General features: G+C 68.6%; 44 protein-coding genes. 20 read left to right on the top strand and 24 right to left on the bottom strand.

The features are described from left to right. Together VD972_RS32065 and VD972_RS32060 are read left to right on the top strand one after the other, a co-directional pair. Nucleotides 1-445, top strand: a 445-nt coding sequence (locus VD972_RS32065) for a hypothetical protein (RefSeq protein WP_324992594.1), incomplete at its 5' end; no start/stop codon positions are given. A 71-nt stretch (nucleotides 446-516) separates the two neighbouring features. After that, on the top strand, nucleotides 517-2973 hold the full coding sequence (locus VD972_RS32060) for a ribonuclease H-like domain-containing protein (RefSeq protein WP_324992593.1): 2457 nt from the start codon (nucleotides 517-519) through the stop codon (nucleotides 2971-2973). A gap of 22 nt (nucleotides 2974-2995) precedes the next feature. On the opposite strand, the gene VD972_RS32055 is transcribed toward VD972_RS32060, so the two are convergent. From VD972_RS32055 to VD972_RS32045, 3 genes are all read right to left on the bottom strand, one after another. Further along, a complete protein-coding gene (locus VD972_RS32055; RefSeq protein WP_324992592.1) occupies nucleotides 2996-4180 on the bottom strand; it encodes a hypothetical protein in 1185 nt (394 codons plus the stop codon). Between the two features lie 82 nt (nucleotides 4181-4262). After that, nucleotides 4263-5177: an FtsW/RodA/SpoVE family cell cycle protein gene (locus VD972_RS32050; RefSeq protein WP_324992591.1), complete on the bottom strand. Its 915-nt coding sequence runs from the start codon at nucleotides 5175-5177 to the stop codon at nucleotides 4263-4265. Nucleotides 5178-5201: 24 nt separating this feature from the next. Beyond that, nucleotides 5202-5645 carry a hypothetical protein gene (locus tag VD972_RS32045; protein ID WP_324992590.1) on the bottom strand — a complete coding sequence of 148 codons (444 nt, stop codon included), beginning with the start codon at nucleotides 5643-5645 and terminating at the stop codon, nucleotides 5202-5204. Between the two features lie 217 nt (nucleotides 5646-5862). On the opposite strand from VD972_RS32045, the gene VD972_RS32040 reads away from it, so the two are divergent. From VD972_RS32040 to VD972_RS32015, 6 genes are all read left to right on the top strand, one after another. Continuing rightward, nucleotides 5863-7539: an RluA family pseudouridine synthase gene (locus tag VD972_RS32040; RefSeq protein ID WP_324992589.1), complete on the top strand. Its 1677-nt coding sequence runs from the start codon at nucleotides 5863-5865 to the stop codon at nucleotides 7537-7539. Between the two features lie 283 nt (nucleotides 7540-7822). Beyond that, on the top strand, nucleotides 7823-8533 hold the full coding sequence (infC, locus tag VD972_RS32035) for a translation initiation factor IF-3 (RefSeq protein WP_324992595.1): 711 nt from the start codon (nucleotides 7823-7825) through the stop codon (nucleotides 8531-8533). Between the two features lie 60 nt (nucleotides 8534-8593). Continuing rightward, the gene (locus tag VD972_RS32030; protein ID WP_324992588.1) at nucleotides 8594-9259 is read left to right on the top strand and encodes a hypothetical protein; all 666 of its coding nucleotides are present in this window, start codon (nucleotides 8594-8596) and stop codon (nucleotides 9257-9259) included. Nucleotides 9260-9404: 145 nt separating this feature from the next. Beyond that, nucleotides 9405-10196 (top strand): hypothetical protein, encoded by a 792-nt coding sequence (locus VD972_RS32025; RefSeq protein WP_324992587.1) that lies wholly within the window; start codon nucleotides 9405-9407, stop codon nucleotides 10194-10196. 214 nt (nucleotides 10197-10410) lie between these two features. Beyond that, complete coding sequence (locus VD972_RS32020; protein WP_324992586.1) at nucleotides 10411-11595, top strand: protein kinase domain-containing protein; 1185 nt, start codon at nucleotides 10411-10413, stop codon at nucleotides 11593-11595. A 25-nt stretch (nucleotides 11596-11620) separates the two neighbouring features. Further along, nucleotides 11621-12442 carry an alpha/beta fold hydrolase gene (locus tag VD972_RS32015; protein WP_324992585.1) on the top strand — a complete coding sequence of 274 codons (822 nt, stop codon included), beginning with the start codon at nucleotides 11621-11623 and terminating at the stop codon, nucleotides 12440-12442. Between the two features lies 1 nt (nucleotide 12443). Here VD972_RS32015 and VD972_RS32010 read toward each other — a convergent pair whose 3' ends face one another. The 6 genes from VD972_RS32010 to VD972_RS31985 form a co-directional block, all read right to left on the bottom strand. Further along, nucleotides 12444-14711 (bottom strand): caspase family protein, encoded by a 2268-nt coding sequence (locus VD972_RS32010; protein WP_324992584.1) that lies wholly within the window; start codon nucleotides 14709-14711, stop codon nucleotides 12444-12446. Further along, entirely contained in the window at nucleotides 14708-15520 is an 813-nt protein-coding gene (locus VD972_RS32005; RefSeq protein WP_324992583.1) for an ActD-like protein, read from the bottom strand. Before VD972_RS32005 ends, VD972_RS32010 begins: the two co-directional genes overlap by 4 nt. Further along, a complete protein-coding gene (locus tag VD972_RS32000; protein WP_324992582.1) occupies nucleotides 15517-15996 on the bottom strand; it encodes a sigma-70 family RNA polymerase sigma factor in 480 nt (159 codons plus the stop codon). Before VD972_RS32000 ends, VD972_RS32005 begins: the two co-directional genes overlap by 4 nt. 300 nt (nucleotides 15997-16296) lie before the next feature. After that, nucleotides 16297-16860 carry a DUF6484 domain-containing protein gene (locus tag VD972_RS31995; protein WP_324992581.1) on the bottom strand — a complete coding sequence of 188 codons (564 nt, stop codon included), beginning with the start codon at nucleotides 16858-16860 and terminating at the stop codon, nucleotides 16297-16299. Between the two features lie 120 nt (nucleotides 16861-16980). Continuing rightward, complete coding sequence (locus VD972_RS31990; RefSeq protein WP_324992580.1) at nucleotides 16981-18276, bottom strand: universal stress protein; 1296 nt, start codon at nucleotides 18274-18276, stop codon at nucleotides 16981-16983. Nucleotides 18277-18384: 108 nt separating this feature from the next. Then, on the bottom strand, nucleotides 18385-19407 hold the full coding sequence (locus VD972_RS31985; RefSeq protein WP_324992579.1) for a 2-hydroxyacid dehydrogenase: 1023 nt from the start codon (nucleotides 19405-19407) through the stop codon (nucleotides 18385-18387). 257 nt (nucleotides 19408-19664) lie between these two features. Here VD972_RS31985 and VD972_RS31980 point away from each other — a divergent pair, with 257 nt between their 5' ends. The 3 genes from VD972_RS31980 (at nucleotide 19665) to VD972_RS31970 (ending at nucleotide 22223) form a co-directional block, all read left to right on the top strand. Further along, nucleotides 19665-20111, top strand: a complete 447-nt coding sequence (locus VD972_RS31980; RefSeq protein ID WP_324992578.1) for a thioredoxin family protein — start codon at nucleotides 19665-19667, stop codon at nucleotides 20109-20111. A gap of 85 nt (nucleotides 20112-20196) precedes the next feature. After that, complete coding sequence (locus tag VD972_RS31975; RefSeq protein WP_324992577.1) at nucleotides 20197-21537, top strand: nicotinate phosphoribosyltransferase; 1341 nt, start codon at nucleotides 20197-20199, stop codon at nucleotides 21535-21537. Between the two features lie 23 nt (nucleotides 21538-21560). Next, complete coding sequence (locus VD972_RS31970) at nucleotides 21561-22223, top strand: phosphoribosyltransferase (RefSeq protein ID WP_324992576.1); 663 nt, start codon at nucleotides 21561-21563, stop codon at nucleotides 22221-22223. A 38-nt stretch (nucleotides 22224-22261) separates the two neighbouring features. Here VD972_RS31970 and VD972_RS31965 read toward each other — a convergent pair whose 3' ends face one another. From VD972_RS31965 to VD972_RS31955, 3 genes are all read right to left on the bottom strand, one after another. Further along, on the bottom strand, nucleotides 22262-23743 hold the full coding sequence (locus VD972_RS31965) for a HAMP domain-containing sensor histidine kinase (RefSeq protein WP_324992575.1): 1482 nt from the start codon (nucleotides 23741-23743) through the stop codon (nucleotides 22262-22264). 85 nt (nucleotides 23744-23828) lie between these two features. Then, entirely contained in the window at nucleotides 23829-24623 is a 795-nt protein-coding gene (locus tag VD972_RS31960; RefSeq protein ID WP_324992574.1) for a hypothetical protein, read from the bottom strand. A gap of 36 nt (nucleotides 24624-24659) precedes the next feature. Then, entirely contained in the window at nucleotides 24660-25724 is a 1065-nt protein-coding gene (locus VD972_RS31955; RefSeq protein WP_324992573.1) for a nicotinamidase, read from the bottom strand. 220 nt (nucleotides 25725-25944) lie between these two features. Here VD972_RS31955 and VD972_RS31950 point away from each other — a divergent pair, with 220 nt between their 5' ends. Then, on the top strand, nucleotides 25945-26490 hold the full coding sequence (locus VD972_RS31950) for a hypothetical protein (RefSeq protein ID WP_324992572.1): 546 nt from the start codon (nucleotides 25945-25947) through the stop codon (nucleotides 26488-26490). On the opposite strand, the gene VD972_RS31945 is transcribed toward VD972_RS31950, so the two are convergent. After that, nucleotides 26491-27153 (bottom strand): hypothetical protein, encoded by a 663-nt coding sequence (locus VD972_RS31945; protein ID WP_324992571.1) that lies wholly within the window; start codon nucleotides 27151-27153, stop codon nucleotides 26491-26493. Between the two features lie 30 nt (nucleotides 27154-27183). Further along, on the bottom strand, nucleotides 27184-28686 hold the full coding sequence (locus VD972_RS31940) for a hypothetical protein (RefSeq protein ID WP_324992570.1): 1503 nt from the start codon (nucleotides 28684-28686) through the stop codon (nucleotides 27184-27186). 464 nt (nucleotides 28687-29150) lie between these two features. Here VD972_RS31940 and VD972_RS31935 point away from each other — a divergent pair, with 464 nt between their 5' ends. Beyond that, nucleotides 29151-29936, top strand: a complete 786-nt coding sequence (locus tag VD972_RS31935) for a phospholipase D family protein (protein WP_324992569.1) — start codon at nucleotides 29151-29153, stop codon at nucleotides 29934-29936. Nucleotides 29937-30048: 112 nt separating this feature from the next. Here the strand turns inward: VD972_RS31935 and VD972_RS31930 are convergent, their stop codons facing one another. The 5 genes from VD972_RS31930 to VD972_RS31910 all read right to left on the bottom strand — a co-directional run bounded on the left by VD972_RS31930 (nucleotide 30049) and on the right by VD972_RS31910 (nucleotide 35711). Further along, nucleotides 30049-31920, bottom strand: a complete 1872-nt coding sequence (locus VD972_RS31930) for a hypothetical protein (RefSeq protein WP_324992568.1) — start codon at nucleotides 31918-31920, stop codon at nucleotides 30049-30051. Nucleotides 31921-31924: 4 nt separating this feature from the next. Next, nucleotides 31925-32734 carry a protein phosphatase 2C domain-containing protein gene (locus VD972_RS31925; protein ID WP_414654167.1) on the bottom strand — a complete coding sequence of 270 codons (810 nt, stop codon included), beginning with the start codon at nucleotides 32732-32734 and terminating at the stop codon, nucleotides 31925-31927. A 51-nt stretch (nucleotides 32735-32785) separates the two neighbouring features. Beyond that, nucleotides 32786-33475, bottom strand: a complete 690-nt coding sequence (locus tag VD972_RS31920; protein ID WP_324992566.1) for an NUDIX hydrolase — start codon at nucleotides 33473-33475, stop codon at nucleotides 32786-32788. 133 nt (nucleotides 33476-33608) lie between these two features. Beyond that, nucleotides 33609-34613, bottom strand: a complete 1005-nt coding sequence (locus VD972_RS31915; protein ID WP_324992565.1) for a diacylglycerol/lipid kinase family protein — start codon at nucleotides 34611-34613, stop codon at nucleotides 33609-33611. Between the two features lie 93 nt (nucleotides 34614-34706). Then, entirely contained in the window at nucleotides 34707-35711 is a 1005-nt protein-coding gene (locus tag VD972_RS31910; protein ID WP_324992564.1) for an SDR family oxidoreductase, read from the bottom strand. 513 nt (nucleotides 35712-36224) lie between these two features. Between VD972_RS31910 and VD972_RS31905 the strand changes: the two genes are divergently transcribed. From VD972_RS31905 to VD972_RS31890, 4 genes are all read left to right on the top strand, one after another. Further along, nucleotides 36225-37697: a PEGA domain-containing protein gene (locus tag VD972_RS31905; protein ID WP_324992563.1), complete on the top strand. Its 1473-nt coding sequence runs from the start codon at nucleotides 36225-36227 to the stop codon at nucleotides 37695-37697. A gap of 35 nt (nucleotides 37698-37732) precedes the next feature. Next, on the top strand, nucleotides 37733-39151 hold the full coding sequence (locus VD972_RS31900; protein WP_324992562.1) for an IgA Peptidase M64: 1419 nt from the start codon (nucleotides 37733-37735) through the stop codon (nucleotides 39149-39151). Between the two features lie 121 nt (nucleotides 39152-39272). Further along, nucleotides 39273-42491: an Ig-like domain-containing protein gene (locus VD972_RS31895; RefSeq protein ID WP_324992561.1), complete on the top strand. Its 3219-nt coding sequence runs from the start codon at nucleotides 39273-39275 to the stop codon at nucleotides 42489-42491. A gap of 178 nt (nucleotides 42492-42669) precedes the next feature. After that, a complete protein-coding gene (locus VD972_RS31890) occupies nucleotides 42670-45441 on the top strand; it encodes a putative Ig domain-containing protein (RefSeq protein WP_324992560.1) in 2772 nt (923 codons plus the stop codon). Between the two features lie 57 nt (nucleotides 45442-45498). On the opposite strand, the gene VD972_RS31885 is transcribed toward VD972_RS31890, so the two are convergent. Next, on the bottom strand, nucleotides 45499-46020 hold the full coding sequence (locus VD972_RS31885) for a hypothetical protein (protein WP_324992559.1): 522 nt from the start codon (nucleotides 46018-46020) through the stop codon (nucleotides 45499-45501). Between the two features lie 296 nt (nucleotides 46021-46316). Here VD972_RS31885 and VD972_RS31880 point away from each other — a divergent pair, with 296 nt between their 5' ends. Beyond that, nucleotides 46317-47768 (top strand): methyl-accepting chemotaxis protein, encoded by a 1452-nt coding sequence (locus VD972_RS31880; RefSeq protein WP_324992558.1) that lies wholly within the window; start codon nucleotides 46317-46319, stop codon nucleotides 47766-47768. A 32-nt stretch (nucleotides 47769-47800) separates the two neighbouring features. Here the strand turns inward: VD972_RS31880 and VD972_RS31875 are convergent, their stop codons facing one another. Together VD972_RS31875 and VD972_RS31870 are read right to left on the bottom strand one after the other, a co-directional pair. Continuing rightward, a complete protein-coding gene (locus VD972_RS31875; protein WP_324992557.1) occupies nucleotides 47801-48559 on the bottom strand; it encodes an SIMPL domain-containing protein in 759 nt (252 codons plus the stop codon). Between the two features lie 76 nt (nucleotides 48560-48635). After that, nucleotides 48636-49712 carry a protein kinase gene (locus tag VD972_RS31870; protein WP_324992556.1) on the bottom strand — a complete coding sequence of 359 codons (1077 nt, stop codon included), beginning with the start codon at nucleotides 49710-49712 and terminating at the stop codon, nucleotides 48636-48638. A 212-nt stretch (nucleotides 49713-49924) separates the two neighbouring features. Between VD972_RS31870 and VD972_RS31865 the strand changes: the two genes are divergently transcribed. Both VD972_RS31865 and VD972_RS31860 read left to right on the top strand, forming a co-directional pair. Next, complete coding sequence (locus VD972_RS31865; protein WP_324992555.1) at nucleotides 49925-50935, top strand: trypsin-like serine protease; 1011 nt, start codon at nucleotides 49925-49927, stop codon at nucleotides 50933-50935. Then, on the top strand, nucleotides 50889-51827 hold the full coding sequence (locus VD972_RS31860) for a S1 family peptidase (RefSeq protein WP_324992554.1): 939 nt from the start codon (nucleotides 50889-50891) through the stop codon (nucleotides 51825-51827). Before VD972_RS31865 ends, VD972_RS31860 begins: the two co-directional genes overlap by 47 nt. A gap of 14 nt (nucleotides 51828-51841) precedes the next feature. Here the strand turns inward: VD972_RS31860 and VD972_RS31855 are convergent, their stop codons facing one another. Continuing rightward, the gene (locus tag VD972_RS31855; protein WP_324992553.1) at nucleotides 51842-52747 is read right to left on the bottom strand and encodes a DUF2381 family protein; all 906 of its coding nucleotides are present in this window, start codon (nucleotides 52745-52747) and stop codon (nucleotides 51842-51844) included. A gap of 10 nt (nucleotides 52748-52757) precedes the next feature. Continuing rightward, the coding region (locus tag VD972_RS31850) for a serine/threonine protein kinase (protein WP_324992552.1) at nucleotides 52758-54282 on the bottom strand (1525 nt) is incomplete at its 5' end.

Raw genomic sequence — 54282 nt, 5'->3', positions numbered from 1 at the left:
CCCTTTTTCGAGGGCCCTCATGAACCTCCGTCCCCTGCTGTGCGTGCTGTGCCTCGGCCTGGCGGCCGGTTGCTCCAAACCCATTACTCCGGACCCCATGCCCGACAACTCGCAGCCTCCCACGCAGCCAGAGACCCCCTCGACCGGAGCTGGCCAGGGCCAGCCGGTGGCGTACACGGTGAAGAACAGCGGGATCCGCTGCTTCGCGCCGCCGTGCCCCACGCACCTGGCCGTGCCCGTGAGCAAGCCGGACGCGGAGGCGATCCAGATCCACGAGATCGACTTCCAGGACGTGAACCCCTCGGAAGAGAAGCGCGAGGAGCTCATGCGCAAGGCGGACGAGTCTCCGGAGGGCCTCAAGGTCGAGGCCGTGCTGGAGACGAAGCTGAAGGCCGGCCCCGCCGGCGACGCCACGGTGCTGCGCGTGAAGAAGGTACTCCAGTAGTTCGCTGAGCCCGCGCGGCCCACCTACAGCTCTGCGCGGGAGCTCCCAATAGAGTGCAGCTCGGTTCGCCCATGACCCGCCAGATCGAGGAGGAATGGCTCTGGGGCTGGGACCCCACGCCGGGCATCATCTCGGTGTGGGCGGAGCCCGACGGCCGTGCGTTCGTCTGGAGGCGGCTCCCCAAGAGCGGAGAGCTCGTCCGGGAGGACCTGCGCTTTCGCCCTTGGCTGCTCCTCTCCTCGCTGGACGACCTGGCGCACCTCGGCGCGAGGCTCCGCCCTGAGCAGGAGGGGCCTGCGCCGCAGCGTGTCACCTGGCAGGAACTCACAGGTCCTGGCGCACTTCGCTACCTGGTGCGTGCGGACGATGGGAACGCGCTGAGTGCCGCGGTGCTCCATGGCGCCACTCGGCGGCTCGGGCGCTCGTTCGGACACCTGCGCGAGCTGGGAGCGGACACGGTGCTCGCGCTGCCACCGGAGGAGCAGTACCTCATTGCCTCGGGGCGCACGTACTTCCGCGATCTCAGCTTCGATGATCTGCACCGCATGCAGCTCGATCTGGAGACCACCGGGCTCGATCCCGGCCAGGACCGGATCTTCCTCGTGGCGCTCCGCGATCCTGCTGGCAGGACGGAGGTGCTCGAGGTCCAGGGCGACGGCGATGCCGCCGAGGCCGACCTCCTCCAACGCCTGGTCGCGCGCGTGCGTGACTTCGATGCGGACGTGATCGAGAACCACAACCTCCACGGCTTCGACCTGCCGTTCCTCGCCCGTCGGGCCCGGCAGCTCAACGTGCCGCTCGCGCTGGGGCGAGCCGGCTCTCCGGGCCTGCGGCAACGCCCTGCCGCGCGGGGTGCCTCTCTGGGGCGAGGCACCTCGGAGCGCGCCCGCGACCCGCTGCGCCGCATGCGGTTCACGGTTCCCGGGCGCGAGCTGATCGACACGCTGGACGCCGTCCTGCGGCACGACTTCTCGGCCCGCGATCTGCCGGGCCATGGCCTCAAAGCCGTCGCGAAGCACCTCGGCCTTGCAGGCCCGGAGCGTGAGCACATTCCCGGAGCCCGGGTGTTCGAGTTCTTCCGTCGCGATCCCGAGCGGGTGCGGCGCTACGCCCGCGACGACGTGACGGAGGCCGCGGGCCTCGCGCGCATGCTGGGGGGCGCAGCCTTTGCTCTCGCCCGGATGGCCCCGCGTCGCTACGAGCGCTTGGCGGACGCCGGCCCTGCCACGGGCGTGCTCGATCCGCTCCTCGTGCGCGCCTACCTGCGGGCGGGGGCCGCACTGCCCGCCCATGAAGGAGGCGACGGCACCTCCCACAGCGGTGCGGCGCTCCACCTGTTCGCCACGGGCGTGGCGCGGCACGTGGTGAAAGCGGACGTCGCGAGCCTGTATCCCTCGCTGATGCGCGAGTACCGGATCGGGCCTCGGCGCGATCGGCTTGGCGTGCTGCTCGCGCTGGTGGATCGGCTCGTGGACCAGCGGCTGGCGGCCAAGGCTCGGGCGCGTTCCGCGGCGCCTGGATCGCCGGAGCGTCACAGCAACGAGGCGCTCTCCGCGGCGATGAAGATCGTCGTCAACTCGGCCTACGGCTACCTCGGCGCGGTCGGGCTCACGCGCTTCGCGGATGTCCACGCCGCCAACGAGGTGACGCGGCGCGGGCGTGAGGTGCTGGGGCTGCTGTGCAACGAGCTGGCACAGCGCGGCGTCACGCTGCTGGAGGCCGACACGGACGGGGTGTACTTCGCCGTGCCGGAAGACTGGCGCGAGGCCGACGAGCGCCGGGTCGTCTCCGAGGTCGCGGCGCTGCTGCCCCCCCGAGTCCACCTCGAGTTCGACGGCCGCTACGCCGCGATGCTCTCGCACGAGCCGAAGAACTACGTGCTGCAGCCCTACGAGGGGCCTCTCGTCCTGCGAGGCGTGGCATTTCGCTCCAGCCGGGCGGAGCCCTTCGGCGAGACCTTTCTGCGCCGAGCGCTGCGCTGCCTCCTCGCGGGAGACATTCCCGGCGTGCGGGAGGCCTACGTCGCGACGGTCACGGCGCTGCGTCGGCGGGAAGTCACGACCCTCGATGTATCGGCGCAGGTCCGGCTGACCAAGGCCCCGGAGCAGTACCTGGCCATGCGCGAGCGCAGGCGCGAGCTGCCCTACGAGGCCGTGCTGGCGAGCGGGCGGACCCACTGGACTCCCGGAGAGCACGTTCGGATCTACCGAGCGGTGGGAGGGCGTGCGGGCCTGCTGCCCGACCCGGAGGCAGAGGACGACGGCACCCCCCGGAACCCGGTGCGCGAGGACGGCGCCGCCAGCGCCGTGAGCGATCCGCGGGACTACGACGTCGAGTACTACGCCCGGCTGCTCCGAGAGACATTCGCAGCCCGGCTGGTGCGCGCGCTAACACCCGAGGACTTCGCGGCGGTGTTCGCCGATCCCGACCAGCTCTCCCTCTTTGCACCCTCGCTGTCGGACGCACGGCCCGTCCTCACCGTGCTGCTCGACCCGCGGAGCGATCCCCTGCGGGGCGAGGGCGAGTGATGCGAGGAGCCTGGGTCACTCTCTAGAGGGCCTCCCCGGCGAAGAGCTGGGAGGCACGCTGGTTCACGAACTTGGGAGCAGGCCCGGCGAGGCCCGGCTGGCCCGCGGCCCCTGACGGACCCGAGCTGCCCCTGCTTCCATCCGAGCCGTACGCCCCTTGGGAGCCCCGGCCACCCTGGGCCCCATCGCCACCACTGCCGCTCGTGCCTCCCTCCCCCGCGAGGCCTGGGCCATTGACGATCCGGATGCGCTCCTTGAGCGCCGCTTGCTTGCTGTCGAGCTTCACGGTCACCGCCGCTCCCCGGCCGCCGATGCCCCCCGTCCCCCCCGCGGCACCATTGCCGCCATTGCCGCCGCTCCCGTTACAGCACTGGCCTGAGGTGTACTCGCCGTGCCCAATGGCACCCATGCCGCCCTGCCCCCCGTATCCGCCCTTTCCACCCGCTCCACCTGACACGTCCACCGTCAAGGGAGCCCCCGTCGGATCCAGCAGGTAGTACGCCTTCTTCTTTCCCCCCACCTGCTGCACGCGCACGAGCACCAGCTGCCCCTGCTGGGGATGATTCATGGAGCCCACGGCGACCTCGACCGGGAGCGCATCTCCCCCGGGTCCACCGAGTCCGCCCGGGCCGCCATCACTCCCATGGCCTCCCGCTTGCTGGGCGGAGGTGCCTGCCGAGCCAGAGTTGCCGGTCATCCCACGCTCGCCCTCCTTGCCTGGCTCGCCTCGGAAGTCGGCAGTCCGCTCGCACTTGAAGTCCGGCGCGAGCTTGAGCTGCGCGGACAGCCCGGGCTTTGCCGCCGCCGCGGTGATCACCACCTCCTGCAGCGCGGCCTTGGGGGAGTCGGCCAGGAACTCCCACTCGCCCTGGTTGGAGATCTTGCCCACGCTGGCGCTCCACTGGAGGAGCTTGAAGAGCTCCTGACCCTTTCCTTCCTGGATGCCCTCGTGCGTGCTGCCCTCCACTGAGACGACGAGCCGCAGCTTCGGTGGCTGCCCGCCCTGGCAGTAGGTGGTGCTTCCATCGGCGGTCGCGAGCTCCACGGTCTGGAGGTTCTCGGCGCTTGGCTCCTTCTTCTTCGCCGCCGCCGCCGCTGCCTCCGCGGCCCGCTGGTTCCGGGCCGCTTCCTGTGCCGCAAGCTGGGTGCCGAGCAGGCTGCAGCCCGCCGATGACCCGAGCAGGCCCGCAATGAGCGCCCACCGCATCCATCCACTCCCTCGAGACGATTCGTGCATGTTGATCCTCTGTGGAGGGAGCATCATGGCACGGTGACTGCCTGCCAATAAGTCACATCGCTGGGTCCTGATTCGCGGCCCGCGGCGCCCCTTGGACCGCAAGCTGGAGAATGCCCAAGAGGGAGTACCAGCCGAGCACAGGCCCAGCCCCGGCTCCCAGCACCGGGACTGGGAAATTCCCCAGCTCCGTCACGACGAGGGTTGCCCCGAAGTAGAGAGCGAAGGCTGCAGCCAGCGGTGCGGCCTCGCTGCGCACCGAGCGCAGCCACATCGCGCCGTATGCTGCGGGGAGCACGAGGGCGCCCAGAGTCACCAGGGCGGCGACGAGCCAGGGCGCTCCCCGGTCTGCCGCCATGTGGAGGATGCGCTCGACGTGAGGAACCGCGCCCAGCGGGTCAGGCCGAAGCCAAGCGCCCGCAACGCCCATCACGGCCAGAGCGCACCCCACCCCTCTCCACCCTGTGGCAAGCGTCCGCGTGGCGCCGATCAGGACCGCAGCGCCGACGCCGAACGCCGTCGCCTGTCCTGCATCGGGTTGGAGCACGTGGAGAGCCTGGCTCACAGCAATGACGACGAGCGCGAGAGCGGGACGCCCTTGGCTCAAGAGCCCTGCCACGGCCAGCAGGAGCCAGGGCATCGTCACCGCTGACGCATTCAGCCGCACGGGACCGAGGGCGATCCAACGGCTCACCCCTTCGAGGTCGGGAAACAGGCACGTCGTGGCGAGGAGGAGCTCGACCGTGATCGCGATGGCAAGAACTCGGCGGATGACGTTCTCCCAGGAGCGCCGTGCCAGCACTGCCACGAGTGCGAGCCCGAGCACCGCGGCCACGACGTTGACACCAAAGGCCTTTGCGGAGACGCCATGGGCGTGGGCCACGAGGCCACCGATGACGATGGCTGGGAGCGGGAGCACGCGCAGGACCCAGACAGGGAAGAGCATGGGCGCCCACAGTACGTCGAGCACCCATGAGGACGAAATCGTTGGCCCTCAGTAGCGGATGTCCATGCACACCTTCAGGACCGTGCCCGCGGGAAGGGCCGGCGTGGTGCGCAGGTGCAGCGAGAGCGTCGTCCGTGCCCACAGGTTCGTCTTGAGCTCGAACCGGAAGCGCTGCCCCGACTGCAGCTCCACGAACTCCGTGCCGCCTCCATCACTGGACTGGAGGTGGCCTGCCACGACCGTCCCCGCAACAGGCGAGTCGATCCAGGCACTGCAGTCCAGCGTGAACCCGGAGCAGTAGCGCTTCACCGAGGCGTTCGCCATGCCTCCCTGCCCAAGCGTCACCTCGAAGGCCATGCTCGTACGCGAGTTCGCATGAAGCCCGGGGACGCCCAGCAGCTGGCCGCGCTTGTCCGCCATGCGCGCCATCGCCTGCGCATAGAGCTCATCCGAAACACTCGCCAATGCATCCGTAAAGGTCAGGGTCTCCATCACACACCTCTTCTCACCCCGGGGGGGGCTGTCGAGCTGTGAGGGATGCAACGCAAAGGCCACGGCGATTTCAGAGGGAGACACTCGGAACTGCTGCCGCCATGGCCCGGCATGACTGAAAAACTTGCGGGGTCTCCGGGCCAGGGACTGTAAGCAGGCAGGTTTGGGAAGCCTCGTGTGTGGCACGCTGTAGGGCAGCATCGTGAGAGACACGCCCTTGCAAGATGTCGTGACGTACTTCGATCCGCAGCCGGCCTCGACCGAGGTGCCGGTGCGGCTCGCAAGTCCGTTTGCTCATGACCCTCCGCACTCCCTGGCGCGCCGGGCCGCCGAGGAGCTGCAGCTGCACCTGCGCCGCGGCGACCTCTCCGGCAGGATCAACCTCGCCGCCCTCGACAGGCCTGGCCGCGGCAAGATGTTCGGTGTGCTGGTCGTCGCGGCGCCGGATGGCCGCATCGGCTACCTGCGCGGGTTCTCGGGCATGCTCGGCGACCGCTGGCACCTCGACGGGTTCGCGCCGCCGCTCTTCGATCCCAACGCTCGCGACGCCTTCTGGCCTGCCGGCGAGGCCGAGCTGCGCGCGCTCGACGTGCGCCATGCCGAGCTGGTGGAGGGGGCCGAGCCCGTGGCGCTGCGCGCGAGCCTCGCCGAGCTGACCGCGCGACACGCCGCCGCCGCTGCCGGGTTGCGTGCGCGCCACGACGCGAACCGCCAACTCCGGCACGACGCACGCCGACGCCTGGCCCACTCAGCGCTCGGAGACGACAAGCCTCATGCGGCCCTTCACGCGCTCGGGCAGGAGAGCCGCGCCGATGACGCTGAGCGCCGGCGGCTGGACGCGGCGCACCACCAGGAACGTGAGCTCCTGGCATCGGCCCTCCGAGCGCTCGACGCGCGCCGCGCGGAGCTCGAGCACCTGCGCGCCGAGCGCTCCAGACAGCTCTGGCAGCAGATGGCCTACGCCTATGTCATCCCGAATGCCCGCGGTGAAGAGCGGCCCTTGGGAGCGCTGTTCGCACCGGAGCCGCCACCGGGCGGAGCGGGAGACTGCGCCGCGCCGAAGCTCTTCGCTCATGCCTACCGTCACCGCCTGAGGCCGCTGGCGCTCGCCGAGTTCTGGTGGGGGGCGCCACTCCTCATAGGAGAGCGGCACGCGGGCGCGTACTACCCGGCGTGCCACAGCAAGTGCGGCCAGGTTCTGCCGTACATGCTCGAGGGGCTACCCGTCGACCCGGCGCCCGTCCTGGGCGCTGCCCCCATCCACGAGGATGAGCCGCGGCTCCTGTACGAGGATCCATGGGTGCTCGTCGTCGACAAGCCTTGCGGCCTCTTGTCGGTCCCCGGCCGCCACGATCCGCTGCGCGACTCGGTGCTCGTCCGTCTCCGGAGAAGGCACCCGGACGCCACCGGGCCGCTCGTCGTGCACCCTCTCGAGCCCGAGATGTCCGGGCTCCTGCTCGCAGCCAAGGACGAGGAGACCCACGCGGCCCTCCAGCGGCAGTTCGCGCGGCGCGAGGCAGACAAGCGCTACGTCGCCTGGCTGGACGGCCGCGTCACTGGCGACCAGGGCGTCGTCGAGCTGCCTCTTCGGGCCGATTTCGAACATCGTCCCCGCCACACCGTCGACCCCCGCCACGGCAAGCGCGCCATCACCGAGTGGCGAGTCACGCAGCGGACCGAGGCCCGAACCCGGGTGTCGCTCTTGCCTCGCACTGGCCGGACGCACCAGCTTCGCGTCCACGCCGCGCATCCGCTCGGGCTCGGCGCCCCGATTGTCGGAGACCGGCTGTACGGCGGCGACGACACGCGCCTGATGCTCCACGCCGAGGCCCTGACGTTCGTCCATCCTCGTACCGGCGAGCGCATCGACCTGGAATGCCGTGCACCCTTCTGAGGCTGGCCGCCACCCGCCCTACGGCCAGTGTGAGCCGTGCGTCGCTGTAACCCCAGGATCCCCCGGCAGGCGCACGGGCCCGGTGTTATCCCTGGCATCCCCATCCGGGGTGAGGGAGAGTGCGTCTTGGGCTCCCCCTCCTACCGTGCGAGCGGGCACCTGGAGGCACTCCAGCATCCCGGAGGCCCTCTACACCCACATCCGTTTTCCACCCCCTGTTGTACCGGCGGGGCCTGACCCATCTTTAGAGGGGTAGGCTCAAACCCAATCGGAGGAGAGTCCCATCATTCGCGAACAGAGAAGCAGCCGCGGCGGGAGCCGCGACCAGAGAACCAACCGCCGTATCCGCGCTCGCGAGGTCCGCGTCGTAGGGCCGGATGGCGCGCAGCTCGGAGTCATGCCGATCGAGGCCGCCCTGGAGCGGGCTCGAACCGAGGGACTGGATCTCGTCGAGATCAGCCCCATGGCCGCGCCGCCAGTCTGCAAGATCATGGACTACGGCAAGTTCAAGTACGAGGAGAAGAAGAAGGCCTCGGAATCGCGGCGCGCGCAGCTCACGGTCCACCTCAAGGAAGTGAAGCTCCGTCCGAAGACGGAGGAGCACGACTACGAGTTCAAGGTCCGCAACATGCGCCGGTTCATCGAAGAGGGGAACAAGGCGAAGGTCGTCATCCAGTTCCGAGGGCGAGAGATCACCTACCGGAACCAGGGCACCGCCATCCTCGATGACGTGGCGAAGGACCTGAAGGATGTGGCGGTGGTGGAGCAGCAGCCGCGCATGGAAGGGCGCCTGATGTTCATGATCCTCGCGCCCACGCCGAAGGTCGCCCAGAAGGCCCGCGAGCAGGCGAAGCAGGCCGCGGCAGGCGCCAAGCGGACCGCGAGCGCCGACAAGCCAGCGCCCGCCGCCGGTGAGACCGAGGAGGCCGCGCCGCAGCAGGAAGAAGCAAGCCCGGCTCCGGCTCCAGCTCCGGCTCAGACTCCGACGCCTTGAGCGGAGACACGCACGCGGTGGATGCCCTCCACTGCGTGTGGCGAGCTTGAGAGAAGGCCCATGAAGCCCTGGGAAGTCCTCGCGCGAGCGCCTGCCCCGGACGGAGGCGAGTTCGTGCTGCACCACCGTGATGGCGAGTTCGTCATCCGCGTGCGCGGCCAGGAGCTCATGTCCTCGCGTGCCCATGGCTCGGAGGAGGCGATGGCGCGGCTGGCCTCCGCGGCCCTGGGTGCCGTCCCACTCCCGCGGGTGCTCATCGGCGGACTGGGGCTGGGCTACACCCTGCGGGCCATGCTGGAAGGTCTGGGCGCGGACGCCCAGGTCGTCGTCGCCGAGCTGGCCGAGGCCATCGTCTCGTGGAACCGGGAGCCGCTGGCACACCTTGCAGGCCGGCCCCTGGAGGATCCTCGCGTGCGCGTGGAGATCGCTGACGTCCGGCGCGTGATGCGCAGCGCCGCGCCCTGGCACGCCATCCTCCTCGATGTGGACAACGGGCCCGCGGCGCTCACGCGGGCCTCCAACGCCAGCCTCTATGACAGTCCGGGGCTCGCGGCGGCGCATGCGGCCCTGGCCCCCCAAGGGGTGCTGGTGGTGTGGAGCGCAGGCCCGGACGAGCGCTTCACCGCACGGCTCGTCCACGCAGGCTTCACCGTCGAGACGCACCCGGTGCGCGCTGGCAAGGGCCGAGGCACGCTCCACACGCTCTTCGTCGCGCGCCGCCGCTGACGCGGGCCCCTCGCTTCCCCCCGAGAAGCGGCTGCGTTCCTTGGCAATGTCATCGGCAACCGGCAGGCTTCGTCCCACGGCAGCTTCTTCGGCGTCCGGCCCACGGAATACGTTGGGTCCAGGCTCTGGTTCCTCGAGGTGATTCGTGAAGCGATGGAACGTCGTGGCGCGGGTGCTCGTGCTCCTGTTGGGACCTGTGGCGGTGGCTCAGACTCCGGAGACGGGGAGCGGGACTCCGGCACAGCCCGATATGTCCCAGGTGCACGGTCCTCATACCCTGGCACCTGTTCCACAGCACCGCATGGGCGTGCATGGGATGGTGCTCTTTGGCACGGGGAAGCGCCTGTACGCCTCCCACATCCCGATGTTCCACCGGCCTCATGATCGGCAGCTCGTGATCTCTGTCTCCCTGAGCCACCCCGAGCTGGCCGCAGGACGAGATTTCTCCGAGGCCACGTACACCCTCGAGCCGGAGCGCTTCGATCTCGACGCGCTGGCGGACGGACGGCTCAAGCACTTCAAGGCGACCCTCCACCAAGGCAACTTCGAGGGGGGTGGTACGGCCCTGCACCGGGAAGTGACAGTGCGTGTGGAGGCGGTGGAGCGGGTGCAGCCCCTGGCCAACACGGCGGCGGAGCTGACGGCGCTGAGCTACTGGCTCGTGGGTGAGGGCAAGGAGGTGTACCTCGTCCACGCCATCTCCCGTGCGCCTGATTTTGATCACGTGGTGAAGGTGCTTCTGGAGAAGCCTGCGACGCGCCGAGGCAAGGAGTTCGCCACGCTGCGCTTCGCCGGACGGAAGAACGCGACGGAGGGCAGACTCCGAGTGGGCGAGAAGCTCGCCGCCACCGGCGAGGACGGGAAGCTGGTGCGCCTCACCGTCCAGCGGGAGCTGTCCTTCCTCGTGGGCCCTGACTTCACACCCACCCAGCCCTGATTCGAGGGCACCCGGCCGGCGCCTTCTTGCCGAACCTGTCTGCTTGTCTGACAGGTTTGCAAGGCCTCCGGGGCAGGGGCGCCAGTACTCGTTCCCTGGGTCCGCAAGGTCGTCCCTCCTCCGCGCCGGGTGATGCGATGAAGGACATCCCGACCTTTGACTCACTCAGGCTTGTTGGTGGATCAGGGGGCCCGGGGCAGCACACCCCTATCTGGTGATGGAGTGGATCAACGGGCTGCCGCTGTACGAGTGGGCCCGGGAGCATCGGGCCACCGCCCGCCAGGGGTTGCAGGTGCTGACGCAGGTGGCGGGAGCCCTGGCGGTGCTGCATCAAGCCGATGCCCTGCACCGGGACGTTAAAGGCGATAACATCCTGGTGGATGCCCAAGGCCGGGCCGTGCTCATGGACTACGGCTCGAGCACCTGGGCCGGCGCCCCTCCCATCACCGAGAGCCTGATGCCCCCCAGCACGCGCGAGTACCGCAGCCCCGAGGCCCTGCGCTTCGAGTGGGAGAACGGGCTCAGGAAGGGGGCCCAATACCAGGCGCGCCCGGCCGATGACCTCTATGCGCTGGGCGTCAGCATGTATCGGCTCGTGACCGGAGTGTACCCACTGCCTGGGGCGGATCCGGCAGAGCTGAAGGCACGGCTCGAGGCTCCGCCTCCGCGGCGGTTGCCAGCCCAAGCGCTCAATGAGCGATTGAGGCCGGAGCTCTCAGCGCTCATCGGCCCGCTGCTGGCAGAGGACCCCGAGGCGCGAGGACTGGCACGCGAGGTGGAGGAGGCCGCGGAAGCGGCAACAGCGTCCGTGGGGCCCGAGGCGAACGTTCCTCCCTTCGGGTCGGATCAGTCGAAGGTGCAGGCCACAAGGGTGCCGGTCAGCGGACTTCCACGGTCTGGACTGGAGCAGCCCGCCCTCCATGCCAGCGTGGCTGTCCCTGTCCGTGTACGCGCTCAGCACCGGGCAGGGTCCTCGGCGTTACGGCCTGGGCTCGCTGCCGCCAGCCTGGTGCTGATGGCCTTGGGACTCTGGTGGGTGGGCCTCGAGATGAGCCAGGAAGCATCCGAGGTGGCGCGGGCTGAAGCACTGGGTGCAACGATGGCTCCGGACGCTGGCACGCAAGGGCTCGGAGACAGCGCGTTGACCGAGCGGGGAGCGGTCCAGGGTGCACCCATCTCGTCGAAGGTGATCTCCTTGGACATGCCCAAGCAACCACTTCCGGGTCAGCGGCGTCCTCCTTGCCGGAGTAGTTGGGAGGAGGCCATCCAGGGCGCATGCTGGAGGCCCCTTGCCAAAATCGAGCCTCCTTGTGGCGACGACGCGTACGAGTGGCAGGGCGCGTGCTACGACCCTTCTCTCGATCGGACGCGCCCGCCCACCTCTCAGAATCCACAATAGGGCGCCTCGTCGCACGATGACCTCAATGAACTCCACCTCATCCATCGTTTCGGGCCTTGCGCACCTGCGCGTCAGCGACGTGGGACGCGGCGAGCCTGTGGTCTGCCTGCACGCTGGTGTCGCGGACCGCCGCATGTGGGCCCCTCAGCAGCACGCCTTGCAGCACCGGTACCGGTTGATCGCCTACGACCGGCGCGGCTTCGGCGAGACACGGTATGAGCCCGAGCGTTTCTCCCATGTCGCTGACCTGATGGCCGTGCTCGATGGCTTGCGGCTCGACTCCGCAGTGCTGATGGGCTGCTCGATGGGTGGCGGGCTCGCCATCGATGCCGCGCTTGCGCATCCGAAGCGCGTCCGCGCGCTCGTGCTCGTGGCCTCAGCCGTGAGCGGTGCGCCAAAGGCCAGCGACTATCCGCCCGCCGTGCAGGCCAAGCTTGCCGAGCTCGAAGCCGCCGAGCAGCGGGGCGATGTCGCGGCGGTCAACGAGCTCGAGGCACAGTGCTGGCTCGATGGCCCGATGCAGCCCCCCGGCCGGGTGGGTGGCGCGACCCGGGAGCTGTTTCTTTCGATGAACGGCATCTCGCTGCAGGCGGCCCCTGCGGGCGACGCAATCGAACCGCCCCCCGCGTTCGACCGGCTGCATGAGCTCACAGTGCCAACGCTCGCGATCTGGGGGCCGCACGACTTCCCCCACGTGCAGGCGCGGATGAAGCATGTTGTCGCTCAGGTGCGCGGCGCGCGTCATCGCATCATCGAGGACACCGCGCATCTGCCAGGTCTCGAGCGCCCCGAGGAGTTCAACCCGGTGCTGGTCGAGTTCCTCGACGGGCTGAAACCCAGCGCGTGACTCAGATCCGCAGGCCGAGCTGCACCCCGGGCCAGTACTGCACCGTGTTGTCCGTGCCGAAGCTGTGCATGCGCACCGGCAGCGTCGTGATCTTGCGCGCATCCTCCGGGGTGAAGGCGAAGTAGGCGTTGTACGTGGGCCCGGCGAACACCGCGAAGCGCTCCGCCACCTGGAAGCCGAACATCGCCCGCGTCTGCGCCAGCAGGTTCTGCCCTCGGAACGGCTGCTTCACCGAGTGCACCGTGCTCCCCGCCGCGTCCAGGTCCAGCCAGAGGCGAGGCCCCAGCGGAAGGTGGACGCCGAACCCCAGCCCCAGGCTGTACCGGTCCAGCCGGTCATCCGGGCCGATGCCCGCCAGCAGCGCCGTGTACACATACCGGCCGCCGAACTTCACCGCCGCGTTGGTGAGCTGGATGTCGCTCGAGTAGAGCTCCAGGTGCCGCTGCCCCTTCTCCTCGAAGGTCAGCAGCCCCAGCGGCACGCCGCGCACCTCCTCGGCCACGTTGATCACCCCCACCTGCGCCCCCGTCACCACCTTGCCGATGTTGATCACCCCCACCTGCGCCCCCGTCACATCCCCGCTCACGTTCAGCAATGCCACCTGCAGGCCCGTCACGCTCTCCGCGCGGTTGAAGCCCGCCGTCGCCTGCACGCCCGACATCGCGCCCCCCACCCAGTTCAAGCCCGCCGAGCCTTGGAAGCCCCGGAAGCCGGCGCCCGCCACGTTCACCCCTACCGTCGCCTGCAAGCCCCGCACCTCTCCGCCCGCCACGTTCAGCCCCGCGGACATCTGCGCCCCAGAGACCGCTCCGCCCGCCACGTTCACCCCCGCCGCGAACTGCCCCACCCGCACGCTCCCACCCGCCACGTTCACGCCGGCCGTCGCCTGCAGGCCATTCAGGTCCTCGGCCGCCACGTTGAGGGCCGTGGCCAGCTGCGCTCCACGCACGGGGCCTCCCGCGGTGTTGACCGCCCCGGCCGCCGAGACACCGCGCACGTCCTCCTCATACATGTTGGACACCAGCGCCAGCGCCAGTCCCCCCGCGAGCGCCGTGCCATCATTCATCACCCCCACCGCCGCCCGGTTCTCCACCGGCCCACCCCCGGCCGTCACCGAGTTCACGCTCACCCCCGGCACCAGGCCGAAGTTGAACGGCACGAGCTTGCGAGGAGCCCCGCTTGCCTTCACCTCCGCCACTCCCACCGCCTCCGCGCCTCCGCGAGACACCGTCGCCTCGCGCAGCACCGAGCTGAAGTCCCCCGGCGCCAGTGGCGTGCGCCTGCCCTCGGCGAGCGCGAACGTCGCCTCGGACACGCCGCCGTTCAGCTCGCGCCGCACCTTGTAGCTGCCCGGCGCCAGCCCCAGCTCCGTGGACCGCCCCGGCAGCTTCATCAACTCCACCACCAGCACGCCCGCCTCGTCCCGGACGAAGAAGCGGCCCTCCAGCCCCTCCGTCAGCACCAGCCCCGCGGACGTGGCGCGCAGGTCCGTCATCACCAGGTCCCCCGTGCCCGCCAGCTCGATGTCATAGGCAGGGTGCTGGGCGCCGCCCTGCGTGCGCTCGGTGCGCGCCAGCGTCTCGTGGAAGGCGAACTGGTAGGCCTCGTTGAGCGTCACCCGCCCATCCCGCGTCACATCCGCCGCCCCACGCAGGCCCGACACCAGGTGGTGCGTGAAGAAGGAGCCGCCCAGCCGATCCGACTCCTGGGACGCCTCATCCTCGCTCGAGGAGGTGAGGATGGCCTGCCCCTTCACCTGGCTGCCCGCGTCCACGAGGAACGCGGGGCGCGCGGTGCCTCCCTTGCGCCGCGCGAACGCTCCCGAGGCGCACGAGTCCAGCACGGCAATGCGCACGTCCGCCGGCAGCCCCGCCAGCGCGCGGCGCAGCTCGCCGTAGTCCAGGCGCTCGCCCTGGAGCAGCAGGCCCTCGTCGTCCGAGTGACCCGAGTAATAGAGGAGCACCTCCACCCGGTGCGCCCCCGAGCTCCGCGCGGACTCGGTCAGCGCCTTCATCTTCGCGAAGCCCTCCATCAACCCCGAGCGCCCCGTGTCCAGCAGCAGCACCCGATCCACCGGGGCCACGCCGCCCAGCTCGCTCAGCACCTTGGCGAAGGCCTGCGCATCCGTGGTGGCAAAGCGCAGGCGGTCTCGCCCGGGGCCCCCATCATTGACCCCCACCAGCAGCGCCAGGCGACGCACCGCGATGGGCGTCTCCGCGGCGGACACTCCCGCCACCAACAACGTGAGCAGCACGATGACTCGAGTCATGGCGAGACCTTCTCCAGCGTGAAGGACACCTGCGTGAAGCCCTCAGGGAGCGCGAGCGGCGCGGTGCTCGCATCCGGCGAGGCCACCGCCGCTCGGGCCGCGGCGAGCACCGCGTCGAGGGCAAAGGGTGTGTCCGAGGTGATGAAGATGAAGCGCTCGAAGGCGGGGGCGTCGTCCAGCTCGTAGGCCCGGGGCAGCGCATGGGTGCCCGAGGCCGCGAGCGGAACAGACTGCGCGGAGGACTCGGGCACGTGCAGCGTCACGGCGCCACGCCCGTCCACGGAGAGGATGGCCCCGTAGGGATGGCCCGCGGCGACATAGGAGATCTGCACCACGTCACCGGCGGCGGCGGCGGCTCCATCGGAGAGGCACTCCGGCTCGGTGGCGCCCTGGCGGTGGACGACGAGCTGAGGCAGCAGTCCCTTGGTGCGAGTCACATCGGTCCCGGGCGTGTCCAGCCCGGCCCCCGAGGACGAGCTCCCGGGACGAACCACCACGAAGAGCGCCGCCGCGGCGAGCACTGGCACCAGCGCCAGGCCGGGAGCGAACCGGCGCAAAGGGCGCGTCTCTCCGCGAGCTGCCTCCATGCGGCGGGCCGCGGTGGAGCGGACCTCTACCTCACGGGCCACGGTGGCGGGCGGCAGCTTCTCCAGGATGGCGCGGTTCTCGGCCTCGAGCGCGGACAGGCGGGCCTCTCCATCGGGCTCCCGAGCCAGCTGGGCGCGGGCGGCGGCCAGCTCCTCCGGAGGCAGCTCGCCCACGGCGATGCGCTCCAGCAACCAGTCAGGGGTACGGCGTGGCGAAGTCATGCGGCCTCCAGCTCTTGCAGGACGGAAGACAGGGCTCGGAGGCGCTTGCGCACCCCCGAGACAGAGAGGCCCACCTCGCGCGCCGTCTCCTCCAGCGTCATCCCATCCACCAGGTGGAGGATGGCGATGTCCCGGCTGGAGGCGGGCACGCGGCCGAAGAGCCGATCCAGCAGCCCCCGCGCCGCGGTGCGCGCCTCGGTGTCCTCCATGGAGGCGATGCGCAGCACCAGCTCGTCCTCCGGATCCTCGGGCCGGCGGCGGGCGCCGCGCAGCCGGTTGAGACACACCCTCGTTGCGATCTGGTGCAGCAGGCTGGAGGGCGCTGAGTTCTTCAAGCCCCCCTGGTAGCGCAGCAGCTGCACGAAGACGTCGTGCATGGCATCCACGGCTTTCCCCTCTTCTCTCAGGAGGAAGCGACAGCGCCGGAGCACCTGAGGCCCGTAACGTCGGTAGTAGGCCTCCACATCGATCGCCACCGGACTCGCTCCTCCCTCGTTCAGCAGCCTGGAACACCGGCACCGGGATGAACTGTCACCGGGCGCTCCGCTTTTTTCGCGAGCGCTCCTATCAACTTCCAGCCAGCGGTTCCCGGCCCCCTGAAAGCCCGTCTTTTCGCGGGCTTGGGTGACGCTCCGGCCCATGGCGGCAACCGGTGGCAGAGGCCACACGGCCCGCGATGGCAAGGGGGCTTACCTGACCATGCTCGACCCAAAGCAGACCGAAGCGCTCAGGGCTCTCCGCAAGGAGCCCTCGTGCTGAACGACGGGGTCCCTGGCTCAGTTGACCTGGACGCTGCCGCCCTTGATGCGGTTGACGCCGGTGGAGTGGGTCTCGACGTAGGTGCCCTTGATGATGAGCTTGCCGTTGCGGCGCAGGGTGATGCTTGCCTCGCCGCACTTCAGGACCACCTCGTCCGCGCCTTCGATGGTGACGCGCTTGCCGTCCACGTGGGCCTCCACGGGCGGTGCCTCGGCCTGCTCGGCCTCGCTCGCAGCCTCGCCAGCGGCGGGCTCGGTGCCAGGCTCCGAGAGCAACGCATCCAGCATCGGCGTGGCGCTGCTCGCCTGCTCGAGCCCGACGATCAGCGGCAGGCGCGGATCTCCATTCTCGAACATCAACACCACGCGCGGGTGGCTGGCGGCCGCCTCCTGGAGGAGCTCGGGCTGCAGCGGCACAGTCCTCCGGGCGGCCAGCGGCCCGGCTCGGTTCCCCTCGAAGTCGACCAGCGGGAGCCCCGCGCCATCGGCTCCCACGAGCCAGCCCATCCGGGCGCCCCAGATGGGCTCAGCGACCTCGGTGCTCGGGGCACCGGCCTTGGGTGAGCGTGCAGGAGACGTCATGTCCGGACTCCAGCGTGCCTGCGGCGGTTCGCCGCGCGGTGCTCCCAGCGTAGCCGAAGCCATGGCCCAGCGGGACATCCCTCCGCCTGGGCCAAGCCTGGCGGAGAACAGGAGCCTGGCTCAGGTCGCGGGGTTGCGCACCATCACCACGGGCCGATCGCAGCGCGCCATCACGGCCTGCGCCACCGAGCCCATCACCGCCCGCATCATGCCCGTGCGCCCATGGGTGCCCATGCAGATGAGGTCCACGGAGTGTCGCTCCGCGGCCTGGGCGATGACGCCCGCCACGTCGTTCCCGGTCGCCACCTCCAGCTCCACCTTGCGCCCGCCCTGGACCGCCGCGCGAGGCACCCGCTCCTCGAGCTGCTTTCTCAGCGCGCTCAGCTGCTCCGGCGTCTGCTGCGTCGAGGTGACGTGCAGCAGGTGCACCGTGCCGCCTTGAGGCGTGAGCGAGCACGCGTAGGCGATGGCCCGGTCTCCCAGCTCGGAGAAGTCCGTCGTCACCAGCACTGTGCGCATCTGCGGCAGCTCCACATCCGCCCCATGCACCGCCGCGCGCGAGGGCACGCACACCACCGACATCTTCGCCAGCCGCAGTGCGTGCTGCGACACGCTCCAGAGCTTGCCCAGCGCCCGGCGGTGGTGCGAGCCCACCACCAGCAGGTCCACCTGCTCCTCCGCCGCCAGTGCGACCAGATGGTCGGCGATGCGGCCCATGCCAACTTCCAGACGCACGCGCACCGGCTTTCCGCCTTCCGCCAGCGGCTCCACCAGCACCGCCGCCTCTTTCTCCAGGGCCTGACGCAGCTCCGGCGTCACGTCCGCGAAGCCCAGCGGGTGCTCCACGCCCAGCCGCACCGCCTCCTCCTGCGCCCAGAACACGCGGCCTCCGACGATCTCCACCTGCCCCAGCTTGCGCAGCCCCTTCACCCAGTCCCGCGCCGCCGCGAAAGGCAGCGAGCGGTCCACTCCCACCATGACCTTGAGAGGCCGCTCCCCGCGCCCCCACGCCTCCAGCGCATCGACATTCCGAGCGACCAGCAGCGGCACCTCCAACGCCTGCGCCAGCCGATCCACCGTGCCCCCAAGGCCCAGGAAGGGCGTGTCCTGGCTCGGCGCGGCCGTCACCACCAGCGTGGCCCCTTGCTTCTTGGCGAAGTCCTGCAGCGCCGTGGCCGGCTCCCCCGTCAGCAGCATCTTCTGGACGCTGGCGCCAAGCTTCTCCAACCGCTTCGCCTCGTCGGCCAGCGCCGCCTCGGCCGCCTCCAGCAACGACTTGCCAAAGGCCTTCACGGAGTCCGTGAGCAGGACATGGACGAGCCACAGGGGCTCGCCCGCCTTCCGGGAGAGCCAAGCCGCGGCGTCACAGGCCCGGTGAGCGGCGTCGGAGAAGTTGGTGGCGCAGACGATGGGCATGGTGCCTCCGCGAAGACGAGGCCTCTTGGGCCGGATGGGACTGGTGCGACGCCCCCTTCTAGAGGACGCCCACGCGTAGTTCTACCCTGTTTATGCCCCGCCAGAGCACTATCGCGCAGGCGGGCGCAGGACCTGTTCAGCCTTCACCTCATGGAGGAGCGGCTCACCGCGCTCGAAGGCCTGAGCGCTCGCCAGTGTGGTGTCCGCGATGTTGCCCAGCGCCTCGCGCGTGAGGAAGGCCTGGTGCGAGGTGACGAGCACGTTGGGGAAGGTGAGCAGCCGTGCCAGCACGTCATCCTGCAGCACCTTCCCGCTCAGATCCTGGAAGAAGATGCCCTCCTCCTCCTCATAGACGTCCAGCCCCGCCGCGCCGATGTGGCTTCGCTTGAGAGCCTCGATGAGCGCCCGGCTGTCGATGAGCGCGCCGCGGCCGGTGTTGATGAGCACCACCCCGCGCTTCATCTTCTCCAGCGCTCCGGCGTCCACCAGGTGGTAGGTGCCCGGCGTGAGCGGCACGTGCAGGGTGATGATGTCCGCCTCGCGGTACAGGGTATCCAGCGGCACGTAGCGTGCTCCCAGCTCGCGCTCCAGCGCCGCGTCGGGCGCCGCGTCGACGCAGAGCAGCCGGCACCCGAAGCCGTGGAAGATGCGCGCCGCCGCCCGGCCGATGCGCCCCGTGCCCACCACGCCCACGGTCTTCCCGTGCAGATCGAAGCCCACCAGCCCATCCAGGGAGAAGTTCCAGTCGCGCACGCGGGCGTAGGCCTGGTGGATGCGGCGGTTGAGCGCCAGCACCAGCGCCACCGCATGCTCGGCCACCGCGTAGGGCGAGTACTCGGGGACGCGCACCACCTGGATCCCCAGCCGCCCCGCGGCCACGAGATCCACGTGGTTGTACCCGGCCGAGCGCAGCGCCACCAGCCGCGTGCCTCCGGCGGACAGCGCCTCCAGCGTGGCCGCGTCCACCTTGTCGTTGACGAACGAGCACACCCCCAGGAAGCCCTGGGCGAGCTGGGCCGTCTGCGCCGTGAGCCGAGGCTCGAAGAAGACGAGCGAATGGCCGAAGCGGGTGTTGGCCGCCTCCAGGGCCTCTCGGTCGAATCGGTGGGTGTCGAAGACAGCCAGCTGCATCTGTGCTCCCGCTCCCTGTTCCAAAGTGGTGCCCGGACCCCAGTCCCGCCATCGGTGGATGCAAGGCTCGCTCCAGCCCTCGGAGGGCATCCGGGCACGCAAGAGCTGCGCGGGTCACGTGCTCCCTGCTGATTCTGCGCGGGCATGTACAGAATTCGAGGGGTTGGCTCGGGCAACCCCCGGGCCCCTCGATGGGGCAGACGGGCGTCTTCCGATGGCCGCTTTATCTTCTTCAGAAGAGGCCTGGAGGTCACACCATGTACCGCTGCCCATCTTGTGGTGCCTTCAACCGTGTCCCCCACCCACTCCCCGCGGGCACACCCTCGTGTGGCCGCTGTCGTCGAGCGCTCGAGGTGTCGGGCAAGCCGCAGGAGGTGGACGGAGAGGCGTTGGCACGGGCTGTCGCTTCAGCTCCGGTGCCCGTGCTGCTGGACCTCTGGGCGCCCTGGTGTAGCCCCTGCCGAGCTGCCACGCCTGTGCTGGAGGCGGTGGGGCAAGCCCAGGCGGGCCGGCTCGTCATCCTCAAGCTGAACACGGAGGCGCACCCCCAGACGGCCGCGGCGCTGAAGGTGAGGGGCATCCCCACCTTCGTCGTCTACGCCCAGGGCCGCGAGGTGGCGCGCCGCAGCGGGCTCATGCCGCGGGCAGAGCTGGAGCGCTGGGTGCAGGAGGCACAAGGAGGCTCGGCGGGCATGCAGCTGTGACAGGAGAGGTGGAGGCCCAGGAGAGGTGGAGGCCCAGGAGGTGCCTCGGCCCAGGTGAAGGCTCCAGTCGGGAAGGAGGCGTGTGATGGAGGACAGCGTCGCGCTGCTCACGGACTTGTACGAGTTCACGATGGTGGACGCCTACCTCGACGAGGACCTGCACGACGAGGCAGTGTTCAGCCTCTTCGTGCGCCGTCTCCCGTCGCGCCGCAACTTCCTGCTCGCCTGCGGTCTGGAGGACGCGCTCCTCTATCTGGAGAAGCTGCGCTTCACTCCAGAGCAGCTCGACTACCTCTCCTCGCTCCACCTCTTCTCGGATCGGCTGTTGCGCTACCTCGAGCGCTTCCGCTTCTCCGGCGAGGTGTGCGCCGTGCCCGAGGGCACCCCTGTCTTCGGCGAGGAGCCGATCCTGGAGGTGGTGGCTCCACTGCCCGAGGCGCAGCTGGTCGAGACATACCTCCTCAACCAGATCCACCTGCAGACGATGGCGGCCTCCAAGGCGGTGCGCATCGTGGCGGCAGCAGCGGGGCGCTCGGTGACGGAGTTCGGCCTGCGGCGCACCCACGGCATCGACGCCGGCCTGAAGGTGGCGCGCGCGGCCTATATCGCCGGAGTGGAGGCCACCTCCAACATGCTGGCCGGACAGCGCTACCGCATGCCGGTGGCAGGCACCATGGCGCACAGCTTCGTGCAGGCGCATGACGACGAGCTGGAGGCCTTCCGCACCTTCGCGCGCTGCTTCCCGGACACCACGCTGCTGGTGGACACCTACGACACGCTGCGCGGCGTCCAGCACGTCATCCGCCTGGCGCGCGAGCTGGGAGAGGGCTTCCACGTGCGCGCGGTGAGGCTGGACTCGGGGGATCTGCTGGCGCTGTCGCGCGCGGCCCGGCAGATGCTGGACGATGCGGGGCTGCAGCGCGTGAAGATCATCGCCAGCGGCAACCTGGAGGAGGAAGCCATGGCGCGGCTGCTCTCCCAGAAGGCTCCCATCGACGGCTTCGGCGTGGGGACCGCGCTGGGGGTCTCCTCGGATGCGCCGTGCCTGGACATCGTCTACAAGCTGGTGGCGTACGCGGGCAAGGACCGCATCAAGCTGTCCACCTCCAAGGTCCTCTATCCCGGGCGCAAGCAGGTGTTCCGGGAGGAGGAGGAGGGGGTAGCGCGCAGGGATGTGCTCGCCCGACATGGCGAGCAGCTGAAGGGCCGCCCGCTGCTGCGCCCGGTGATGCGGGATGGGAAGCGGGTGGAGGGGACGTCGCCCTCGCTCTCGGAGATCCGCGAGTACACGCGACACCAGCTGGAGCGGCTGCCTCCCGAGCTGCGGCGACTGGAGCCAGTCTCCCCTCCTTACCGGGTGGAGGCGAGCCCGGTGCTGGCCTGGACGCGGGAGCAGCTGACGGAGGCGTGGGAGGCGAGCCCATGAGCTCGAGGCAAGGAGGCACGGAGATGCGGTTCCGAGATCGTGAAGAAGCAGGGCGCCTGTTGGCGGAGCGGCTGCGAGAGTATGCGGGGGAAGCGCCCGTGGTGCTCGCGCTGCCTCGTGGCGGCGTGTCCGTGGGATACGAGGTTGCCCGGGCGCTGGATGCGCCACTGGACGTGATGATGGTGCGCAAGCTGGGCGTGCCGTGGCACCCGGAGCTGGGCATGGGCGCGCTCGCCGAGGGGGGCGCCGTGTACCTCAACCGGGAGGTGCTGACGGCGGCGGACCTCGGTGACGAGGAGCTGCAGAAGGTGATCGCCGAGGAGACCCGGGAGCTCGAGCGGCGCGTGCGGCGCTACCGGGGAGGCCAGCCGCTCCCGGACGTGAAGGTGCGCACCGTCATCCTCGTGGACGACGGGCTGGCCACGGGCGGCACGGCCCGCGCGGCGGTGCGGGCGCTGCGAGGCTTTGGGGCGCGGCGCATCATCCTCGCGGTGCCGGTGGCGGCGGCCCAGACGGCGGAGCAGCTCCGCGACGAGGTGGATGTGCTCGTCAGCGTCCAGGAACCAGACAACCTCTGGGCCATCGGCACCTGGTACGACGACTTCCATCAGATGAGCGACGAAGAGGTGCTCATCCTGCTGGATCAGGCGCGCCGTAACGCGGGCGCGAGCCTCCCGAGCCCCTGAGGGACGGACCTCCGCTCGGCTCCGCCAGGCGCGGAGCCTCAATGCATGGCGTCTCCGGGCGTCCACGCGGGCGAAGACTTCGGGACGGGTGCCATGGGATGCGCGGCGGGCACGAGCGGCAACCTCACCCGGAACACGGAGCCCTGGCCCGGTTGGCTGTCCACCTCGATGCGGCCCCCATGGGCCTCGACGATGCGCCGCGCCACGGAGAGCCCCAGGCCCGCGCCCTGGGCGCGCTCACGGGCACCATGGGTGCGGTTGAAGGGCGTGAAGAGGTGGCGCCGCTCCTCGGTGGAGATGCCGATACCCTGGTCCGAGACGGAGAAGAAGGCCTCGTCGCCTTCACGGAGCACGGTCACCTCCACGCGCGTGCCTGTCGGCGAGTACTTCAGGGCATTGCTCACCAGGTTGTTGAGCACCTGCTCGATGCGGATGCCATCGCAGCGCAGGCGCACGGATGTCTCGGGGAGGCAGAGGCTCAGCTCGTGGCTCGACCCGGTGGCCTGGTACAGCTCCACCACGGCGCGCGCGAGCTCCCCTGCATCTCGATCCTCGAACTGGAGCTCCAGCTTGCCCGCCTCGATGCGGGTGGCATCGAGCAGGTCCCCCACCATCCGGTCCAGCCGGGCCACCTGCCGGCGCACGAGCGCGAGCATCTTCTGGATGCGCTCGGGCGACGCATCGCCGCGGCCGGGATCGGCCAGCGCGGTGGACATCTTCAGCGCGGAGAGGGGGTTGCGCAGGTCGTGGGCCACACCTGCCAGGAAGGTGAGCTGATCCTCCTGCTGCCGGGCGAGCGAGGCCGCCATCTCATTGAAGGTGCGGGCCATGTCGTGCAGCTCGGCGGGTCCCGTCTCGGGGGCGCGAGTGCGCTTGTGCCCGGAGCCGAAGCGGCGCATGGCCTGGCTGACCTGCATCACCGGCAGGAGCACCGCGCGCCGCACCCAGAAGAGGAGGAGCGCCAGCGCCACGAGCAGCAGCCCCGCCAGCGACATGCCACCCAGGCTGGCCAGCCGGTCCCAGCGGTTGGCCTGGGTCTGAGCCTCGCGCGCCTCTTGAACGTTGACCTCGACCAGGTGCTCCAGGGCAGCCAGGGCCTCATCCAGCAGCGGCCCCACGAGCGGGGCCACCCGGGCTGGAGGACCTTCCGTGACACTCCGGTGCGCGACGAGGTAGGCGTCCACCTTCCCGCGGATGTCCTGGATGAGCGCCCGCCCTGCGGGTGTGCCTGCCAGAGGCTGCTCCAGCTCATCGATCAGGGCATACAGCCGGGCCTCGATGATGGTGAGCGGAACGAGCTGGGAGTCGGGGAGCAGCTGAAGCTGTGCGTCTGCCTGGCGATAGTGCGTGAGCAGCTCCACCTCCAGCTCTTCGGCGAGGCGAACCTCATCGATGGAGGTACCGAGGTGGGACGTCACCCGATGCAGGTAGCTCGTGAGCAACACGAGCGAGCCGACGGCCGCCAGCACGAGCACTCCCAGGACTGCAAGGATGGCTGTCAGGACGGCCTTGAGGCGCATGGGGCGGTCGATCCCCTCCTGAAGACGGAACAGGCGCGCGCCAGGAGATCCTTTCACGCGCCTGTCTGGAGACGGAGCGAGGGGCTCAGCGCCCGAAGCCCCCCAGGGCGGTGCGGCTGAAGCTGGCCGCGCCCTGACTGACGCGGACGGCGGACTGGCTGAACACCTGGAACGCCTGGCGGATCTCCTGGGCGCTCTGGCCGGGCGTGAGGATCCACTTGTCCTCGACACCCATCTCCCGGAAGACCTTGCGGAAGTCCGTGCTGCCATCGCTGATGCCCATGGCCGCGACGATGTGGTTCTCCGCCCGCTGCAGATCCTTCACCAGCGCCGCCACCTCCTTGGCCCGGGCGTTCTGCGAGTGGCAGTCCCCGCCGTCGGTGATGATCAGGGTGACGGTGCGGGCGGACACGCCGTTGCGGGTGAACTCCTGGGACTTGGCCAGCACGGTGCCGAGCAGCACCACGGCTTGGTCGTACAGCGGCGTTCCGAGGTTGGGGTTGTAGTTCTTGTCGTGCATCCGCACCACGTCCTCGATGGGCCGGTACGGGTTGAGGACGAAGCCGTTGAGGTAGCGCGTGTGGAAGAGCACGGTGTCGCGCTGCTTGCTGGCCAGGAGCGCGTCGAGGACCTGGTTGTGCCCGTCGCACACGAGCCGGGCGTTGTTGGCGTGCTGGATGCTGCCGGAGTCATCCGGCATGACGGTGACGAGGACGACCTCGCTGGCCTGGACGTCATCCACGCTGACGCCGAGGCCCGCCTGGATCTGCGCGCCGAGGTCCACGACGGTGAGGGCCTGGAGGCCGGCGGGACTGAGGACGCCCTCTGCGTGGGCGGTCTGGAAGAGCTGCGAGACCTGGGTGCCGTTGCTGGTGCTCATGGAAGTTCTCCTTGGGTTCGTTGCAGTGCTTGTCCATCACCCGATGCGCAGGTCCGGCCAGCTCACGAGCGGGTCGGTGGACTTCACCAGGTGCATGCCCGCGTCCGCGAAGCGCTTGAGCGCGGCCTCGGCCTGCGGGGTGAAGTCGGCGGCGAAGCCTCCCTTGCCATCGGGCACGGTGACGGCCGACATGCAGTCGGTGAGCAGGTAGACCTTCCGGGCGAGCGCGGCGTCCTGGGCGACGATCTCGCTCAGCAGGTCGTCGATGGAGCTCTTCACGCAGTGGCTGGCGGCCTGGCCGGCGATGACCACGGCGTCGGCGGTGAGCAACGTCTTGAGGAACTGGGTGTTGCGCTGGGCCAGGGGCTGGCCGTCGTGGCGGCTGAGCACCTCGGGGCGCAGCACCGAGTAGTTCTCCGTGAGCGGGTTGCCACCCTTCACCTCGCACCACGACTGGGCGCCGCGGGCGAACGAGTGGAAGAGGCGGGCCTCCTGCACCACACCGGCCAGCGCGTGCCCGTCGCCGCCGAGCAGGCAGTGGGGCGGCCACAGGTAGAGGGTGTACTTGCCGGCTCGCTCCAGTTCCTCGCAGTAGTACTTCACCTGCTTGAGGAGCCACGGGTAGTTGCCGCCGCACAGCCACTTCGCCACCGCGGGGTTCGGGCGCACCTGCCCGCGCTCGATCTGCTCGCGCGTCACCTCGCGGTACGGGGTGAGCTGCTGGTCGTTCTGGTCCACCCAGAAGGACGGGAAGAAGATCTGGTAGGCGAAGTGCGTGTCGAGCGTCGTGGTGACGTTCGTGAGGGCGCCGAGGTTCTTGTAGAGGAACTCGGCGATGCGGCGGCTGTCGTCGATGGCGCCCTTGCCGCTGCGGCCCGCCACGTAGAGCGAGCCCTCGGGGAAGCAGAAGTCTTTCTGCACGTCGATGAGCAGCAGGTGCAGGTTGAACTTGTCCGTGGCGGAGGGAGTCAGGTCATGCGCCGCGCGCCACGTGGCCGCCTCCGTCTGGAGCTTCCCCGCGTTCGGGCCGTAGCCGTAGGAGCTCGCGTTGACCGGCCGGTAGAACGACGGAAGCGGAAGCTCCTTCACCTGGGTCTTCATGGCCTTCTCCTCTCGGGGCCGCCCCTTGGCGACCCTCTTAGTGTATCTTCGACACCAACATAGTGTCTTAAGTACACCATGTCAAGACGATCGGCTCGTTCCGGGGTGTGTTCGGGGTAAGCCCTCGTTTTTCCTGGGAGGGGCGTAGACTGGCGCCATGAGGGACAAGCAGAAGAAATCCGCTAAGAAATCCTTCCGTGTGCCTCCATGGGTATGGGTCTTGGGGGCCCTCGCAGTGATGGGGGTGGTGCCCTGGCTGCTGCTGGCGCCGGAGGGCGGCCAGTCCTCCGCTCCGGGAGGGATCAAGCTGGGTTCCGTGCAGTGGACCCCGTTGGTCTCACAGCAGCATGGCTTCCGCGTCTCGCTGCCGGCTCCGGCGCAGAACCTGACGCCCCCGGTGGATCTCGCCCGGGAGATCGACTCCACATGGGTGGCGGCGTTTCAGGGCGGCACGGTCGTGCTGAAAGTGGCGCGCTGCCCGGAGAAGCTGTGCACCCAGGTGCCGGACACGATCCTCGAGTCGGCGAGCAAGAGCGCCCGGGAGGAGATGGGCGGCACGCTGTTGAGCGAGAAGCGCTTGGAGGTCCCCTGCCCCCATGGCACTTGCCCCGGGCTGGAGTTCGAGGCGACGTCGGCTCAGGGCTGGCGCGTCTCGGGGTGGCTCCTCGCGACCCACGACAGGGTGTTCCAGCTGCTCAGCACCCAGCAGTTGGGCTCGGACGAGAACTTCCGGAGGGTGGTGGAGTCCTTCACCTTCCTCCAATGATTACCCGCCAGCCGCGATGTCCAGGATGCGCTCCACCCACCGCTGGGTGCTGTCATCCTGAGGGAGAACAGAAGCGAAGCGGCCCTCGCGCAGCAGTTCGACCAGCGGCAGATCCCGCGCCAGGAGGTGAGGAACATCCCAAGGGAAGGTGAGGACTGCCTCTTTTTCCTTCTTGAACTCGGGCGTCACCGCCACCTCCTCCAGAAAATGCGAGTAGGTGTCGAAGAATCGGTCCACATTCGAGGCCACGGGGTGGATGAGAGGACCCTCGAATTCATAGGTGTCCACGTGCACGACAGGCTGACGGCCCTGCACGTCTGCCAGGTCGGGGACCGTGGCGTAGGAGTAGGCCAGGAGCGGTTCCCCTCCGAAGATGAAGAGCGGCAGCGGTACGCGAGCTTGGTGGAATTCGCGCCACCAGGTGCTCTGGCTCTTCAAGCTGAACTCGCTGTCATCGTTGCCAGCCAGGACGACTCCAGCGATGTCCGTGGCAAAGGAGGCCTTGCTCCATCGGGAGTAGACGGCGGCGAGCACAGGATCGAAAGGAAGATGACCCACCAGTTCAGCGGTGGTCGGCACCGCGTGTACGGGCGGCTGCGTCCAGAGAGCGAACCCCAGGTGCCGACATACGTCCATCAACCGCTCCAAGCCGGGTAGAGTCATGACTCTTGATCACCTCACTCAAGCGCTCCGTTAGTTGGGGAACAGCCGCTCCAGTGTTTGCAGTGCAGCCCTCTCAGCATCACCCAGGGACAATGCCGCGCCCCGTGGATCGCCAGCTTGGTGGTACCAGATATGGAACCGTGCATCGATAGCCTTTGCGGCCTCCGAGACCTCTGTCGCCGTTGGGTCAGGCCGCAGTTGCTTGAACCGCGCCCAGGCGCGGTTGACGTGGCCGTGCACGGCCTGCTTCACCATAACGAGGTTGTCAGCAGCATTGATGTCTTCTGCAGGGAAGAGCTGTGCGTAGTCCAGGGGCCTCCGATGATGAATCGGAAAGGCCGCTCCTTGCTCCTCCAAGAGTTGCCTGAGTTCGGGGTGCAGCGTCTTGTAGTACTCTCGTGCCGAGTCGCGGAGTCGTTTCTTGGCCTGGATGTCGAGGCGCGTGTGGACGAGCTGCTCGACGCGCTCCATGAGCCCGCGCAGGGAAGCTTTCTCCCCGGCGGTGAGGGCACGCTCGCCCTCCAACTGCACCTTTGCCCACAGCCACTCGAATTCCCTCTTCTTGTCACCGGGCAACCGCGACAACGTGGTGCGAAGCCAACCAGTGGCCGCCTCACCACCTCGTGCCAGCGCTCGGCGCGTGGCGGAGCCGGCCCAGCGTGCCAGGTAGCCACCTCCCCGGAGGAGCACCCCACCGGCGTACCAGGTAGCCATCTCTTCGGCTCCCCGCCGGGCTATCCACTCAGCCCCCTCTCTGACCTCGTAACGCCACTTCCAGAGGAGATACTCGTGCATCGCTCGGTACTCGGCGACGAAGGCCGCGTTGGTTTCGGGCGATGACTGAGGACGCTCTATCTGGGCGAATTCCACCCAGCCGAGTGCCTCGGTGTCTTGCGCGCGGTGGGCCAATCTCAGGCGCACAAGCACGGTACGAGGGCCAACTCCCAGAGTAAATGGGAGGAGCACCTGCACAGCATAGGAAGCGAGGAGGGGAGAAACGGGCCGTGGCCGTCCTCCCCTACGAGCAAGTTGAAAGAGGCGCGGGCGCCAACCTTCGATGCGGCCATCTTCAAGTTGCACCTCGACGTCGAGCCAGATCTCACCCTCCGTGGGTACCTCCACGGCCTCGAGCATCTTGCCCAGTCTCTTGGTGCTGTCACGCACCACCTCTGCCGGAAACGCCTTCATGGGCACCGGTAGTAGGCGAGCCTCTGGTGGACGCGGCGCAGCGGAGACGTTGTAGTCCATCGCCCACTTCGCCTGTTCCCGTTGGAGCGTAAGGATGGCTTGTCCAGTATGGCGCTGGGGGTACTCGGCAAGCACGGTGGCCAGAGTGTCGTGTGTCTCGTCATCATCCAGCGCAGCGGCGGCAGGGCCGCTCACCCCTCGCGCCGAGAAGCTTATGAGCGTGAGGGCACCGCGCTCGTTCCAGAAAGTGAAGGAAAGGCGAGCACCTTGGGCATGGGTCGCGTTGGCCACGGCCATCACCTGAGTTACGAGCAGAGCGGCTTCCGCCTCGGTGGCTTCCTCCACTTCATCCACTCGCAGGCCCGGTGGGAGCCCGGTGCTGGCCGTTCCGCTGCCACCCATCTCCCCCTGTGTCGTCGCGCATCCCATGGCTCCCAAGACGAGCCATCCAGACAGCACACCCAGGGCACATCGCCACAAAAGTCCCCTCACGCTCACCACCACTCGGCACCTCCTCGAAGTCATGCCTGGAACGCGACGACGCGCGGAAACCACTACCATCCGTCAGGCGTCGTCTTCCATGCTCCCAACCGCTTGCGCTACCATCGCGCCCTATGGCACGACTTGTCTTCGGGAAGGCATTGTGGACAGAACTCCGTCATGCGGCCCGCAAGAGTCGGAGTATCGCCGCCGCTGTCGCTTTTGTCGGAAAGAACCCCGAGAAGGTTCTGAAATGGCCGAAGGGATCTCGGCTCGTGACGGCGATGACTGAGGAGCGAGTTCGGAGTGGGGCGACCTCGGCCAAAGGCGTGAAGAAGCTCGTCAACCTCGACGTTCGCGTGCGCTCGAACGCCGACCTCCATGCGAAGGTGTACGTGTTTGACCGCGTAGCCTTCGTGGGCTCGGCCAATGCCTCCGAGAGTTCAAGCCGGCTCGAAGAGGCGGCAGTCATTCTCTCGAAGCCAGCGGAGGTCGCCTCAGCCCGAGCATTCGTCAACGCCCTGTGGCACGGGGGGTCACCAACAGACCTCCGAATCCTGACCCATCTCGCGAGGCTCGAACCGAAGAGGGCGTCAGTTCCGCGCCAGCCAGTCTCACATCCGCTTTGGATCAGCGGTGTATGCCCCGGGAAGACCTCTGCACTCGTGGATAAGTTGCAGGAAGATGCCACGCGCCAATTCGTCGCGGACGAGGAAGTGCCGTCCGAGTCTGTGGTCGAGTGGACAACGCTGTCTCGTAGGAACTACCGCGTGATCCCCGAGCAGGACTGGATCTACGTCTGGTGGGCGCCTTCTCCCGGGTCACCGCGCGGACGGCTGGCGGGGCCGCTCCGTTGTCTGGGGGGTATTGACCTCGGTAAGCGCGCCGGTGACGAGCGCTACTCCCGCGCCGAGCACGCCGTCGGTTCGAAGTCCTTCGCGCTTGATGCGGCAGGGCTGAAGCTCCTTGCTCGGCTCACGCCACGCGTTCGGAAGGCCGACGGTTCATTGGCCTTTGCTCAACACCTGCACGAGCGTCTAGCCAGGGAGGACATCCGGCTAACCGACCCAGAAGATCTTCGCGCTTTCGCGCGGATGGTCGAGCGTCTGACATAGCGAACCAACGTCGTCCGCAATTGGCTCATCCCTGACGGGTGATTTTCGGCACGCCAACCCTTCATGATCTTCCCTCCTCTATTCGCAGGCATGGCACCGGCAGCCTCATGCCTCACGCCATGCGCAGGCCGGAGATGTCCTGGCGGCGCACGACGGTGAGGCCGTTGCGGGTCATGAAGAGGCGACAGTCGGCATCGACGAAGGGCTCGGCATCGGGGAACTCGCGCACGGCCTCGAGCCGCCCCTGTCGCAGCTCCACGCGGGTGAGTCCTGTCTCTGTGGCGGCGAAGAGCGCATCCCCCGCCGCACACTTGCCGCGCAGGGAGCCGAGCCACGAGCCATCCCCGGCCTCCGCATGCGCGCTGGCGCGCACAGCCCCGTCCGAGCCCACCACGACGCAGTGGTGCACCGTACGCCCGTTGCTCTCCTCCGCGAGAAAGAGCCAGGCGTTCGGCCCATCGAAGAGGCAGTCCGCGTCCACGAGCTTCCCTGCGGGCCACGGCAGCGCCAGTCCATCCTTGAGGCCAGGCCGTGTGGCGTCGAACACGAAGGCCCCGCGGAGGTTGCCGGCGCGATGGAAGCCGAGCCCGAAGCGTGGCCCCACGAAGAGCCGCGTCTGCCCCTGCAGCACGTCGCCGATGCGCTCGGCCCCGTAGGCGCCATCCCGCCACAGCCCTCCCGCATGAGCCCAGTAGCGGTGGCGCGCGTTGGCAGCGAAGGCGGGGCGGCCCTCAGGGGCATCCACGCCCAGCCGCTCGGGAGGACGGCCCGCGGCCAGCACCACCAGCTCTCCGCCGCGGCCCACCAGCGTCACCTCTCCCTGGAGGGCCCAGTGCAGCGACGGATCCAGCGGGCCATGCAGCACGGGGCGCCCGTCCTCGCGCCGGTAGGCTCCGTCCTCGTGGTAGAGCCAGCGCAGCACTCCCTCCTCGGCGCAGGCGTGGATGAGCACGCCACGCGTGGAGAACAGCCGGGTGGCGGACACCTGCCCCCTGGCTGAAGTGACGGGAGTCGAGGCCGCCGCTGCGTGAGGGCTGCACGTTGGACACGCGAGGCGCGCGTGCTCCACCCCACACGTGGCGCACACGGTGAAGCGCAGGCCGTCGAGCAGCCGCGGCGGGAAGGGTCCGCGCACATCCTCCACGAAGATCCGGTGAAGCTGGTGCAGCACATCGTCCGGGAGCGTGGCCAGCGGCAGCGCGGGCTTCGGGTACTGCACGTCCGGGTGGAAGACGGTGAGGCGCTGGTGGACTCGCACGGCGGGCGTGGCGCGCGGCGTGGGCGGCTGGGGCCGATGGACCCCTCCATAGGGCCCCACGCACAGCAGGCTCTGCATCAGCGCCACGGCGAAGGCGTACCAGTCGCTGTCTGGAGAGGCTGAGCGGCCAGGGCTCAGCGCTGTCACCGCCGTGCCCGTGAGGCGCAGCGGGTCCAGGAACCGCTCGGTGAAGACGGCCGAGAGGAACGAGCCGAACTGGAAGCTGTCCGCGTCGATGAGGTACGCGTCCACGCCGGACACGAGGACATTGAGGTCATTGAAGTCCCCCACCACCACGCCACTGCCATGGACGGCCTCGAGCGTGCGGTGCAGGCCCCGCATCACCTCGGCGACGTGCGCGGAGGTGGCTCCAGCGCGGCGGAAGACCGGGTCGCTGAAGCGGCGCAGGGGCTCGGTGTTGTCCAGCTTGCGCATGGCGTAGCCCAGCACGGTGCTCCCGCGCCGATCCAGGGCCAGCGTCTGCGGCACCACCACTCGGGCGGGCAGCACCTTCGGGAAGGCGCGCAGCTTGCGCTGGTGCTCGTCCAGGCGAGCGCGCGCCGCCGTCTGCTCCTCGGGCAGCCCCTGGTAGTCCGGGTGCTCGGGAGGCTTGAAGACCTTGAGGGCGCGCCCATCGCCCAGGTCGAACACGTCCGCCTCGCCGCCCTTGCCGAGCGCGTGCGTCGGATCCAACCGCACCTTCTTCCCCTCGAGGTAGACGTCCACGGCGTCAGGCCCTCCCCATGCGGCGGCGCAGGACGATGAGCGTGGTGTCGTCCGCGAGCAGCGACGGCGTGCGCACCAGGCGGTGCGCGGTGAAGTCAGCGCGCACGGACTCGCGGCCCAGCAGCGTGAGCCGGCGCCGGAGCGCGTCTGGGTTCTGGAAGTAGCGCTCGTCCGTCCAGTACTGCGAGAGCGGGCCCACGGGCTCGTCCCGCTCGGGCACTCGGGCCTCGGTGAGCTTCGCGAGATCCGCCGCCCCATCCGTGCCGAGCATCAGCGCCATGACTTCATCCGTCGGCACGAGCGCCTGGCGCTCCAGGGGCACGGCGCCCGAGGAGAGCAGCCCATAGGCCAGGTACGGTGGAGCGTTGTTCGGGAAGGGCCCGAGCGGGTGCACCTCTCCATTGAGTGCCCAGAGCCCATCACCCGCGGAGAAGACGAGCGTCCGCGTCGGCGTGACGGCCGCCCCCACGACGGTGAAGAGCAGGTGCTCACCCACGAGCGAGCCGCCGAGCTGCTCGGTGAGGCTGCTCAGGAACTTCAGCACGCGGCTGCGCACGGCCTCGAGGAACTCGGGGGCCTCCACGGACAGGCCCTCACCCGCCACCGCGAGCACGGCCTGGGCCACGCACCGCGCGCCGAGCTGCGCCCCCACCTCGCTGTGAGCTCCGCTGCCGCACCCGTCCGCCACCACGGCGGCGAGCACCTCCCCTTGCGCGAGCAGGCTGAAGGCATCCTGGTTGTTGCGGCCAGCGCGGGCGTGCTCGCGGCCGATGACGGAGGCGGCGGCGATGTCGAACGAGGGAAGCATGGGCACACCTCTCCCGTGCCCTGAGCAGGGCGACGGCACTGCGGGTGGATGGGGCGGCTACAGCTCGAAGTTGAAGCCAGCCTTCTCGAGCTGCTTGTACTTCTTGTGATCGAACCGGTAGAGGCGCGCGGCGCGGTGAGAGACGTCCTGCTCCACCTCGTCGAGCTCCTCCAGCAGATCCATGGAGAGGATCTTCTTGCGGAAGTTCCGCTTGTCGAGCGTGCGCTCCAGGATTATCTCGTACAGGCGCTGGAGCTGGGTGAGGGTGAACTTGGGCGGCAGCAGCTCGAAGCCGATGGGCTGGTAGCGCACCTTGCCCTTGAGCCGCTGGAGCGCGGTGCCCAGAATCTCCGCGTGGTCGAACGCCAGCTTGGGCGTGTCCCAGACGGAGAACCACGCCGCCTCGCGCGCATCCGTCGAGGCGTGGACCCGGTGGTCGCTCAGCTTCACCAGGGCGAAGTACGCCACGGTGACGACGCGGCCGCGCGGGTCCCGCCCCGGCTCTCCGAAGGTGTAGAGCTGCTCCATGTGGCTGGGGCGGATTCCGGCCTCCTCCTCCAGCTCCCGGCGCGCGGCCTCGTCCAGAGACTCCTCCATCCGGACGAAGCCGCCGGGCAGCGCCCACTTGCCAACGAAGGGCTCCAGCCCCCGCTGGATGAGGAGCACCTTCAGGTCCCCCTCGTCCATCCCGAACACCACGCAGTCCACCGTCAAGGCGGGCCGGGGGTACTCGTAGGTGTGGCTCACGGTCGCTCTCCTTCGCGTATCTTCGACACCAACATAGTGTCCATCGAACACCAAGTCAAGGCGTCTCGCACGAGGAGGGCAGCCTACACGGAGGGCCTCGTGAAGAAGACGGTGGTGAGAGGAATTCCGTGGCTCAGGCGCTGACGAGGCTCGAGAGGCGATGCCAGTCGACGAGCTGGACGTGCTCCTCGGCCAGCTCGAACTCCACGGAGCGGCGCAGGCCGAGGAAGTCCCCTCCCAGCTGGAACGGCACCTCGCGGTCGAAGTCCATGCGCACGCGCTCCACGAGGAAGTCGTGCATCTTGGGCATGGGGTGCTGGCCGCGCCACAGCTTGAACATGTTGCGCGTGGCCTCGAGCACGCTGCCGCCGTAGACGCGCACCGAGAGCCGGTTCGGCATGGCCTGGGCGAAGGGGAAGGCCTTGAAGCCGAAGCCCCACTCGGGCGTGGTGGCAGCCCCCGCCACACCTGCAGGGCCGCGGTACAGCAGGGCGCCCGTCTCGCCGTGAGGCAGTGGGCGGATGGCGCGGTGGGCGTCCACGGTGAGGGCCGGAGCCCCGAGGTTGTAGACGGAGACTTGCGGGCCGCCCCCGCCGAACACGTGCCGGGGAATGGTGCGGGTGAACATGGCTCCCAGGTATCCCCGCAGGCCGGCCTGAGCGTTGCGCAGCGGGCCCGAGGAGGCGAGCTGACCCTTGAAGTCCTGGATCATCTCCGCGTCCCAGCCCGTGCCCGCGAAGGGAGCCAAGTGGCCCTCGACGCGGACGAGGCGGAAGGGGCGCAGAGGCGGCAGGCGCTCACCGTAGGCGGCGAGCTGCTTGAGCGCCACGGCGGGGCGGGGTGCGCCCGTGACATGGGCCCACGCATTGCCTGTGCCCATCGGGAGGACGCCGATGGCTGGGAGTGCCAGGCCCTGCGCGCGCATCTCGTTGAGCAGGCCGGTGATGGTGCCGTCGCCGCCCCCGGCGAGCAGGAGCGCGGGCGGGTTGGTCCGGAGCTGCTGATCAATCCAGGTGCGTGCCTCGTCGAGGGATCGGGTGAGCGCCACACGGGCGAGGGGGAGGAAGCGCTGCACGAGGCCTCCCATGACTTCGGAGCCCCTGCGTGCGCGGAGGTTGACGAGGACGGCGATATTCATAGGCGGCTGGACTCTCTCTAGGTCATGTCATGGCACTGTCAGGACAGGCACGAAGGGGTGTGGCATTCCCAACAATGGGTGAGGAGGGCGAGCTCACGCCCCGAGCGCGTTCACGACCTGGAGTCCCAGACGCCGAGCTGCCGCGGTGCGTCGCAGCGAAGCGAGCGTGGCCACAAGGCCGCCAGCGAGCAGGAGTCGCTTGAACCACTGTCGAGCGGGCGAGCGGTAGCCGGCACTTCGACCGATTCCCTGGGACATGGGCCGGAAGAGATTGCCCGAGGTGCGGGGCTGGCGCTGGTGCTCGAAGTGCTTCGCGTCCGTCATGGAGCGGAGGGACTTCTCGGTGAGGGCGGGGAGCAGGCTGTGGAGGACGGTGAAGGCGCGGCGCGAGGGGCCGATGAAGAGCTCGCGGCGGGGATGCGCGAGGACGTGGACGATGGCGCGGGCGACGCGCTCGGGGGAGTAGACGGGCTCGACGGGGCGGGCGCGCCAGCCGGTGTAATTGGCGGTGTGCTGCCAGAGGGGTGTGTCGACGGAGGCGGGCAGGATGGTGCAGACGTGGATGCCGGTGCCCTCGAACTCCTGGCGGATGGAGGCGGAGAAGCCTCGCACGGCGAACTTCGAGGCGGCGTAGGCGCTGACATAGGGCCCGGCAGTGGAGCCGTAGACGGAGGAGACGTTGACGAGGGTGCCGCGGCCCTGGTGACGGAACTGGGCGAGCGCCGCGCGTGAGCCATACACGGTGCCGAAGAAGTTGGTCTCCATCACCTGGCGGAAGGCGTCATCGGGCGTCTCTTCCAGGCGCCCGACGAGATAGACGCCTGCATTGTTCACCCAGCCATCGATGCGTCCGAAGGCATGAAGGGCCTGGGTGGCGAGCGCACGGACGGCGGCGGAGTCCGTGACATCCGTGAGGACGGCCAAGCAGCGGATGCCGAGGGCCTCGCACTGCTGGGCGAGATCATCGAGAGGCTCCTCACGACGGGCAGCGAGGACGAGGTGGGCGCCCTTCTTCGCAAGAGCGAGCGCGGTAGCGCGTCCAATCCCACTGGATGCCCCGGTGATGACGAAGACCTTGTCCTTCCATGCGCGCTTCATGCTGGCGCCTCCCAGGCCGTATCTCCGGTGCCCAAGATGGCCATGACGCGTGTTGGCGCACCTCGTCAAAGACGGTTGCCCGGTGGGCGAGCGGGAGATCAGGCCGTCGCCCGTACCTATCTATAAGGAGGGCGCAGGGAGTCCCTGCTGGCGGACGGCCGTCCGCGCTGGGAGACGGTCCAAGGCCTGGGAGCAGTCCACCGTGAGAGGTAGGACGCCGTCGGGACGCACCAGACCTGAGGGGTCGGCGGATGAAAGGCAAGCCCTGGAAAGAACGAGGTTTCCGAGTCCTGGGAGGGGACAGGTTGTAGGGAGCACGGAGCGGCTGGTATCTCGGGTCCGCCTGTCCGGTGGTCGACGGAACACTCCCTGCAATCCAGGACCTCGCAACGAGCCCCACCACTGACCTGGTGGCATCCCTCCACGACTGCTGAACCCCAGACGCCCATGAACAAGATATTGGTTTGTGTCGGTTTCATTCTTTCCCTTTCAGCGCAGGCGGCGCCGCGTCGGATGGTCGTGGCCAGCGGTGAATGCAAGGACGCCGAGCTGACCAGTCAGGCCAGGGCGTTCCATGCGGCGCTCAAGGCCCGCCAGGACCAGGAGGTGATGAGCCCCGCCGCCTTCAGTGAGCGCATCTTCCCTGCGTCCTCCGGCAGCTTCGAGGACATCCAGCGTCAGCTCGACGCCGCCCAGGACCACTTCTACGAGGCCCGCTACTCCAAGGCCGAGCAGGCCATCAACGATGCCCTCAAGGAGATCTCCCGCCTCCCTGTCGGTGATGCCCACTGGAAGCTGCACGCCAACGCCCACCTCCTCCATGCCCTCAACTACCGCTCCATGGGCAAGGTGAAGGAGAGCGATGCCGCGTTCCGCAACGTCCTGCGCCTCCAGCCTCAGCACAAGCTCGACCCCTCCCTCTACGCTCCCTCCATCCGCCAGGCCTTCGAGAAGGTGCGCAGTGAGCTCGCCAAGGCCAGGAAGGTGAAGCTCTCCGTGAAGTCCACCCTCCCCGCCTCCGAGGTCTACCTCGATGGCCTCAAGGTCGGTCAGACCCCCGTCTCCGTTGATGTCATCGCCGGCACCTACGACATCACCGTCGTGAAGGGCTCTGCTGTCAGCTTCCCTCGTCAGATCCAGGTGCAGGGGACCGACACCCCGGTGCTCGTCGATCTCGCGTACGAGGGCTCCGTCTCGGCGACCCCGTTCCCGTGCCTCGCCTCTGCCGACAGGTCGGATGAGCGCACGCTCAGCCATGCAGTCCGCCTTGGTGGCACGCTCGGCGTCGAAGAGGTCATCGTCGTGCGCCTCGAGACTCCCAGCAGCGGTCCCAAGTGGTTCGCCGCCACCGTGCTCAATGTCGAGGGCGGTCAGAAGGTTCGCGAGGGGGGTTTCAAGACCCAGGGATTGGATGCTCCCCCCGACACCCTCTCCGCCCTCGTGGACTTCGTCACTACCGGCAAGGCCCCGCCCAACCTTGTCGTCCCCAACACCAATGGCAAGGCGCCCTGGTCTCACCAGCCCGCGGCCGACGCGCCTGTCGCCTCCACCTCCTCGTCCAGCCCTGATGTCTCCGCGCCAAACCGGCTCCCCGAGGGGGGCCTCTCCACCTCCGCACTCTCACCGCGCTCCAGCTCGACCCCGGGCCTGCGCGTCGCCTCCTATGTGGCGCTGGGTGCTGGCGCCGCGGCCCTCGCCGGCTCGGGCCTCGTGCGGCTCATGGCCCAGAAGGATCTCGATGCGCTCGAGAAGCGCCTCAACTCCAACGGTCGCATCAATGCCGACGACCAGGAGGCTCTCGAGCTCCGCGACTCGCTCGCCTCCAAGGGCAACCTGCTCACCGGGCTCCTCATCGGCTCCGGAGCCGCGCTCACCACGGGCGCCGTGCTCTTCCTCGTGTCTCCCTCGAGCTCTCCGCCCCCCGTGGACGTGGGTCTCTCGGCCGGCCCCGGTGGCGCCTCGGCTTCTCTCTCGGGATCGTTCTGAGCAGCAACCCAGCGTGAGAGCTAGAGTGCGCCCCCATGCGCTTCCTGCTCGCCCTGCTGGTGGCCACCAGCGCCTCCGCCACCACTCCCCGCACCTTCCGCGTCGACTACTTCCACACCGGGAATGCCTCCGAGGAGCGCTTCAGCCTCGATCGGCTCGTCGTCGAGCCCCTCTCCTGGCCCGGCAACCCCTCGCGTCCCATCGACGAAACCAACCTCGGCAAGTACCTCTTCGAGGTCCGCGACCGCGCCACCAACCGCCTCCTCTACTCGCGCGGCTTCGCCTCCATCTACGGCGAGTGGGAGACCACTCCCGAGGCCAGGGACTCCCACCGCACCTTCCACGAGTCCCTCCGCTTCCCCGCCCCCGAGAAGCCCGTCCAGGTCATCCTCAAGAAGCGCGATGAGCAGAACGCCTTCCGCGAGATCTGGTCCCTCGTCGTCGATCCCAAGGACATGTTCGTCGACCCGTCCGCGCCTCCCTCGCCTGGAGCGCTCCTGCCGGTGCTCAAGAGCGGGCCGTCCGAGCACAAAGTCGACCTGCTCATCCTCGGTGACGGCTACACCGCCCGGGAGCGCGCCAAGTTCGAGAAGGACGCCCGCCGCCTCGCGGACATCCTCTTCACCTTCTCGCCCTTCAAGGAGCGCAAGTCCGACTTCAACGTCTGGGGCCTCATGCCCCCCGCCGCCGAGTCCGGAGTCTCCCGGCCCTCCACCGGCCTCCACCGCCGCTCGCCCGTGGGCGCCACCTATGACGCCTTCGGCAGTGAGCGCTACGTCCTCACGTTCGACAACCGCGCCTTCCGGGACATTGCCTCCTTCGCGCCCTATGACGCCGTCGAGATCCTCGTCAACGGCAACACCTATGGAGGAGGCGGCATCTTCAACCTCTATGGCACCGTGGCCGCCGACAGCCTCTGGTCCCCCTACGTCTTCGTCCACGAGTTCGGTCACCACTTCGCCGGCCTCGCCGACGAGTACTACACCTCCGAGTCCGCCTACCTGCCCGCCGCCTTGGAGCGACTCGAGCCCTGGGAGCGCAACGTCACCGCGCTCAATGAGCCCTCGGAGCTCAAGTGGAAGGCGCTCGTGTCACCCGGCACGCCCGTGCCCACGCCCTGGGACAAGGAGGCCTATGAGACCCACGCGCGCCAGGTGCAGCAGCAGCGCAAGCAGATTCGCGCCCAGCGCCGCCCCGAGTCCGAGATGGACGCCCTCTTCACCTCCCAGCGCGACTGGGAGGAGAAGTTCCTCGGCTCGCAGAAGTTCGCCGGCAAGGTGGGCGCCTTCGAGGGCGCCATGTACGAGGCCCGCGGCTACTACCGCCCCCAGGCGGACTGCGTGATGTTCACCCGCGATCGCGTCCCTTTTTGCTCCGTGTGCCAGCACACCCTCACCGAGGTGATTGACCTGTACGCCGGAAAACCCAGCAGGTCCGGTACGCCCACTCCCTGAAAACCGGCCTTGCTGGTTTCCCTGCGTGACAAGCGGATGGCGCAGGGCGGCATCGGTAGACGACCCTTCCGAGGGAAGTGTAAGGGTACTGGCACCCAGTCAAACCCTTGGAGGGGTGTTCATGTTGATGCGCAACTGGCTCCAGGCGCTCGGCGCCTTCGTGTGCGTTCTGGCGCTCACCGCATGTGGCGACGAATGCGTCGATCAGTTCGACTGTCGAGACGAGAAGGGGCCCGCCCCCGCGGGCAAGGAGTACCAGTGCATCGAGAACACGTGTGAGCTGAGGGACAAGCCCCCCACGGAGATCACCTGCTCGCCCGAGTGCGCCGGCACCGAGTTCTGCGACACCAGCTCGGGCGAGGGCGTGTGCCGCACCTGCTCGGCGACCCAGGGCTGCTCGGCGCCCCTCTTCTGTGACGTCGCGGCCAACAGCGGCAAGGGCCTCTGCCGGGCCTGCTCGGACACTGGCAATGCCACGGACCAGGGCTGCTCCGCGACTGCCCCCGTCTGCGACCCGGCGGCCGGCAATGGCGCGGGCGTGTGCAGGGCCTGTGTCGACTCGGCCCAGGGGGGCAGCACCGACTCGGGGTGCTCCGCGAGCACCCCCATGTGCGACCCGGCGGCCGGCAATGGCGCGGGCGTGTGCAAGGCCTGTGTGAACTCGGCCGAAGGTAACGGCACGGACCTGGGCTGCTCCGCGAGCTCTCCTGTCTGCGACGCCGCGGCGGCCAGCGGCGTGGGCGCGTGCAAGGCCTGCGTGGACTCCGCGCAGGGGACGGACACGGACCTGGGCTGCGCTGACACCGCGCCCATCTGCAACGCCTCCGCGAGCGGCGGCAAGGGTGTGTGCAGGGCCTGCCTCGACACCGCCCAGGGGACCGACATGGACCAGGGCTGCGCCGCGACGGCTCCCATCTGTGACTCCGCGGCCAGCGGTGGCGCGGGCGCGTGCAAGGCCTGTGTGGACTCCGAGACGGGGGATGAGAATGACCTGGGCTGTGGCGGGACCACCCCTCTCTGTGACTCCGCGGCCAGCGGCGGCGCGGGCCTGTGCAGGGCCTGCGTGAACTCCGCGCAGGGCACGGGCACCGATCTGGGCTGCGCAGGTACCGCCCCGATCTGCGACATCGCGGCCAGCAGCGGCGCGGGCGCGTGCCGGGTGTGTGTGGACACCGAGAACCCGGGCAGCAGCACCGCGGACCTGGGCTGCTCCTCGCCGACCTCCCTCTGTGACACGGCGGCCAACAACAGCGCAGGCGCGTGCAAGGTCTGCCTGACGAGCAACGAAGGCTGCGCCGGCAATCAGACGTGCAACGCGGCGGGCTCGGCCTGTGAGGGCTGCCTGAACGACGCGGAGTGCACCAACGCCTCCACTCCGATCTGCAAGCCCCCGCCTCCCGTGGCCATCTGCGTTGAGTGCATCGATGATGCGCAGTGCGCCTCGGCCCGGCCGACATGCGACACGGCGACCAATATCTGCGGCTGCACCGCCGATACGCAGTGCGAGGATGCCCCGGGCAACACCGATTATTGCGACACCACCGTCAGCAACGGCCGCGGTCAGTGCACGGTCTGCCTCACGGATGCCCACTGCGCGGCTCCGACGCCCTTCTGTGACGACCGCATGGCGTGCATCCAGTGCCGCAACAACTCGCACTGCTCGCTGACCCAGGCGTGCAACCCCACCACCAAGGCGTGTGAGGCCGTGCCGGGCGCCGACCCGGCCACCACCAGCAGTCAGATCCAGGCGTTCATCAACAAGCCCATCGGAACGATAGACCCGCCGATCACCATCGAGAACGCGTTCGTTACCTACATCAAGCCCGCCCTGGGCGCCGATGTGGCCGGCTTCTTCCTCCAGGCGGAGCCGGACGGTCCGGCGATGTTCGTGGCGGTCGATGCGACGACGCTCCAGGTGCAGGTGGGCGACCGCGTCACCCTCACCGTGGGCGAGGTCCTGCGGCTCGGCGGCGAGCTGGAGGCTGCCTCCGCCCTCTCCGGCTTCACCCCGGTCGGCCGAGGCTACCCCGTCCAGAACCTCAACACCGCGACGCCCCCCGGCCTTGCCGTCGATCGGTCTGGGGCCAACGATCTGCAGACCCAGCTGCTGACCCAGTACGAGAGCGAGCTCATCTCGCTGACGGGGACGATCGTCTCGGCCCCCGCCGCGTCTGGCGGTGGGCATGTCGCCTTCAACATCACCACCGCGGGCATGACGACGTCCGCCAACACCTTCCGGCTCCGTGTCCCTGACACCCTGCCGGATGCGATCGATCTCGTGCAGACCTGCGGCTTCACGCTCAAGGCGGGCCCCATGTGGCGGTTCACGACGGGCGCGGTGCCGAACCAGACCCACAACGCCCAGCCGTCCGCATACTCCGCGTCGGACCTCATCCTCACCAACTGCCCGGCGCCGAGACTCGTGACGGCGGTGACCAGCTCGCTCACACAGGTGCTCCTGACATTCGACCGTCGCATCGATCCGGCGACGGTCCTGGGCACGGGAGAGCAGTTCACCTTCACGAACGGGCTCACCGCGACGTCGGCTCAGGTCAGTGGCCGGCAGGTCACCCTGAGTACGAGCGATCAGACGCCCGGAGCGGACTACACGGTCACCGCCGCGGCTTCCGTGGAGGACCTGAGCGGTACCGCCGTGTCGGCGACGGCGAACACCGCCAGCTTCCGGGGATACCGGACGCCTGCGGTCCTGCGCATCAACGAGGTCCAGCCCAGCGCCGCGAGCAACATGGATCTCGTGGAGCTGGTCGTGGTCAGCGCGGGTACCGTGGATGGCTTCGTGCTGCAGCAGGACATCAACTCGGCGGTGACGCTGGCCACCTTCCCCAACGCGAGCGTTGCCGCCGGGGACTTCATCGTCGTGCACATCGCCCCGCCTGCGGGGTACACGAGCGAGACGACAGCGAAGGACCAGTTCCCCGCCAGTGGAACCTCCATCAACTACGACACGGCCTGGGACTTCGGAGGAGGTACCACAGGCATCACGTACTCGAGCCGGTTGATCCTGGTGAAGAGCGCCGCGGGCGCCATCCAGGACGGAGTCTCCTTCGGGCGGACTGACGGCACGCCTCCGGGCGCGTTCCCAGGCAACCTCCAGGCGCTCCAGGCCCAGGGCCATTGGCTCCCGGCGGACTGCAACGGGGTGCCGTGCACACTCATCTCGGTGCCCTCGGCCGTGGAAGTGTCGGCCAACTGGACGGGGCTCCCTTCCTCGGCCGCCACTCCGGCGAGCAACACGGTCCGCCGCCTCACTGCGACCGACACCAACACCAAGGATGACTGGGGCACCGGGGCACCGACCTGGGGTCTGCCCAATCCGTAGTCCCAGCATGAGCCGGAAGGCTCAGCGCTGACATGGAGGGGCCGCGGCTCTCATGGGCCGCGGCCCTTCTCTTTGCGGGCCTCTCTTCCCTCCCGAGGGCTCCACCTGGAGCAGTTGGAACCTCTACACTGGGCGCCTTTCATTGTGCGCCGGAGGCTCCGGCTCACGGAGTGGTGCCATGTCCCGCGTGCGTCTCCTCACCGCCCTCTTCCTCTCGACGCTCCTCGCCTGTTCCGACGGCGGTCCGGTCGAGCCGGATCCCCAAGGCCCTGCGCTCCCCTCCGCTTCGCTGGGCGAGAGCACCGTCGGCGCTCCCTTCTCGCGCAGCCTTGCCGCCTCCCGTGGCACCGCGCCGCTCTCCTACTCCGCGCAGGGACTCCCTTCGGGGATTGCGCTCGACTCCCAGACCGGCGCCCTCTCCGGTGCTCCCGCCCAGGCCGGCCCCTTCGACATCGAGGTCTCCGTCACCGATGCCGCCGGCCTCTCGGATCAGCGGCGCTACGCTCTCCTCGTCCTCGATGCTCCCACCTTCGTCACCGCCTCCCTTCCTGCCGCCACCGCCAACGTCGCCTACGCGGTTCGCATCGAGGCCTCCGGCGGCAAGGCGCCCCTCGTCTACAGGCTCAGCGGAGGAGCCTTTCCTCCGGGGCTCTCCCTTGATGCCTCCGGCACCCTCAGCGGCTCTCCCTCCGCTGCAGGCTCCTCCTCCTTCGAGGTCTCCGTCACCGACGCTCATGGCGCCGTGAAGCGCGCCCCCTTCAACCTCGAGGTCCACCCCCCACCGCCCGTCGTCGTCACCACGGAGGTGGCCTCGGCTCATGCCTCGGGCGCCTACCACTTCGCCTTCGCGGCGGAGGGCGGCACCCTGCCCTACTCCTGGAGCAAGGTTGACGGTGCGCTGCCCTCCGGCCTCGTCCTCTCCTCCGCCGGTGAGCTCTCAGGCACGCCCTCCTCTGGTGGCACTTTCTCCTTCACCCTCGAGCTCCGAGACGCTCGCGGCCAGTCCGCCCAGAAGACCTTCTCCCTCATCGTCATCCCCGCCCTTGTCCTCGTTACCTCGACTCTTCCGGACTCCTATACCGATACGCCTTACGCTCAGTCCCTCACCGCTACAGGCGGCCACGGCTCGCTCTCGTGGGCGAACACCGACCCCTTGCCCCAGGGTCTGAGCCTCTCCCCCCAGGGCGTCCTCTCCGGCACACCCACCTCCGTAGGGGGATACACCTTCACCCTTCGTGTCACGGACAGCCTCGGCCGGTCGGACTCTGCCCTCCTGTCCTTCGACATCTACGCGCTCCCCATCGTCGACACGGGCACGCTCGTCGACGCCTACGTCTCCGAGCCCTTCGCCCAGAGCGTCCTGGGCCTGCATGGAAAGCGGCCGTACACCTTCTCCGTGGCTCCGGGCTCGCTGCCCGCTGGGCTCTCGGTCGCCTCCGACGGCCGGATCACCGGCACCCCCACCCGCCCTGGCACCTCCCAGGTCGAAGTCCGGGTGAGCGATGCCAACGGGCGCACCGGCACCCGGACCCTGCCGCTGTCCGTCTACTCGCTGCCCGCCTTCACCACCACCACCCTGCCAGAGCCCGTCCAAGGCCAGCCCTACTCCCAGACCCTGACCGTCTCCGGTGGCAAACCGAGCCTCACCTTCTCGCTGGAGAGCGGCTCCACGCCCGCAGGCATCACGCTCGAAGAAGAGGGGAGCCTCACGGGCACTCCGTCCGGCAGCACCAGCGCCTCCTTCACCGTGCGCGTCTCCGACGCCAATGGCCGCTCCGGCGTGCGCTCGTTCACGCTCTCCGTCTACGCCCCGCCCCGCATCACCACGCCCTCCCTCCCCAACGCCACCCGGAACACCCCCTACTTCGAGACCCTCGGCTACAGCGGCAATCGCGGGCCCTTCACCTGGGGCTACTCGGGCACGCTGCCTCCGGGCCTCTCCTTTGGCTCGGATGGCTCCGTCCTCGGCACCCCCACCACCGCCGGCACCTGGTCCTTCACCGCCACCTTCCAGGACTCCGTCGGCGGACTGGACTCTCGCGTGTTCACGCTGGTCGTGGACCCCTCAGACTCCAGTGGCAATACCCCCTTCAAGGTGGGCCACTGGAACATCGAGTGGTTCGGCAGCGACTCTCTGGGCCCGCCCCGCTCCACCTCGCCCGGAGGCTCGCTGGATGACCTCCAGATCGCCAACGCCAGGGCCCTCATCGACGACGCGGACGTCAATCTCTGGGGCCTCGTCGAGGTGGTCGATACCGCCGACTTCCAGGCCCTCAAGGCCCAGCTCCCCGGATACGACGGCTTCCTCTCCGATGATCCGCGAGTCAACCTCGGCTCCTGGTACTACTCGCCGAGCGAACAGAAGCTGGGCGTGCTCTACGACGGCCGCCTCTCCTTCCAGTCCGCCACCCTCATCCTCACCGAGGCAGCGGCGGACTTTGCCGGCAGGCCCCCGCTGCGTGTGGACTTCGGCACTCACATCCACGGCGTGAACACCGTGCTCACCGTGATCGTCGTCCACATGAAGGCCTTCGATGACTCGGCCTCCTACGACAGGCGCCAGCGCGCAGGCGCCGCGCTCAAGGCCTACCTGGATGGGTTCGTGCCCTTCCACCGCGTGCTCGTCGTGGGCGACTGGAACGATGACGTGGACGTCTCCATCACCGACGATTCCAATGGCAACCCGCTGCCCAGCCCCTACGAGAACTTCCTCGCTGATCCCGATGACTACGCCTTTGTCACACGGCCGCTGTCATTGACCGGCGAGAGCTCGACGATCGGCTACCCGGATCTGATCGACCACACGCTCGTCTCCAACGAGCTGGCGGCGGACTACTTGCCCGCTTCGGCCCACGTGCTGCGCCCCACCTGGATCGCCGACTACGCGGGCACCACCAGCGACCACTACCCCGTGCTCAGCCGGTATGACTTCGGCGCTGTGCCTCCCTAGCTCACGCTCACCCTCACCGGCCCCGCGGGCGCTCACCTTCGTGGACGGCTCGGCCTTCTAGCGGCGCTCGAGGGAGGTAGACGGCGGAGGCACGCGCTGGGGCAGCAGCGTCACCTCGAGCGCCACCCACTCGCCCTGCTGCACATCGTAGGAGACCTGGACCTCCGCCCCCTGCTCCACGGTCCTCCGGCTCACCTCGCGGTCCCCTCGCCGGAAGCGCGTGTCGTCCAGGACTCGCACGTCCCGCTCCACGCCCCCCGTGTCGCGGACGAGCAGCTCGTCGTCCCCCACCCACTCCACCGTTCCAGTGACGCTCGCGGTGAGCCTGCTCTGCCCCGAGCCGCCGTGGCCCAGCTCCTCGCCCTGTCCCAGCTCCGCCTGGAGATCTCTCCGCTGCGCCTGGAGCTCGTTCGGATCCGGCATCCGCTCGCGCGAGGCGATCAGATCCCTCAGCAGCTCCGAGCGGGCCTCGCGCTCCCGAGCGCTCGGCGGCCCGTCCGCATTACCGCAGGCGAACCCCAGCCCCAGGAGCCCCCCCACGGCTCCCGCCACAGCGGCCCATCGACGCAGGCGGTGCATCACACCGGTTCCCCCTTTCGACTCCCAGTGAGAATCCAGCCTTGAACCTCTGTGCGCCCCCGGCTCCTGGGAACTGAGCGGCAGAGACCCCTCCGCTCGCCTGCCCGCTGGCCCTCCTCGTGCTCAGAGCGCTCCCAAAGCCCTCCGGTCCCTTCCAGAAAAATCCAACCTATTGGATACTGTGAATCCTGATGACGGACTCCACCCTTCCCTCATCCCCAGCGTGGGCCGCCTACTCCTCTTTCCTCTGGGAGCAATGGCCTAAACGCACTCTGCGTATGAGTCAGACCGCCCTGGTGGGTAGTCTGATTCTGTTGCTATCGGACACGCTGAGCGTGGGCCTGGGGACTGCCGCAGGCACCCGGTCCCTGCTGACCGTCATGGCGGCCCGCATGGCGTGTCTCCTGCTCCCGGGAGTCGCGATGCTGGCCCTGAGGAACTTCCCGGAGTGGCAGGCAGGGCCCCGGACGGGTGTGGCCCTGGCAAGCCTCTGGCTCCTGAGCAGCCAGATCGTCTTCTACGTCGCGGGGACGCAGCGCACCATGCCCCACACGGCGCTGCTGGTGTGGAGCGTCTTCTTCATCCCCCTGGTGCTGCCGCTGCGCTCCCAGGCCCGCGGCCTCTTCTATGCCTTCACGGTGGGGAGCTACGCGGTGCTGGAGCTGGCCCTGGATCCGGGGTACCCGCTGGCGCAGCGCATGCTGGGCATCGCGGCGCTGGGAGGGGTAACCGGGGGCATCGCCTGGTCCCTCGAGCGCATCCTGCGCGCGCTGCGCCACCACTTCTTCCTCAAGCAGGAGATGACCGCCACGCTGCGGGCGCTGGAGAACTCCCATGCCCGGGTGGGGAAGGCCGCAGAGACGATTGGTGAGCTGGTGGAGAAGCTCCGGGACTCGACGCTGGAGCTGTCCAGCGAGTCCTCCCGCGCTCGCTCGGAGACGGCGCGCATCGCCAACGCGAGCGAGACGGTGGCCCTCATGGCCCAGGCCGCTTCGCATCGCGCCTCGGGCGCTGGCTCCATCGTCTCCCAGGCCACCGGGCACACCCAGCGCATTGACGACGAGATGAACCAGGTGGAGAGCGGGGTAAACAGCATCGGGCAGGCCATCGGCTTGACGGAGGCCAGCCTCCTGGAGCTGGTGACGAGCGCCCGGCAGATCGTCGAGTTCACGCAGACGCTGCAGGAGTTCGCCAACCAGACGGACGTGCTGGCGCTCAACGCCGCCATGGAGGCCGCGCGCGCAGGCGAGGCCGGGCGGAGCTTCTCCGTGGTGGCGCGCGAGGTCCGCCGGCTGGCCGAGGCCTCCAAGGACAGCTCGGTGAAGATCCACGAGGTGGTGCAGGGCACCCGGGCCCAGCTGGAGTCGGCGCTGCAGGGCATGGCCATCATCCGCGACAGCACCCACCAGTTCGAGACCCGCTTCACGGATGCGCGCAAGACGCTGGAGGCCATCCGGCAGATCGTCACGCAGATCGAGTCGCTGATGCGCTCCACGGTGGTGGATGCTCAGGAGCAGGCCCGGGCGACGGGGGGCATCTCCTCGGGAGCAACGCAGCTCCAGCGGCTGATCACCTCGCACGCGCAGATGAGCGAGGACGTGGCCATCACCGCCGACCGGCTGGGGCAGCAGGCCGAGGCCCTGCGTGCGCTCCTGCCGAAGAAGGAGCCGCAGCCCGAGCCCCCCAAGCCTCAGGTGGATCCCACCCCCAGCGGTCCGCTGCCAGGCTCCCACGCCGTCGTGGCCTGACACGCCCAGGGAGCCCCTCTCCCGGCACGAGCCTAGCGAGTCCCTTCGATGGCGTAGATGAGCGTCACCTGTGCCTGGACGGTCTGCTCCTCCGGGATGATGGGCGTGGCCGGGGCGTTGCTCTTGTCCCCCGCCTCCATCATCGCCATGCGGGCCGGATAGACGCGCGGGGGCTCAGCCACCGTGCTGGCATCCAGCACCACGCCGAGCCGCACCCCGAGCGCCGAGGCCAGCACCTCCGCCGTCTTCCTTGCGCGCTCCACCGCCTGCCGCAGCGCCTCGGCACGCACCGCTTCCTCCTTGCTCAGCGCGAAGCGCACGCCGTCCACCCGGTTGGCCCCGGCCGCCAGCGCCCGATCGATGAGATCGCCCAGGCGTGGCAGCTCCCGCACGTGCACGGAGAGGCTGTTGGTGACGCGGTAGCCGCGCAGCTTCGGCTCGACTCGAGGATCCGGCTGCGTGTACTCGGGGTAGACGGAGTAGTTCCGGGTGTCGAGCTCCTTGCGAGGGAGGCCCGCGCCCGTCAGCGCGGCGATGACGCGCTCCATCTTCTTGGCGTTCTCCTCACCAGCGGCCTTGGCGGTGGTGCCCAGGGTCTCCACGGCGAGATCCACCCAGGCCTCATCGGGCTCGGCCTTCGCCTCGCCCATTCCCTCCACGCGCAGGGTGCGGACCGCAGGGTCCACGAAGGGGCGGAAATCGGGACGGGACTCGGGAGGAGTCCGCGGCTGGGCCGCCGCAGTCAAGCCAGCGAGCAGGGCCAGTGCCGTAACGAGTCGGGTGAGCTTCATGGCGACCTCGGCGCAGGGGGCATACGCCCCAAGGGTGGGAGCCCCGGTTCAAGATGGAGGCTCGTCCCTGCGTTGGCTACAGGAGCCCCTCGACCCTTGTCATGACCCGGAAGACCTCGGCTGCCGCTTCCCGCTCTCCATAGGGAGGCTCCCACACTCGCATGGAGGTGAGGAGCGCATCCCGAAGGGCCGCCCCCGAGGCGTAGCGCTGGCCAAGCTCCGGTGCCAGGGCTCTCGCCAGGAGGGCCTTGAGGTGCTCGGGTGCGTGAGGCACCGCCTGCTCGATTGCCCTCTCGGAGAGGGAGGCGGCCTTGCCCTCGAGCGGGTGGGGGCACGCCAGCATCCCCAGGAGGACCCACGCCAGCGAGACCAGGTCCTCACGGGCCTCCGCCAACACGGAGTCCCCAGGTCCCATCGTGGACCAGGCCTTGTACTTCGCGGGCAGACGGCACCAGCGCCTGAGGGTGTGGGACGCGCGATAGGTCCATCGCTCGATCCTGGGCCAGAGCTCCGTTCCCTGCAGCCAGCCCAGGCCCTGCGGAGGGATCTCCCAGGGAGGCAGGGGATCGTGGATCCTGAGCTCGAAGCCGGCCAGCTTCACCCGGCCAAAGCGAGTCAGGCGGATGGTCCGAGCGCTGATGCCCCCATGAGGGATGCAGGAGGATCGCCCATGCTCCCCGGGCAGCTCATGGGCATGCTGGAGCGCGTCGGCCAGCTCGGCCGTGACATGGCAGGCGAAGGCCGCTGACAGCCGCCGACCATACGCGGACGCCAAGCGCAGCACCTTCTCCAGGGAGATCCCGTCCACGTACTCCGTGATCGCATAGAGCTCGCCTCCCCGCCGCGCCAGCTCGTGGAACCTGCAGATGACCGGGTGGCTCAAGCGCCGGACGCGCATGGCCTCTTCGAAGAGGCGCAAGCGGTGGTGCGGCTCCTGGGAGCTGGCCAGCTGCGTGAGGACAACGGGCTCGGCCCTGCCATCCGGCAGGCGGCGCCAGGCGAGCATCCGCTTCTGGCGCCGGTCCGGCTCCCTCAAGGTCCGGATGAGCTCATAGGAGACGCCATCCCGCTCGAAGACGACGCGAGCCTCGGGCATCGCGGGAGGAAAGGGGCACCCTTCCTCCGTGGGATTGCCTTCGAGTGTGCGCACCATGAACGCTCCAGGGCCATGGCGGCTGAGCACGAAACCATGGCGCTCCAACCCTACCCTACGGGTGGGTTGCACGCCAGAGACTCCTACAGGTCGCCAAGGCCCCAACTGCGTCAGCAGCCACAAGCGGACCCAGGCCGACCCGCGCATACGCACGGTGGGCATGCTCCTCTGCTCGGCAGCGCCCCGCGTGCAATACTGCGGGAGGAGGTTGCATGAGAGTGGCACGCCGTTGGGTACATCTGGCAATCCTGCTCCCAGTGTTTTCGGCTCTCGCAGGGTTGGTGGGTTGCCACGGATGTGAGAAGAACGAAGCGGGCTCGCCTGAGGCGCAGCGCGCAGCTAAAATCGAAGAGAGCAACCCGCGGCTTATCGACGTCGAGATCGACCTGCCCATCGCCCAGTTTCCCGAGGGGTTCAGGTTCGAGTTCGGCCCCGCGGATCCAGAGCCCTGGCTGCAGCATGCGGGGATAGTGGACGTCGCGGATCGGTACGCGGCGGCCGTCATGATCGCCCTGAAGGATTCGCCAACCCTGGTAGCTTGCAGCGGTGTCCTCGTCAGTCCGCGCCTGGTGCTGACGGCAGGGAGCTGCGTGTGCGCGCAGAGTCATAGCGAGTCCGCTGTCACGTCCGGAAATGCTCTCGTGTCTTCTTCGTGTGCGGAGCGCGTGTCAGTCACGACGGTTGTCTATGGTGGGAACTCTGGACCTGAGGCCCAAGGGGAGCAACTGTGGTTGCGAACCTACGAGGGAAGCGTGCGTGCCCATCCTGACTTGCAATTCTGGGTGGATCCGCGTGGCCACCTGCGCTCAAGGCGCGCGGATCTGGCTGCCATCTCCCTGAACGAACCTGTCCCGGAGCAGCTGGCGAAAGTGCTCCTATCCGGAAGCGAGGTCCGGCAAGGCGAGGCCCTGATCATGGCTGGCTACGGGCATGATCAGATCCTGGGCGGAGACTTTGGAACCCGGTACTACAGAAAGAACACAGCCACGCGGGCACCTCAAGAGGATGATGACAAGCTTCACTACGAGCAGGAAGGAGCGTACGTCTATGATGGCTTTGCCGGAGGGCCATGTTTCCGCGAGGAGAGAGGAGGCCAGTGGTTGGTTGGGATCGCGGGGGTCGGCTCGGACGCGGCGCTCACGTGCACGAGCACCTTTATCCACCGGGAATGGCTACGTGCTGAAATTCAACGGGCCCGGAGAGAAGGCTCTGCCAGCCCATGAGGAGGCGCCGCTGAGTTCCTGGAGGCTGAGCGCCGCCAGTATCGCGTGCGCCGTCTCGCTCGCTGCATGTGCTGGCGGGGCAGCGAAGGGTGCCGTGAGTCCGGAGTACGCAGAGACAGCATTTGAGCGAGGGGCACATAGCCTGACATCCGATCTCGAATTCTCGATTTCGGGAGGGCAAGTGGATGGCCAGAAACGCTATGAGACAGTGGTTCAAGTCTGGGGCGCACGGGGTCATTGCAGTGGTGTCTTCATCAAACCCCAGCTGGTGTTGACAGCTGCCCATTGCGTGTGTGCACCCGAGGACCCCAAGCTCCAACGGCGGGTCATTGACGGTGCAGATTGCGTGAAGAGCGTGACCATCAGAAGAAGCCTCCACGGCTCGGAGGGTCCGTCAGGAGTAAAGCCTTATGAGTCCAAGGGACAGGTGCAGGTGCATCCGGCCTTCAGGGCTGAGTTGGAGAACGGAAGACTGAAGCTGAACGTCGCGGATCTGGCGGTGGTGCGTCTGAACGAGCCCGTTTCAGGCCTGAAGATCGATTTCAGATTTCCGGAGCAGGAAGTCTCCATCGACGAGCTGCTCACCTTGGTGGGCTTCGGTGAGACCCGCTACAATGGGAAGGATGGTGGCATGCGGAGAGTAGGGCACAACTCCGTCACGGACATCGTTCTCTCGGCGGGAGGTCCTGGCTCCTTCCTGTTTCGCGCTCCCGGAGCACACACGCATGCAGGGGACAGCGGTGGACCCTGTTTCCGCGAGACTCCAGCGGGACGGTGGCTTGTGGGCATCAACAGTGGTCACGCAAACAGTGGCACGGCTTCCTGGTTCACGAGCACGTTCCACTACCGAGCCTGGATCGCGGAGCAGCTCCGGAAAGGAGCCACGGATTAGTACGACAGCAGTCCTTACGGGAAGGTGACCTCTTCCACGCGCAAGACGCTTCCATCATCGCGCTCGAGGATCAGGGTGTAGGTGAGCTTGGCACGGCTCTCGCTGAGGCTCCATTCGAGGACCACCCTGCCCCATTCTGTTGGACGCACGGGACCTGACGTCCAGAAGGTTTGCGGAGGCAGCGCGCTGCCATGCCCGTCCGTGAGGGTGGCTCTTGTGACGGTCCGTTCCTGATCACGCGGCTGCAATTGCAGGGAGACTGCAACATCGCCGGTGTCAGCAAAACGGAAGCTCCAATGCTCCCTGAGTTTCGCAGCTCCCTTGATGGTGTTTGGCAACACCTTCGGGCCCAGCAGCCCTCCCTTGCTTATCTCGCCCTTGGCAAGCAGCCCTGCCAACCCTGCCGGCTGCTCACGGTTCATCTGGGCCCGGCTCAGTTGCTCGCGCAAGTGCGCCACCTCGGCCCGGGCCTCTTGGGTCTCCCGCTGATACGCCTCGGCGGACATGACCTGCCGGAACACCTCCACCTGCCGTGTTGCCAGCGCCGGGTGCCCCACAAGCACAAAGGTCGCCATTGCCGGGGCAGTGCCATCCAAAAATCCAATCGTGAGATTGAATGTCTCGCCAGGGGAGAGGTTGGCCGGAGGAATGAGCATGATGCTCCGGTCTGTCACTGCCACAAAAGCAAAGCGGCTACGCTCCTGTAGCACCAGCGAGTCCGGGTCAATGGGCGAGTTGAGGAGGATGGAGGTTGTCAGGCCGAGACTCACACACACCCTGGGCAGTGCCTCTGACGGCTGGGAGCCGAGCGCCACCCGGGGCGATGCGGACTCGCACTCCAGGTACGCTGAGGATGAAGCTTGAACTGGCCCGCCGAGGAGGGCCAACGCCAGCAGGCCAGGCGCGAAGATGACGGGCATCGGGTCAATTCTACTCGAAGCGGTCCACTATCTTTGCGGATTGAGTTGACAGGATGACATGAGGCTCACCCTCCTTCGCGGTTAGATGATGGACCTGTGCGCAGATTGGGAATGCTTTGCCGTCATACGTGAATGCTTTCGTGAGGCGTATATGAACGCGATCCGGACCGAAGATGATCTTGCCTTCGACCTTTCCCCCTTGCCACTTCCATGTAGTCCTTCTACTCCATGCCTCAGCCGTGAAGGGGCCCTCCTTCACAGGCATAAATACGTTTGGCTCCGGTGGGAGGGCGAAACCGAATTCAAACTCGATGTCCATCCACTCTGCCATCGCCTTGATCGCTCCAGGCGGGCATGGCTCCGCGGGTGGGTCCTGACGCATGATCTGCGGGGCCCCCACGCAACTGGTCAGCGCCGTGCACAACGTGATGACAGCCTTCCTGGCTGCTGAGCTTTTCTTCACATGTGGCTCTTTCTCGCGATACGCCGCCTCAACGGCGGACGCGGGGGTTTTATCCGCGCCGACGCCAGACTGGGGCGGGTACGGCGGGCTTGCCAGTTTTTCGCCCGGCGAGCCTACCTGCCAGGCTACGAAGGGAGGGCCTGCCCCAGCAGGTTGGAGTGAGTTGGAGGGCCCGCCCGGCCAGAGCGCCGGCTCCTCGAAGAGGACCGGCGCCGGTGCGCGCGCCGGCGGCTCACCCAGCACCGAGGATACCTCAGGCCCCAGTACGAGCCCCAGCAAGAGCAGCAGCGTCCAGGAGGCAGCCCGGCGCGCGCCCTGCAGCGCTGGCACGGGCCTACCCCAGGCGGCCGGCGCCGGGACAGCCGCCATGACCGCCGGGAGCTCGGCGATGCGCTGGATGGGGACCGGCGCTGGGACAGGGGCGGGTTCCGGGAGGGGCACGGGAGGTGGAACCGCCAGGAGCCTGGTGGCGGGCAGCTGGATGACTCGCCCCCGCCGAGGCGCTCTGATCAGTGCGAGGAGCAGGTCGATCCCGCCCTCGGCCACGACCGTCACATCGATGTCGGTCGTCCGGCACTCCGGCGCGTCCGGCTGGCCGAGTGGAACGTCCCAGGCGGCCCCATCCACGGCCTTCTCCAGCACCTGGCGCACCGCCCCGCAGAGCTCCTTCAGGTCCGCGTACCGGTCCTCTGGGTTCTTCTCCAGGAGCCGCATGCAGAGTGCCCCTAGCTCGGGCGGCACGCGGGGGTTGACGACGTGGGGCGCCTTGGGCTGCTCCCGGAGCACCCGCCGCGTCATGAGCGGATCCTCACGCCCACCAAAGGCAAGCAAGTCCGTCAGCATCCAATAGAACGTCACCCCCAGCGCCCACTGCTCGTCCTTGGCCGTGGGCCTGTAGTGCTCCTCCTCCTCGCAGGCATGCCTCCACGCTTCCGGGCTGACGTACTCCAGCGTGCCTGTCACCTGTCCGACCCCCATGCTCGACGAGGCCCCCGCCAGCGCTGCAAGCCCGAAGTCGAGCACCACGGGCTCCTCGCTGGGGAGCCGGACCATGATGTTCTCCCGCTTCACG

This window comes from Hyalangium sp., from assembly GCF_035629615.1.
Classification (GTDB): domain Bacteria; phylum Myxococcota; class Myxococcia; order Myxococcales; family Myxococcaceae; genus Hyalangium.
Note: the sequence above shows the minus strand (reverse complement) of the source record. Positions and strands in the feature narration are given on the sequence as shown.

Bases quoted from the DNA above. Each gene is read 5' to 3' on its own strand.
- VD972_RS32060 (WP_324992593.1), top strand. From the start codon at position 517: ATGACCCGCCAGATCGAGGAGGAATGGCTCTGGGGCTGGGACCCCACG.
- VD972_RS32055 (WP_324992592.1), bottom strand. From the start codon at position 4,180: ATGCGGTGGGCGCTCATTGCGGGCCTGCTCGGGTCATCGGCGGGCTGC.
- VD972_RS32045 (WP_324992590.1), bottom strand. From the start codon at position 5,645: ATGGAGACCCTGACCTTTACGGATGCATTGGCGAGTGTTTCGGATGAG.
- VD972_RS32030 (WP_324992588.1), top strand. From the start codon at position 8,594: ATGAAGCCCTGGGAAGTCCTCGCGCGAGCGCCTGCCCCGGACGGAGGC.
- VD972_RS32015 (WP_324992585.1), top strand. From the start codon at position 11,621: ATGAACTCCACCTCATCCATCGTTTCGGGCCTTGCGCACCTGCGCGTC.
- VD972_RS32010 (WP_324992584.1), bottom strand. From the start codon at position 14,711: ATGACTCGAGTCATCGTGCTGCTCACGTTGTTGGTGGCGGGAGTGTCC.
- VD972_RS32005 (WP_324992583.1), bottom strand. From the start codon at position 15,520: ATGACTTCGCCACGCCGTACCCCTGACTGGTTGCTGGAGCGCATCGCC.
- VD972_RS31995 (WP_324992581.1), bottom strand. From the start codon at position 16,860: ATGACGTCTCCTGCACGCTCACCCAAGGCCGGTGCCCCGAGCACCGAG.
- VD972_RS31990 (WP_324992580.1), bottom strand. From the start codon at position 18,276: ATGCCCATCGTCTGCGCCACCAACTTCTCCGACGCCGCTCACCGGGCC.
- VD972_RS31985 (WP_324992579.1), bottom strand. From the start codon at position 19,407: ATGCAGCTGGCTGTCTTCGACACCCACCGATTCGACCGAGAGGCCCTG.
- VD972_RS31980 (WP_324992578.1), top strand. From the start codon at position 19,665: ATGTACCGCTGCCCATCTTGTGGTGCCTTCAACCGTGTCCCCCACCCA.
- VD972_RS31975 (WP_324992577.1), top strand. From the start codon at position 20,197: ATGGAGGACAGCGTCGCGCTGCTCACGGACTTGTACGAGTTCACGATG.
- VD972_RS31970 (WP_324992576.1), top strand. From the start codon at position 21,561: ATGCGGTTCCGAGATCGTGAAGAAGCAGGGCGCCTGTTGGCGGAGCGG.
- VD972_RS31965 (WP_324992575.1), bottom strand. From the start codon at position 23,743: ATGCGCCTCAAGGCCGTCCTGACAGCCATCCTTGCAGTCCTGGGAGTG.
- VD972_RS31960 (WP_324992574.1), bottom strand. From the start codon at position 24,623: ATGAGCACCAGCAACGGCACCCAGGTCTCGCAGCTCTTCCAGACCGCC.
- VD972_RS31955 (WP_324992573.1), bottom strand. From the start codon at position 25,724: ATGAAGACCCAGGTGAAGGAGCTTCCGCTTCCGTCGTTCTACCGGCCG.
- VD972_RS31945 (WP_324992571.1), bottom strand. From the start codon at position 27,153: ATGACTCTACCCGGCTTGGAGCGGTTGATGGACGTATGTCGGCACCTG.
- VD972_RS31915 (WP_324992565.1), bottom strand. From the start codon at position 34,613: ATGAATATCGCCGTCCTCGTCAACCTCCGCGCACGCAGGGGCTCCGAA.
- VD972_RS31910 (WP_324992564.1), bottom strand. From the start codon at position 35,711: ATGAAGCGCGCATGGAAGGACAAGGTCTTCGTCATCACCGGGGCATCC.
- VD972_RS31905 (WP_324992563.1), top strand. From the start codon at position 36,225: ATGGTCGTGGCCAGCGGTGAATGCAAGGACGCCGAGCTGACCAGTCAG.
- VD972_RS31900 (WP_324992562.1), top strand. From the start codon at position 37,733: ATGCGCTTCCTGCTCGCCCTGCTGGTGGCCACCAGCGCCTCCGCCACC.
- VD972_RS31895 (WP_324992561.1), top strand. From the start codon at position 39,273: ATGTTGATGCGCAACTGGCTCCAGGCGCTCGGCGCCTTCGTGTGCGTT.
- VD972_RS31890 (WP_324992560.1), top strand. From the start codon at position 42,670: ATGTCCCGCGTGCGTCTCCTCACCGCCCTCTTCCTCTCGACGCTCCTC.
- VD972_RS31885 (WP_324992559.1), bottom strand. From the start codon at position 46,020: ATGCACCGCCTGCGTCGATGGGCCGCTGTGGCGGGAGCCGTGGGGGGG.
- VD972_RS31875 (WP_324992557.1), bottom strand. From the start codon at position 48,559: ATGAAGCTCACCCGACTCGTTACGGCACTGGCCCTGCTCGCTGGCTTG.
- VD972_RS31870 (WP_324992556.1), bottom strand. From the start codon at position 49,712: ATGGTGCGCACACTCGAAGGCAATCCCACGGAGGAAGGGTGCCCCTTT.
- VD972_RS31865 (WP_324992555.1), top strand. From the start codon at position 49,925: ATGAGAGTGGCACGCCGTTGGGTACATCTGGCAATCCTGCTCCCAGTG.
- VD972_RS31855 (WP_324992553.1), bottom strand. From the start codon at position 52,747: ATGCCCGTCATCTTCGCGCCTGGCCTGCTGGCGTTGGCCCTCCTCGGC.